The organism is Staphylococcus sp. FW104-15G4D, assembly GCF_058790135.1.
Map to the genome: position 1 here is coordinate 337,175 of NZ_JBYTCH010000002.1, position 57,671 is coordinate 394,845.

The 57,671-nt window shown below is 32.8% G+C and carries 58 protein-coding genes (2 of these 58 running past the window's edge); 21 read left to right on the forward strand and 37 right to left on the reverse strand.

What is annotated here, in order from left to right; genetic code table 11:
• On the forward strand, positions 1 to 605 hold the 3' portion of the coding sequence (locus AC3WQX_RS08040) for a DMT family transporter (protein WP_030058776.1). 316 nt of this gene lie to the left of the window's left edge; the window shows 605 of its 921 coding nt (coding positions 317–921); its start codon lies beyond the left edge, outside the window; the stop codon is at positions 603 to 605.
• A gap of 91 nt (positions 606 to 696) precedes the next feature.
• On the opposite strand, the gene AC3WQX_RS08045 is transcribed toward AC3WQX_RS08040, so the two are convergent.
• The 4 genes from AC3WQX_RS08045 to AC3WQX_RS08060 all read right to left on the reverse strand — a co-directional run bounded on the left by AC3WQX_RS08045 (position 697) and on the right by AC3WQX_RS08060 (position 3,578).
• A complete protein-coding gene (locus AC3WQX_RS08045) occupies positions 697 to 1,668 on the reverse strand; it encodes an alpha/beta hydrolase fold domain-containing protein (RefSeq protein ID WP_030058775.1) in 972 nt (323 codons plus the stop codon).
• A 105-nt stretch (positions 1,669 to 1,773) separates the two neighbouring features.
• Positions 1,774 to 2,622 (reverse strand): YitT family protein, encoded by an 849-nt coding sequence (locus AC3WQX_RS08050; protein WP_213667891.1) that lies wholly within the window; start codon positions 2,620 to 2,622, stop codon positions 1,774 to 1,776.
• Between the two features lie 155 nt (positions 2,623 to 2,777).
• Entirely contained in the window at positions 2,778 to 3,104 is a 327-nt protein-coding gene (locus AC3WQX_RS08055) for a thioredoxin family protein (RefSeq protein ID WP_030058773.1), read from the reverse strand.
• A 66-nt stretch (positions 3,105 to 3,170) separates the two neighbouring features.
• Entirely contained in the window at positions 3,171 to 3,578 is a 408-nt protein-coding gene (locus AC3WQX_RS08060) for an acyl-CoA thioesterase (RefSeq protein WP_030058771.1), read from the reverse strand.
• Between the two features lie 184 nt (positions 3,579 to 3,762).
• On the opposite strand from AC3WQX_RS08060, the gene AC3WQX_RS08065 reads away from it, so the two are divergent.
• Positions 3,763 to 4,818: a zinc-dependent alcohol dehydrogenase family protein gene (locus AC3WQX_RS08065; RefSeq protein WP_030058768.1), complete on the forward strand. Its 1,056-nt coding sequence runs from the start codon at positions 3,763 to 3,765 to the stop codon at positions 4,816 to 4,818.
• A gap of 112 nt (positions 4,819 to 4,930) precedes the next feature.
• Here the strand turns inward: AC3WQX_RS08065 and AC3WQX_RS08070 are convergent, their stop codons facing one another.
• The 6 genes from AC3WQX_RS08070 to cidR form a co-directional block, all read right to left on the reverse strand.
• A complete protein-coding gene (locus AC3WQX_RS08070; protein ID WP_193626826.1) occupies positions 4,931 to 5,689 on the reverse strand; it encodes a CPBP family intramembrane glutamic endopeptidase in 759 nt (252 codons plus the stop codon).
• A 138-nt stretch (positions 5,690 to 5,827) separates the two neighbouring features.
• Positions 5,828 to 7,894: a glucose-specific PTS transporter subunit IIBC gene (ptsG, locus tag AC3WQX_RS08075; protein ID WP_492740038.1), complete on the reverse strand. Its 2,067-nt coding sequence runs from the start codon at positions 7,892 to 7,894 to the stop codon at positions 5,828 to 5,830.
• Positions 7,895 to 8,153: 259 nt separating this feature from the next.
• The gene (locus tag AC3WQX_RS08080) at positions 8,154 to 9,893 is read right to left on the reverse strand and encodes a pyruvate oxidase (RefSeq protein WP_023351115.1); all 1,740 of its coding nucleotides are present in this window, start codon (positions 9,891 to 9,893) and stop codon (positions 8,154 to 8,156) included.
• Positions 9,894 to 9,939: 46 nt separating this feature from the next.
• Positions 9,940 to 10,629, reverse strand: a complete 690-nt coding sequence (locus AC3WQX_RS08085) for an LrgB family protein (RefSeq protein WP_030058762.1) — start codon at positions 10,627 to 10,629, stop codon at positions 9,940 to 9,942.
• Positions 10,626 to 11,018 (reverse strand): CidA/LrgA family protein, encoded by a 393-nt coding sequence (locus tag AC3WQX_RS08090; protein WP_016898577.1) that lies wholly within the window; start codon positions 11,016 to 11,018, stop codon positions 10,626 to 10,628. Before AC3WQX_RS08090 ends, AC3WQX_RS08085 begins: the two co-directional genes overlap by 4 nt.
• Positions 11,019 to 11,327: 309 nt before the next feature.
• Positions 11,328 to 12,215, reverse strand: coding sequence for a cidABC operon transcriptional activator CidR (cidR, locus tag AC3WQX_RS08095; RefSeq protein WP_002432609.1), 888 nt, complete (start codon positions 12,213 to 12,215; stop codon positions 11,328 to 11,330).
• Between the two features lie 178 nt (positions 12,216 to 12,393).
• Between cidR and AC3WQX_RS08100 the strand changes: the two genes are divergently transcribed.
• Positions 12,394 to 12,612 carry a sterile alpha motif-like domain-containing protein gene (locus tag AC3WQX_RS08100; RefSeq protein WP_002432484.1) on the forward strand — a complete coding sequence of 73 codons (219 nt, stop codon included), beginning with the start codon at positions 12,394 to 12,396 and terminating at the stop codon, positions 12,610 to 12,612.
• 252 nt (positions 12,613 to 12,864) lie between these two features.
• The gene (locus AC3WQX_RS08105; protein ID WP_002432351.1) at positions 12,865 to 13,299 is read left to right on the forward strand and encodes a CHAP domain-containing protein; all 435 of its coding nucleotides are present in this window, start codon (positions 12,865 to 12,867) and stop codon (positions 13,297 to 13,299) included.
• Positions 13,300 to 13,380: 81 nt separating this feature from the next.
• Here AC3WQX_RS08105 and AC3WQX_RS08110 read toward each other — a convergent pair whose 3' ends face one another.
• Complete coding sequence (locus tag AC3WQX_RS08110; RefSeq protein ID WP_256276637.1) at positions 13,381 to 14,661, reverse strand: hydroxymethylglutaryl-CoA reductase, degradative; 1,281 nt, start codon at positions 14,659 to 14,661, stop codon at positions 13,381 to 13,383.
• A 240-nt stretch (positions 14,662 to 14,901) separates the two neighbouring features.
• Between AC3WQX_RS08110 and AC3WQX_RS08115 the strand changes: the two genes are divergently transcribed.
• Entirely contained in the window at positions 14,902 to 16,068 is a 1,167-nt protein-coding gene (locus AC3WQX_RS08115; protein WP_030058758.1) for a hydroxymethylglutaryl-CoA synthase, read from the forward strand.
• Between the two features lie 54 nt (positions 16,069 to 16,122).
• Here the strand turns inward: AC3WQX_RS08115 and AC3WQX_RS08120 are convergent, their stop codons facing one another.
• On the reverse strand, positions 16,123 to 16,641 hold the full coding sequence (locus AC3WQX_RS08120) for a methylated-DNA--[protein]-cysteine S-methyltransferase (RefSeq protein WP_030058756.1): 519 nt from the start codon (positions 16,639 to 16,641) through the stop codon (positions 16,123 to 16,125).
• 95 nt (positions 16,642 to 16,736) lie between these two features.
• Between AC3WQX_RS08120 and AC3WQX_RS08125 the strand changes: the two genes are divergently transcribed.
• The gene (locus AC3WQX_RS08125) at positions 16,737 to 17,054 is read left to right on the forward strand and encodes a YrhK family protein (RefSeq protein ID WP_030058754.1); all 318 of its coding nucleotides are present in this window, start codon (positions 16,737 to 16,739) and stop codon (positions 17,052 to 17,054) included.
• 139 nt (positions 17,055 to 17,193) lie between these two features.
• On the opposite strand, the gene AC3WQX_RS08130 is transcribed toward AC3WQX_RS08125, so the two are convergent.
• From AC3WQX_RS08130 to AC3WQX_RS08145, 4 genes are all read right to left on the reverse strand, one after another.
• Entirely contained in the window at positions 17,194 to 17,658 is a 465-nt protein-coding gene (locus AC3WQX_RS08130; protein ID WP_002469886.1) for a hypothetical protein, read from the reverse strand.
• 196 nt (positions 17,659 to 17,854) lie between these two features.
• Complete coding sequence (locus tag AC3WQX_RS08135) at positions 17,855 to 18,016, reverse strand: FeoB-associated Cys-rich membrane protein (protein ID WP_023351110.1); 162 nt, start codon at positions 18,014 to 18,016, stop codon at positions 17,855 to 17,857.
• 12 nt (positions 18,017 to 18,028) lie between these two features.
• Positions 18,029 to 20,023, reverse strand: coding sequence for a ferrous iron transport protein B (gene feoB, locus AC3WQX_RS08140; protein WP_049427857.1), 1,995 nt, complete (start codon positions 20,021 to 20,023; stop codon positions 18,029 to 18,031).
• Between the two features lie 5 nt (positions 20,024 to 20,028).
• Positions 20,029 to 20,256, reverse strand: a complete 228-nt coding sequence (locus AC3WQX_RS08145; protein ID WP_002432860.1) for a FeoA family protein — start codon at positions 20,254 to 20,256, stop codon at positions 20,029 to 20,031.
• 204 nt (positions 20,257 to 20,460) lie between these two features.
• On the opposite strand from AC3WQX_RS08145, the gene AC3WQX_RS08150 reads away from it, so the two are divergent.
• On the forward strand, positions 20,461 to 21,012 hold the full coding sequence (locus AC3WQX_RS08150) for a TetR/AcrR family transcriptional regulator (RefSeq protein WP_030058749.1): 552 nt from the start codon (positions 20,461 to 20,463) through the stop codon (positions 21,010 to 21,012).
• A gap of 97 nt (positions 21,013 to 21,109) precedes the next feature.
• Here AC3WQX_RS08150 and pruA read toward each other — a convergent pair whose 3' ends face one another.
• Positions 21,110 to 22,654, reverse strand: a complete 1,545-nt coding sequence (gene pruA / locus AC3WQX_RS08155) for an L-glutamate gamma-semialdehyde dehydrogenase (protein ID WP_492740041.1) — start codon at positions 22,652 to 22,654, stop codon at positions 21,110 to 21,112.
• Positions 22,655 to 22,972: 318 nt separating this feature from the next.
• On the opposite strand from pruA, the gene AC3WQX_RS08160 reads away from it, so the two are divergent.
• Positions 22,973 to 24,040 (forward strand): acyltransferase family protein, encoded by a 1,068-nt coding sequence (locus AC3WQX_RS08160; protein WP_002432700.1) that lies wholly within the window; start codon positions 22,973 to 22,975, stop codon positions 24,038 to 24,040.
• A gap of 159 nt (positions 24,041 to 24,199) precedes the next feature.
• Here AC3WQX_RS08160 and AC3WQX_RS08165 read toward each other — a convergent pair whose 3' ends face one another.
• Together AC3WQX_RS08165 and AC3WQX_RS08170 are read right to left on the reverse strand one after the other, a co-directional pair.
• Positions 24,200 to 24,760 carry a sugar O-acetyltransferase gene (locus tag AC3WQX_RS08165; protein WP_030058745.1) on the reverse strand — a complete coding sequence of 187 codons (561 nt, stop codon included), beginning with the start codon at positions 24,758 to 24,760 and terminating at the stop codon, positions 24,200 to 24,202.
• 82 nt (positions 24,761 to 24,842) lie between these two features.
• Positions 24,843 to 25,712, reverse strand: coding sequence for an SDR family oxidoreductase (locus AC3WQX_RS08170; protein ID WP_002432492.1), 870 nt, complete (start codon positions 25,710 to 25,712; stop codon positions 24,843 to 24,845).
• 196 nt (positions 25,713 to 25,908) lie between these two features.
• Between AC3WQX_RS08170 and cwrA the strand changes: the two genes are divergently transcribed.
• From cwrA to copZ, 3 genes are all read left to right on the forward strand, one after another.
• On the forward strand, positions 25,909 to 26,115 hold the full coding sequence (gene cwrA / locus AC3WQX_RS08175) for a cell wall inhibition responsive protein CwrA (protein ID WP_002432535.1): 207 nt from the start codon (positions 25,909 to 25,911) through the stop codon (positions 26,113 to 26,115).
• Positions 26,116 to 26,384: 269 nt separating this feature from the next.
• Positions 26,385 to 28,772, forward strand: coding sequence for a heavy metal translocating P-type ATPase (locus AC3WQX_RS08180; RefSeq protein ID WP_023351103.1), 2,388 nt, complete (start codon positions 26,385 to 26,387; stop codon positions 28,770 to 28,772).
• 87 nt (positions 28,773 to 28,859) lie between these two features.
• Positions 28,860 to 29,066, forward strand: coding sequence for a copper chaperone CopZ (copZ, locus tag AC3WQX_RS08185; RefSeq protein ID WP_030058741.1), 207 nt, complete (start codon positions 28,860 to 28,862; stop codon positions 29,064 to 29,066).
• A gap of 62 nt (positions 29,067 to 29,128) precedes the next feature.
• On the opposite strand, the gene AC3WQX_RS08190 is transcribed toward copZ, so the two are convergent.
• The 11 genes from AC3WQX_RS08190 to AC3WQX_RS08240 all read right to left on the reverse strand — a co-directional run bounded on the left by AC3WQX_RS08190 (position 29,129) and on the right by AC3WQX_RS08240 (position 43,327).
• Positions 29,129 to 31,408, reverse strand: coding sequence for a CDP-glycerol glycerophosphotransferase family protein (locus AC3WQX_RS08190; protein WP_030058739.1), 2,280 nt, complete (start codon positions 31,406 to 31,408; stop codon positions 29,129 to 29,131).
• Positions 31,409 to 31,474: 66 nt separating this feature from the next.
• Positions 31,475 to 32,467, reverse strand: a complete 993-nt coding sequence (locus tag AC3WQX_RS08195; RefSeq protein ID WP_049427850.1) for a D-lactate dehydrogenase — start codon at positions 32,465 to 32,467, stop codon at positions 31,475 to 31,477.
• A gap of 26 nt (positions 32,468 to 32,493) precedes the next feature.
• Positions 32,494 to 33,654, reverse strand: coding sequence for an aminotransferase class I/II-fold pyridoxal phosphate-dependent enzyme (locus AC3WQX_RS08200; protein ID WP_049427848.1), 1,161 nt, complete (start codon positions 33,652 to 33,654; stop codon positions 32,494 to 32,496).
• A gap of 250 nt (positions 33,655 to 33,904) precedes the next feature.
• Positions 33,905 to 35,410 carry a phytoene desaturase family protein gene (locus AC3WQX_RS08205; RefSeq protein ID WP_049427845.1) on the reverse strand — a complete coding sequence of 502 codons (1,506 nt, stop codon included), beginning with the start codon at positions 35,408 to 35,410 and terminating at the stop codon, positions 33,905 to 33,907.
• A 12-nt stretch (positions 35,411 to 35,422) separates the two neighbouring features.
• Entirely contained in the window at positions 35,423 to 36,286 is an 864-nt protein-coding gene (locus AC3WQX_RS08210) for a phytoene/squalene synthase family protein (RefSeq protein ID WP_030058728.1), read from the reverse strand.
• Positions 36,287 to 36,323: 37 nt separating this feature from the next.
• The gene (locus AC3WQX_RS08215; protein ID WP_030058726.1) at positions 36,324 to 37,436 is read right to left on the reverse strand and encodes a glycosyltransferase family 2 protein; all 1,113 of its coding nucleotides are present in this window, start codon (positions 37,434 to 37,436) and stop codon (positions 36,324 to 36,326) included.
• A gap of 6 nt (positions 37,437 to 37,442) precedes the next feature.
• Positions 37,443 to 38,933 carry a phytoene desaturase family protein gene (locus AC3WQX_RS08220; protein ID WP_492740045.1) on the reverse strand — a complete coding sequence of 497 codons (1,491 nt, stop codon included), beginning with the start codon at positions 38,931 to 38,933 and terminating at the stop codon, positions 37,443 to 37,445.
• 1 nt (position 38,934) lies between these two features.
• Positions 38,935 to 39,420: a glycosyl-4,4'-diaponeurosporenoate acyltransferase CrtO family protein gene (locus tag AC3WQX_RS08225; RefSeq protein ID WP_049427843.1), complete on the reverse strand. Its 486-nt coding sequence runs from the start codon at positions 39,418 to 39,420 to the stop codon at positions 38,935 to 38,937.
• A 190-nt stretch (positions 39,421 to 39,610) separates the two neighbouring features.
• Positions 39,611 to 40,312 carry an aggregation-promoting factor C-terminal-like domain-containing protein gene (locus tag AC3WQX_RS08230; RefSeq protein ID WP_030058720.1) on the reverse strand — a complete coding sequence of 234 codons (702 nt, stop codon included), beginning with the start codon at positions 40,310 to 40,312 and terminating at the stop codon, positions 39,611 to 39,613.
• Positions 40,313 to 40,756: 444 nt separating this feature from the next.
• Positions 40,757 to 42,163 carry a phosphate--AMP phosphotransferase gene (locus tag AC3WQX_RS08235; RefSeq protein ID WP_030058718.1) on the reverse strand — a complete coding sequence of 469 codons (1,407 nt, stop codon included), beginning with the start codon at positions 42,161 to 42,163 and terminating at the stop codon, positions 40,757 to 40,759.
• 105 nt (positions 42,164 to 42,268) lie between these two features.
• A complete protein-coding gene (locus tag AC3WQX_RS08240; RefSeq protein ID WP_492740046.1) occupies positions 42,269 to 43,327 on the reverse strand; it encodes a PTS sugar transporter subunit IIC in 1,059 nt (352 codons plus the stop codon).
• A gap of 287 nt (positions 43,328 to 43,614) precedes the next feature.
• Here AC3WQX_RS08240 and AC3WQX_RS08245 point away from each other — a divergent pair, with 287 nt between their 5' ends.
• Entirely contained in the window at positions 43,615 to 44,625 is a 1,011-nt protein-coding gene (locus AC3WQX_RS08245; RefSeq protein WP_049427840.1) for an alpha/beta hydrolase, read from the forward strand.
• 100 nt (positions 44,626 to 44,725) lie between these two features.
• Here AC3WQX_RS08245 and AC3WQX_RS08250 read toward each other — a convergent pair whose 3' ends face one another.
• The 4 genes from AC3WQX_RS08250 to AC3WQX_RS08265 all read right to left on the reverse strand — a co-directional run bounded on the left by AC3WQX_RS08250 (position 44,726) and on the right by AC3WQX_RS08265 (position 48,112).
• Entirely contained in the window at positions 44,726 to 46,123 is a 1,398-nt protein-coding gene (locus tag AC3WQX_RS08250; RefSeq protein WP_002432730.1) for an amino acid permease, read from the reverse strand.
• Between the two features lie 443 nt (positions 46,124 to 46,566).
• Positions 46,567 to 46,941, reverse strand: coding sequence for a VOC family protein (locus AC3WQX_RS08255; RefSeq protein WP_002432575.1), 375 nt, complete (start codon positions 46,939 to 46,941; stop codon positions 46,567 to 46,569).
• Positions 46,942 to 46,982: 41 nt separating this feature from the next.
• On the reverse strand, positions 46,983 to 47,801 hold the full coding sequence (locus AC3WQX_RS08260) for an NmrA/HSCARG family protein (RefSeq protein WP_492740048.1): 819 nt from the start codon (positions 47,799 to 47,801) through the stop codon (positions 46,983 to 46,985).
• Between the two features lie 11 nt (positions 47,802 to 47,812).
• Entirely contained in the window at positions 47,813 to 48,112 is a 300-nt protein-coding gene (locus AC3WQX_RS08265) for a DUF2316 family protein (RefSeq protein WP_002432863.1), read from the reverse strand.
• A gap of 126 nt (positions 48,113 to 48,238) precedes the next feature.
• Here AC3WQX_RS08265 and AC3WQX_RS08270 point away from each other — a divergent pair, with 126 nt between their 5' ends.
• From AC3WQX_RS08270 to AC3WQX_RS08295, 6 genes are all read left to right on the forward strand, one after another.
• On the forward strand, positions 48,239 to 48,781 hold the full coding sequence (locus tag AC3WQX_RS08270; protein WP_002432343.1) for a TetR/AcrR family transcriptional regulator: 543 nt from the start codon (positions 48,239 to 48,241) through the stop codon (positions 48,779 to 48,781).
• 15 nt (positions 48,782 to 48,796) lie between these two features.
• Positions 48,797 to 49,501, forward strand: a complete 705-nt coding sequence (locus tag AC3WQX_RS08275) for an SDR family NAD(P)-dependent oxidoreductase (RefSeq protein ID WP_030058710.1) — start codon at positions 48,797 to 48,799, stop codon at positions 49,499 to 49,501.
• A 116-nt stretch (positions 49,502 to 49,617) separates the two neighbouring features.
• Positions 49,618 to 50,619 carry an amidohydrolase family protein gene (locus AC3WQX_RS08280; RefSeq protein WP_002432761.1) on the forward strand — a complete coding sequence of 334 codons (1,002 nt, stop codon included), beginning with the start codon at positions 49,618 to 49,620 and terminating at the stop codon, positions 50,617 to 50,619.
• A gap of 68 nt (positions 50,620 to 50,687) precedes the next feature.
• On the forward strand, positions 50,688 to 51,524 hold the full coding sequence (locus AC3WQX_RS08285) for an alpha/beta fold hydrolase (protein WP_023351087.1): 837 nt from the start codon (positions 50,688 to 50,690) through the stop codon (positions 51,522 to 51,524).
• A 33-nt stretch (positions 51,525 to 51,557) separates the two neighbouring features.
• On the forward strand, positions 51,558 to 52,196 hold the full coding sequence (locus tag AC3WQX_RS08290) for a nuclear transport factor 2 family protein (protein WP_030058708.1): 639 nt from the start codon (positions 51,558 to 51,560) through the stop codon (positions 52,194 to 52,196).
• A gap of 131 nt (positions 52,197 to 52,327) precedes the next feature.
• The gene (locus AC3WQX_RS08295; protein ID WP_030058707.1) at positions 52,328 to 53,272 is read left to right on the forward strand and encodes an amidohydrolase family protein; all 945 of its coding nucleotides are present in this window, start codon (positions 52,328 to 52,330) and stop codon (positions 53,270 to 53,272) included.
• A gap of 73 nt (positions 53,273 to 53,345) precedes the next feature.
• Here the strand turns inward: AC3WQX_RS08295 and AC3WQX_RS08300 are convergent, their stop codons facing one another.
• Positions 53,346 to 54,203, reverse strand: coding sequence for a fructosamine kinase family protein (locus AC3WQX_RS08300; RefSeq protein ID WP_023351084.1), 858 nt, complete (start codon positions 54,201 to 54,203; stop codon positions 53,346 to 53,348).
• Between the two features lie 247 nt (positions 54,204 to 54,450).
• Here AC3WQX_RS08300 and AC3WQX_RS08305 point away from each other — a divergent pair, with 247 nt between their 5' ends.
• Together AC3WQX_RS08305 and AC3WQX_RS08310 are read left to right on the forward strand one after the other, a co-directional pair.
• Positions 54,451 to 55,515 (forward strand): quinone-dependent dihydroorotate dehydrogenase, encoded by a 1,065-nt coding sequence (locus AC3WQX_RS08305; RefSeq protein WP_213667895.1) that lies wholly within the window; start codon positions 54,451 to 54,453, stop codon positions 55,513 to 55,515.
• Positions 55,516 to 55,653: 138 nt separating this feature from the next.
• Positions 55,654 to 55,926, forward strand: coding sequence for a hypothetical protein (locus AC3WQX_RS08310; protein WP_002432954.1), 273 nt, complete (start codon positions 55,654 to 55,656; stop codon positions 55,924 to 55,926).
• A 77-nt stretch (positions 55,927 to 56,003) separates the two neighbouring features.
• Here AC3WQX_RS08310 and AC3WQX_RS08315 read toward each other — a convergent pair whose 3' ends face one another.
• Both AC3WQX_RS08315 and AC3WQX_RS08320 read right to left on the reverse strand, forming a co-directional pair.
• The gene (locus tag AC3WQX_RS08315) at positions 56,004 to 56,720 is read right to left on the reverse strand and encodes an epoxyqueuosine reductase QueH (RefSeq protein WP_049427826.1); all 717 of its coding nucleotides are present in this window, start codon (positions 56,718 to 56,720) and stop codon (positions 56,004 to 56,006) included.
• Between the two features lie 160 nt (positions 56,721 to 56,880).
• Complete coding sequence (locus AC3WQX_RS08320; protein WP_049427824.1) at positions 56,881 to 57,381, reverse strand: hypothetical protein; 501 nt, start codon at positions 57,379 to 57,381, stop codon at positions 56,881 to 56,883.
• 163 nt (positions 57,382 to 57,544) lie between these two features.
• On the opposite strand from AC3WQX_RS08320, the gene AC3WQX_RS08325 reads away from it, so the two are divergent.
• Positions 57,545 to 57,671, forward strand: partial view of a VOC family protein gene (locus tag AC3WQX_RS08325; protein ID WP_002432211.1) — the beginning only. The gene runs 320 nt beyond the window's last position; 127 of the gene's 447 nt are visible here — the first part of the coding sequence; it begins with the start codon at positions 57,545 to 57,547; its stop codon lies beyond the right edge, outside the window.

The window sequence follows — 57,671 nt, forward strand, 5'->3', positions numbered from 1 at the left end:
CAGTCGCTACTTTATTACAATATATTGCGCCTGTATATATCATTCTATGGTTTGCATTCAGAGGTAAAGAAAAGCTAAGGGCATTTGATATAGTTGTTGTACTCTTGACACTTGTCGGTACATTTCTGCTCTTAACAAACGGTTCACTTTCTAAATTAATTGTTGCCCCTTCAAGCTTATTTTGGGGAATCTTGGCCGGATTAGCTCTAGCATTTTACACTATCTATGCGGAAAAATTATTGAATAAATATGCCTCCATTTTAGTCGTTGGTTGGGCAATGATTATTTCCGGTATAATTATGACTTTACGTCATCCTATTTGGAACGTCAGTATGACTCAATGGCATGTGTCCACGTTTCTTTATTTAATATTTGGAATTATTGGAGGCACTGCTCTAGCATATTATCTATTTATTGATAGCTTGAAATATCTATCAGCTAAAGAAACAACGTTATTTGGTACGATAGAACCTGTAGTTGCAGTTGTAGCAAGTGGTTTATTTCTAGGTGTATCATTTAAGGCTTTTCAAATATTAGGAATTATTATCATAGTCGTTCTTATTTTAGTTCTTTCTTTGAAAAAGCAACCCAATATCGACAACTAAAATGATTACCAGCCACTAAAAATTAAAAAACTCACATGAGGAAATACCATAATGAGTGATTTTTCTCATGTGAGCTTTTAACTTATCGAAATTATTTTAGGATAATACGCTTTAATTGTTCTAAGAAGCGTTCTCGTTCTGGAATAGGAAAAATAGGATAAATATGGAACAAGCTATAACCTGGTATAAATTCGTGATTAATACCCTTTTCATTCAACATAGTTGAGAATTTAACAGCATCTGGATACAATGTTTCTTTCGTACCCGTTGTTATAGTAATATGCCCCAAATCCTCTAAATCTCCATACATTGGTGATAATTTGTAATGATCTAAAGGTGCATCGCCAGCCCATAAATTGACTAAATATTTACTACCTTCAATACCCAACATTGGATCTTCTTTTTCATATTTTCGAGCTTCTGGATTACTAAATGTTGCATCTAAAACAGGTGAAATTAATACAATATGGCTTGGTTGTGGTTCACTATCTTTTTTAAGCTGTTGAGCAAACGCTAATGCAATTTGTCCACCAGCAGAATCCCCCATTATTATCATTTGTTTTGAATCATCTATTTTATTTAGCAAATGATGATACAGCTTTGTCAGTAATTCAAATGTAGTACGATAATCCCTATGTGGAATTTTTGGATAAATTGGCATAACAACCTTCGCATTTAGCGAATCAGCCAATAAATCCATGTATTCAAAATGATAATCTAATGGGTCCTGAAACCATGCTCCACCGTGTATATACAAAATAGTACGTTGATCGCGTTGTCCTTCATCATTGACGATATAAACTAAGGAACCATCGTAGTCTTTAATTTGAACTCCATGACTAAATTCATAATCTGTTCCACTATATTTACCCGCTGTTTCGTATTTCGTTTCCTCTAGAGCTTTTTCTGCATCTTGTACATTTTCAAACGTTTTTTTCATTCCAGACATGCGAATCATTTTTTCTTGTAAAAAGCTCTTATAACTTCTCTTTTCTTTGACTCTTGCATATAAAATTGTGCCGACAATAGTGGATCCTATAATGGTTGCTAATTTTCTCAACATCTGAAAGTCGACCTCCTCATTTTCTATTTAATACCATTTTAAATCAAAAATAGAAAAACTTTGAGTAAATGACTTCAACAGTCCCTAATTAAATAAGAAGATTAATTATTTAGTATTAATAAAACCATTACCTAAGACATCACGCACATCGTGTATGACGAGGAAGGCACTTTCGTCATAAGAATTAACAATCTTCTTCACAGTACCAATCTGACTTTGTGAAACAACAGCGTATAATACATCTGTATTGTTTTGCTGATAAGCGCCTTTACCACTTAATAATGTTGACCCTCTGCCAGTTGCTTGATATATGTCAGAGCTTATTTGTCTATTGTATTCAGAAATCACTGTCACAGCCTTCTTAGGATTAAAACCTTCTACTACAAAAGCCATTGCTTTCTCCACTATGAATAGCATAACAATTGTATAAAGTACATTTGAAACCGGTAAGACAAGAAGGAAGGATAGCACGACTAAAGTATCTAAAATTAATAATGCTTGAGAGGTTTTTACTTCTGAATATTTGCTTATAATTCTAGCAATAACTGATGTCCCGCCTAATGTACTTTGAGCAGCAATAACAAGTCCTGTGCCAATACCGATGAGTAAACCAGCGAAAACAGAATTGATAAAGTTTTCATGAATACCTAATCCAAAATGCTCTGTTAAATCTAGGAAAATAGAACTTGCTGTAATCGTTATTGCAGTGTATATAGCAGTCGTTCGGCTTAAAAATTTCCATCCTACAACAATTAAAATAGCGTTAATAATAAATGAACTTAGCGCCGGTGAAATACCTAATGTATAGTTCAAAATAAGCGATAGACCAATTGCTCCACCTTCACCTAAATTACCAGGAATAACAAAGCAATTGACTCCTAACGCAATAATTAACGTCCCTAGTAAACAAAAAATAACGTTTTTAAAGTGTTCTTGACGACGTTTTTTCTCCATTTGAGCCTCCTCCAAGTGTTTTCATTTTTTATATGTTTGATTTTTCTTATTCTTGAAAAAGTCACACGTCTCTAATAATAACACTAAGTTTTTGTCTACCCAATCAATGAAGTTTAAATAAAAAAAAGAAATGAAACAAAAGTTGTTCCATTTCTTTATTTAAGAGAATCATGCATTAACTTAAGTTGATGTTCAAACGATTGCATATCGATAAAACGTCCTTGTCTATGCATTTCCTTACCATTTAAGAAAATTAAATCTACCGGTACTGTAAAAATTGATAATTCTCCAGCAATCTCCTCTACATGAGATTGATTGACGACACCTAATTTTGCAAAAGGATATTCTTGTAATAAGTCTTGAAGTTGTGGAAGGACAGCATGACAAACGCTACAATGATCTCTCATAACATGGATAACTGCTAGTTCATTAGATTGAATAAACTGGTTAAATGCATAAATACTTTGTAATGTTTGAGTCATGGTCATCACCTTCCTTTTATTTTCTATTATTATTAATTAAAACTTTTCTTTTAGCAAAGTTTTTATTTAATTTTTAAGAATATCTTGAAATACTTGTGGCATTTTTGTGATTTTTTCTCTATCTAAATCATAAAATCCACCCATTTGAGACCCTACGCAATGCACTTTATCACCTGACGAGATTTCAAATTTAAAAACCCATTTCAATTTACTAGCTTGAACAAGCCAACATCTACCCACTGGGCGATCGTGAATCGTTATAGGCACTTTATATTCAATTTCAGTTTTCATAAGGATCGGCGAAATGTGATTCTTAATCATCTCTGAGTAATTCATATATTGATTAATAAATACTGTTCGTAAGTCTTCAAACCATCTGACATAAACAATATTACTAACAATACCCATAGCATCAATATCGTAATTATTCACTTCTATCTCTTTCTCAGCTACTAATTTACCTTCATGATTCATAACTCATTCTCCTTTACTATATTCAATTTTATTTTACAACGTTATTTACAGATTTTCATTTAGATAAACTGATTAAGATTAATATGAGTAAATTTACTATTTGTCATAAAGATGACTTAAACCGCTTACAAGAAGCATGGTATAATTATTGTGAAAATATTCACAATATTAGGAGGTTTTGCTAATGAAAGCATACAACTATGTTAAACCCGGAGTGGCTGAACTCATTGATAAAGAAAAACCAGAAATTACTGAAAGTACTGATGCTATTATAAGAATGGTTAAAACAACAATTTGTGGAACTGATTTACATATTATTAAAGGAGATACTCCTGAAGTTACTGAAAATACAACTTTAGGTCATGAAGGTATTGGTATTGTAGAATCTGTTGGTAGCAACGTTAATAACTTTAAAGTCGGTGATAAAGTTATCGTATCTGCTGTTTCTTCATGTGGTAAGTGTTACTACTGTACAAAAGGTATATACGCTCATTGTGAAAATGATGGCGGATGGATTCTTGGGCACTTAATCAATGGTACTCAAGCTGAGTATGTTAAAGTTCCTTTCGCAGATAACTCTTTATATCATGCACCCGCTTCTTTACCTGATGAAGCACTTGTAATGCTATCAGACATTTTACCAACAGGTTATGAAATTGGTGTATTAAAAGGAAAGGTCAAACCAGGAAGCACTGTTGCAATAGTAGGTGCTGGTCCAGTTGGTTTAGCTACACTGTTAACTGCACAATTCTTCTCTCCTTCTAAAATAATCATGATTGATTTAGACAATAACCGATTACAAACAGCCCGCTCTCTTGGTGCAACGCATTTAATTAATTCTAAAAATGTCGAAGAGGCTATACAAAAAGTGAAAGAATTAAATCCTCGCGGTGTAGATGTAGCCATTGAGGCAGTAGGTATCCCACAAACTTTTGACTTATGTCAAAAACTCATTGGTGTCGATGGTACGATTGCGAACGTCGGCGTTCATGGTCTACCTGTTCAATTTGATATAGACAAACTTTGGATTAAAAATATCAATGTAACTACAGGATTAGTTTCTGGTAATACAACTGAAGAATTGTTAGAAGCATTAAAAAGTAAAATTATTCAACCTGAACAATTAGTTACACATTATAGTAAATTAAGTGATATTGAAAATGCCTACGAATTATTTAGAAATGCAACTGACCATAAAGCAATTAAGTTACTTATAGAGAATGATATTACTCCAGTATAATATACCCTTTTTTAAACACTAAAAAAATAAGCATTTAATTCTTACTTAATCATTATGTGACAGATGACCAAGTTTGAATTAAATGCTTTTTGCTAAATCAAAACTTTCATTATTATTTAAAATAGAAATATAAGTAAATAATTAAAAAAGGTAGCGTTGTTAAAGAATTGTTAAATATATGTACCATCATACTGTCCTTCAAGTTTCGCCTTCTATCATAAGCAATATAGAGAATAATTCCCATTAAAAAATAAATTGCATAAGAAAATATATTTGATGATAGATGTTGAGAGCTGAATATCAATGATGAGAAAATTAAGGGTAGCCAAAAGCGGCATTTCATAAATAAAGTTTCCTTAAAGATTCCTCTAAATAACAATTCTTCTAAATATGGTCCTATGATACAAAGACACAATACGGTTACTAATACAATAGTGGGATGAGGTAAATGGCTTTTATCCATAAGTGAACTTAAACTGTCATCTATTGTTTCCTGATTTTGTGTGTTTGAATTACCTGTAAAAATAAACATTAAAGCATTCGCACTAATACTACAGAGAATTACGAGAAAGAAAAAACCAATATTGATAAAGATATCTTTAATACTCATCTTAAAATCTTGATATTCATAAGTACGATATAAATAATAGGATCTTATCCCCCAAATGATTAAAAGTGTAATTCCTAGAATAAACATACTCATCGCTATTGTATACCAATCATTCAGTCTTAAAGATAATGGAAGTGCAACAAGTGATAAACCCACAGGAACTTGTATTACGACTATCATTATTAAGTAGATGAGAACATTGATTATCTTGTTCCCTTGATGTCTAACTCTAGAATTCTTGTTTATTTTAGAATCACACATACTTTTAACCTCCAGCTTTAGTGATAACATTTATGTAACTTACATTACTACATTGCTATTTATTGTTACCGTTGTCAATGTTATACAAAAAAAGTGCACATCTTTGAAATCTCAAAAATATGCACTACCAATTATGTGTTATTTAATTTTCATTATAACTTTTTCTGGATCTACAGATTTAACATCTTCAATTGTTAATGTTTTATCACCTAAATTTGTGATAATTACCGGCGTAACAATACTTGGTGCGTTATCTTTTAGATAAGCTAAATCAATTTTCATTAAAGGTTGACCTTGTGTTACAGTTTCATCAGCTTGAACAAAGCTTTCAAAGCCCTGTCCATTCAATTTAACTGTATCGATACCAATGTGAATTAAGACTTCTACACCTGTATCTGATTCTAAACCAATCGCATGTTTCGTTGGGAAGATGGTTTTAACTGTACCATCAAATGGTGCTACAATTTCGCCTTTTTCAGGAATGAAACCTACGCCATCGCCCATCATTTTTTCAGAGAAAACTTTATCCGGAACATCCGTTAATGGAATCATTTGACCATGTCCAGGTGAATAAATTTCAGTTTCAATGACGTCTTCTACATGAACTGGTTCATCAGAAATCTCTTCAGTTACTGTTGTCTCACTAGGTTTAGTAATTTCTCCACTCATAATCTTTGCCATGTCATGCTTAATTTGATCTGATTTTGGGCCAAATATAGCTTGCATGTTATTTCCTACTTCTAGAACTCCAGAGGCACCTAACGCTTTCAATCCTTGAACGTCTACCTTCGATTTATCTGCGACTTCAACTCTAAGACGTGTAATACAAGCATCTAGATGTTTAATATTTTCTTTACCGCCCATAGCATCTAATACATCAAATGGTAATTTAGCAACACTTGAATTGCGTATCTCTTGTTCTTTATCTTCACGACCAGGTGTTTTTAATTTGAATTTTCTAATTGCAAAGTCAAATAAGAAGTAATACACAATCGCATACACAATACCTACTGGAATAACCCAAAGCGCGTTTGTGCGATGCCAGTTAAGTAAACCGTATAAAATATAATCAATAAACCCTCCGGAGAAAGTCATACCTATTTTTACACCTAACAAGTGCATGACCAAGAAAGAAGTACCTGCTAAAAATACATGAATCACATATAAAATGGGTGCCACAAATAAGAATGAGAACTCTAATGGTTCAGTAATACCTGTTAAGAAAGAAGTTAAAGCTGCTGATAACATTAAACCTCCAACAACTTTCTTACGTTCTGGGCGAGCATTTTTATAAATGGCGAATGCTGCCGCTGGTAAACCAAACATCATGAATGGATATTTACCTGTAGTGAATGCGCCAGCTGTAAATGGCACGCCATCTTTCAATTGTGCCATCCAAATTCTTTGGTCTCCACGTACTAAATCTCCAGCGTGATTTGTATAATGGCCAAATTCAAACCAAAATGGTGCATAGAAAATGTGATGCAGACCGAATGGAATAAGTGATCGCTCAATAATCCCAAAAATAAACGTAGTTAAAGTTAAGTTCTTATTCAATAAGAAGTTTGAAAGCCCATTTAAACCATCTTGAATAGGCGGCCAAACAAAACTTAATATGATACCTGTCGCAATTGCGACAACTGATGTCACGATAGGTACAAAACGCTTCCCTGCAAAGAAACCTAAGAATGCTGGTAATGTAATGTTATAAAATTTGTTATAACACCATGCAGCTAAGGCCCCCATGATAATACCACCGAATACCCCTGTTTGAAGTGTCGGAATTCCAAGAATTAATGCATGAGCAGGATCTTTAGCTGCTTGGCTTAATTCCTTAGCACCATTTGAGTATGAGAATATATCATCAATAGTGATATGTAGAACTTTACCCATTGTCGCATTCATAATAAGGTAACCTACTAGTGCTGCAAGTGCTGCTACACCGTCTCCTCCTGCTAAACCAAGTGCTGTTCCGATTGCAAATAATAACGGTAAATTGTCAAAAACCACTTGTCCTGAAGCTTCCATAACTGAAGAAATTGCTACAAACACAGGATGGTTTAACCACGGTGCAAGGTGAACAAGTTGTTCATTATGCATTGCATTACCAAATGCAAGCAAGATTCCGGCAGCAGGTAATATTGCTACTGGTAGCATTAATGCTTTACCAATACGTTGTAACTGCCCAAATAGCTTTTTAAACATATTAAACATTCCTCTCCATCTATAGTTGATACATGTAATGGCATAAAAAAAGACATGAACAAACAAGACCATCATTTTCTTTAATAACTCAAAAAGATGGTAAACCTCATTTGCTCATGCCTGCATAACCAGTAACACGCAATATTTAATATTTATTTACACTAAGTATACACAGTTAATAAAGCGTTTACAAGACAATTTTTTTATTTTTTATATAAAAAGAACCCGACTTAATAAGTCGAGTTCTGTAAATCATCTATTATAAGAAACGTTTAGCTGCTACAGAGATTGGTGGGATTTGATCAAAGTCTAAGTTTTTATCTTCAGTGATTGATCTGTAAGCCCATCTACTATAACCTAATGCTTCTTCGTTAACGATTTTACCTGGTAATGGTGCAGCGTTTGGATCAACGTGTACGTCTACGATAGTTGGAACGTCTTGAGCCATAGCTTCTTCAACGATATCGTCTAAACGACTAGCATCTCTAACAACATAACCTTTACCACCAGCAGCTTCAGCGAATTTAGCGTGATCCATATCAGAGAAATCAATCGCATATTCTAATTCACCAGCAGCTTGTTGTTCATATTTAATGAATGATAATTGTTTATTGTTTAATACGAATACAGTCATTGGTAAATCATATTGAACTGCAGTTGCGAAGTCTTGCATTACCATTTGGAATGCACCGTCACCAGCGATAGCAACAGCTTGACGGTTAGGGTAAGCAATTTTAGCTGCCATAGCACCTGGAAGACCGCAACCCATAGTACCTAACCAACTTGAGATGATGAATTTGTTATTAACTGATAAGTTTAGGTAACGAGTTGACCAAACTGTAGCAGTACCAACGTCTGCTGAGATAATAGCATCATCTTTTAAGTTAGCATTGATTGCTTTCATTAAGCGTTCTGGACGTAATGGTGATTTATTATTATTTTTATCTTGTTCCATCCATTTATCCCAAACAGCTTTACGTTCTAATGTTTTATCTAAGAATTGACGTTTAGCAACGTGTTTAATATTTTCAGTTAGTTGATGGAAAGCAACTTTACTATCGCCTAAAATACCAACATTGATGTTGAAACGATGACCTAAGTTAGCTTCGTTTGTATCAATTTGGATAGCTTTAATGTTTTTCTTAGGTAGATAGTCTACGTAAGGATAGTTTGTACCAGCCATGATTAATAAATCAGCATCTTGGATTGTTTGATAAGATGTTTTAGTACCAATTTTACCTAAGTTACCAATGCTGTATGGATGATCATCAGGTAAGATTGTTTTAGCTGGTAATGTGTGAATTACTGGGATTTTAGCAGCTTCGATAAATTCACGTAATTCTTCTTTAGCGTGTTGAGTACCCATACCAATAATCATTACTGGTTTTTTAGCTTTATCAATTAATTTAGCAGCTTTTTTAATGCTCTTGAATTTAGGAGATACTGGTTTAGGTTTAGTAGTATCTACTGCACGGTTTGTAGTATCTTTAATTTTTTGAGTTAATAAGTCGTTAGGACAAATAACTACCGCTACACCTTTTTTCTCATAAGCTGTACGGATTGCTTCATTAACGATTTCAAATACGTTGTCACCTTTTTGGATTTGGTGGTTGTATACAGCAACGTCTTCACATAATTTAGAAAGATTAGTTTCTTGGAATGCTTTAGTACCTAATAAAGTACTATTAGTTTGACCTGATAAAATTAATTGAGGAACGTTGTCCATTTTAGCATCATACATACCGTTTAATAAGTGAACTAAACCAGGTCCACCGATACTTAATGCAACACCAATTTTACCTGTCATTTTTGTGTAACTACCAGCAGCTAAACTTGCTACTTCTTCGTGACGAACGTGGTAGAATTTAAATTGATCTCTTACTGTACGTAAGCTATCTACTACTGCGTCAATTGAGTCACCTGGAATACCATATAAGTGGTCAATATCCCAAGCTTGTAATGCTTTAACTAATGCTTCATTTGCTTTAATTTTTGCCATTTTTACAAATAGCCTCCCTTTCTAGTATACGAGTACATCTTTCCCTTTAGTAAAACACTAAAATCAGTATTGGTATTAAGACTGAACTTATGACAGCCGTAAGAATCATACCAATAGAACTAAATGCTCCTGATTCTATATCTAATTCCAATGCTTTTGCAGTACCGAAGGCGTGTGAAGCATTTCCATAAGTTAATCCTTTAGCAATAGAGGATTTGAAACCTCCCATACGCAATAACATTGAACCTAAAATACTGCCGATTAAACCTGTAGTTATAATAAAGAGTACAGTCATTGTATCTGTGCCTCCCAATTCTTGGGAAACTTCAATACCAACTGCTGCAGTGATTGATCTTGGTAACAGGGTGACAATCGTGTCTTTAGAATAACCAAAGATTTTCAACGTTGTAAATACTAACACAAAATTAAGAAGTACACCAGTCAGTACGCTTGCAAAAATGATAGACAGATATTTCTTTATTTTGTGTCTGTTTTCATATAGTGGATAAGCAAGACAGACGACTGTTGCATTTAATACATGGTTAATCCATGTACCACCTTTCATATACCCTTTGTAACTCACTCCGAAAACTAATAGTATAATTATTATCCCAATTGATGCTATCAGCGCAGGGTTTAATAATGGATTTTTATATTTATCTTGGAGTCGCTTAGAACCATAGTACAAAATGACTGTTAATAATATCATGAGAACGGCTTGTAAATAATCATTCATGACTGATCTGTCCCTTTAGTTATTTTGTCTTTTCCTACCATTTTTTCAGCTATAAAGCCTGAAGATAAAGCAACTACACATGTACCTATAATAATTACGATAAAGAATAATACATAATTTAACGTAATATCAGAAGCTACATCCATAATACCTACCACTGATGGGATAAAGAAAAATACCATTGTCTTGAGTAAGAAATTAGCCCCTACATCAATCCAACTTTCTGGAATAATCTTAAACTGTAAAAGTAAGAAGAACAAAATTAAACCAACTATACTACCTGCTAGTGGGATGTGTAATAATTTCTGCACTTCTGTTCCTATATAGGTAATCAGTAATATCAGTGCAAGTTGAAGTACTAACTTAACCAAAAATTTAGCCCTATACATAGTCAACATCCCTTTCTATCAAATTGTGTCTAAATTGTTACTAACTTTTTTCAGTGTTATTTACTATTATAATACTGACTCTTCTATAGTAAAAATACATTTTAAGAATGTTTTCTATTCCTCTAATCTATGAAACCGTTTACATATCATCCTCAATTCTTAATCTCTGAATCGTCAACTGTTATTAGCATTGATTTGTAACGTAAAAATACAAATTTATCATGACTCAATAGCCAACTCATAAATAAAAGATATGAACTGGCTATTGTAGTCTTAATAATCAATTACAATTGCGGCGAACATATTACTCTACTTTTGTTCAGTCAATTTTTCTTTTAAGAACTCTATCCATTTATTTGTCGCATGACTTAAACGCTTATCTTTTTTCCACACTACGCCAAGTTCCCATTCTGTATTAGCATTTTCGAGTTGAATCATTTTCACATCATCATTTAATAACTCTGAGATAGTTGCAGGTAATATTGTAATTCCTAACTTATTGATGATGAGATTCTCGATAACGTTCCATTGTGAAATTTGAGAAGCCATATTAGGAACGAACCCAGCGTTTTTAGCATTTTCGATAATTTTATCATTCAAATAAAAATCTTCATTAAATAGTATAAAATTCTCTTCAGCGAGTTCCTCCATCTTAATTTTAGTTTTATAAGCTAATGGATGTTCCCTATGTAATACTACTCTTAAATCTTCTTTATTGAGTGAAATAGATTCAAATAAATGATGATCGACCGGTAAAGTCGTTACACCGATATCCACTTCATCATTTAAGATGAGGTTCTCTGTGGTTTTCCCTCCACTTTCGATAAGATTGTAAGTGATATTTGGATATAATTGATGAAAATCACCCAAAATCCCTATAAATTTACGCATACTCATAACTGCAGACATACTAATGTTAATATGCCCTGTTTCTAACCCATACAGACTATTAATTTCTGTAGGCAAGTTATCATATAAAGAAATAATTTCTTTACATTTATTGAAGAAAATTTTCCCAGCATCTGTAAGTACTAAATTTCTTTTACTTCTATCGAATAAGGGGACAGCCATTTCTGCTTCGATATCTTTAATTGCTTTACTTATTGTAGGCTGAGCGATGTATAAAGATTTAGATGCGTTTGTCATTCCACCTTGTTTTACGACTTCGACGAAATATTTCATGTGTTTAATGTCCACGCATATCCCCCTTTTTTATAAATAATATATTAATTATACAATATGATTGACCTTTTTAGCGATTAATAATTTTCCTAAAAGAATTGCATAGTCAAAATTCTTTATTAACAAGTATTTTTAAATAATTAAAATATGTTACAATGTCTGTGGCTCATATTACATTTTTTGAGGTGAGGAATTGAGCTTTTACGAATTTATGCAAAGTTTCCATGGTGATGACACACCGTTAGGTGAATTGGTTGATTGGATTAATCAAGATATCAATTTTCCTAAAGAAGTGAAGAGCCATAGTGAAATATTGACATATTTTCGAAATAATCCATGTCCTGAAAACATACCTGTGACAGTGATCAAACGCGCACTTGCTGTTTTCAACCAATTCACCCAAAATGTATAATGACCGTTAATACATTACGTTTAACATATTCTTTATACATGAATGCATGGAGTTAATCATCTCGCAAGACGTCCTACGGGGCGTCTTTTTCATTGTAAATTGCATACAATATTAACTTTATTACAAAAAGAAATACAATATTTCAAGAACATTACATTTGCTTGTACAATTCGTTTCTTATATTGTATTACGTATTTTTAAAGATTATTATATATACGGTTAAAAAATAAATACATTTTTTGGGGAGAAGCAATGAAACTTAAAAAATTATTATCACGTATTATTATCGCTACTGGAATCATGTTCACTGGAACTTTAACATATCAAACTATAGAACATACGCACGTATCACACGCTGCTTCATATAATTATTACAGCAAACATCAATGTACTTGGTGGGCCTATAAACGTCGAGTTCAATTAGGGAAGCCTGTTTCTAATAGATGGGGAAACGCTAGGAACTGGTACTACAACGCACGCCGTTCAGGTTACTCAACGGGACACAAACCAAAAAAATACGCTGTTATGCAATCTACTGCAGGTTATTATGGGCACGTGGCAATTGTAGAGAAAGTATACAATAGTGGAAGCATTAAAATCTCAGAGTATAATTATAATGTTCCTTTAGGTTACGGAACACGTATTATTAGTAAATCATCAGCACGTCATTATAATTATATTTATTAATATAAAATAAGCCATCAAACAAGTATGAAACCATATCAACATTTACTTATGGAATTCATTACCCGTTTGATGGCTTTTTAATTATGATTGACGTAATTCTTCTAAAATTTCTTTAGCTTTAGCTGTATTAGCGCGTGTTTCATGTTTCAATGCTTCCGCAACTTTAGCAATTTCTTCACCTTGTGCTCCAACAACAATTGCTAATGATTTATATTGTAAGCTCATATGTCCTTGCTGTATACCTTCTGATACAAGCGCACGACAAGCTGAAAAGTTTTGAGCTAAACCGACTGCAGCTACAACATGACCTAACTCTTGGGCTGACGCTACATTGAGTAAATCGAGCGAGGCTTTTGCAATAGGTAATACCTTCGTGCCACCACCCACAATCGCCAAGGTCATAGGTACTTCAATTGTACCGATTAATTTTCCACGTTCTTTATCATATTTCCATGCCGCAATTCCTCTATATTGACCATCACGACTAGCATATGCGTGTGCACTCGCTTCAGCACCTCTTGTATCGTTACCTGTAGCAAGAACTACTGCGTGAATACCATTCATTACACCTTTGTTGTGAGTAGCTGCACGATGAATATCAACTTGAGCTAATACTGAGGCACGTTCCATACGGTGTGCTACCTCTTCGCCACTTCTCTCACCTCTATTTAAATCGTTAACATCTATTTCGCCTTGCACTTTAACTACTGAAGCCGTCGCGTGATTAGATAAAATACTCATTAAAACATCTTTTTCAGGGAATTCGTTTTTAAGATGAGCAGTGATTGCTTCAAGAATTGTATTTAACATATTAGCGCCCATCGCATCTTTAGTATCAACATATACTTTCAATGATAGTAAATGTTGCTCAGGGAACGTATCTATTTCAATACGTTGGTAACCGCCCCCACGTTCTTTAATAGATGGATAAGCCTCATCAGCAATTTGATGTATTTGTGGTTCAAGTGCTTGGATATCTTTAGATAATTGTTCTGTATCTTCAATATCGTCAAACACAATTTGACCGATCATTAATCTTTGACTTGAGATTGTTTTAAAGCCACCACTTTGGTTAACAAGTTTCGCTCCATAACTTGCGGCAGCCACTACTGAAGGCTCTTCAACCATCATTGGCACCACATATTCTTTATCATCAACAATAATTTTAGGTAATAGTCCAACTGGTAGAGTGCCTTGACCAATTACATTCTCAATCAAACTATTTGCCACTTCTTCATTAATAAGAGGATGACTAAGTAATGAATCATAATTATCAGTATTGAGCCATCCATACTCGACTAATTGCTTTAATTTATCCTCTCGAGATAAATGTCTAAATCCTTTTTCTAAACTTTTCATGATTAAACTCCTTTTATATGTATCTTTCAAGTTATTTTAAACTTTTAAATATTTATTTTCCGGAAAATTAAATTTCCAATCATACCATATAGACGATTAATTTAATGATAACAATTCATCGTGTAAAACGCTTACATTTCTATTATACTTTGATGAAATATTCTGTTATATTTCATTGTATAACATTGTATTGGTTTGATATGATACTAATGCTACTTTAAAACTGAAAGGATGATTCGCCTTATGAACATAGGTATCGATAAAATAAACTTTTATGTACCAAAATATTATGTAGACATGGCAAAGCTTGCAGAAGCACGCCAAGTTGATCCAAATAAATTCTTAATAGGAATCGGACAAACTGAAATGGCAGTAAGTCCTGTCAACCAAGATATCGTATCGATGGGTGCTAATGCTGCTAAAGATATTATAACAGACGAAGATAAAAAGAATATTGGAATGGTAATTGTAGCAACTGAATCTGCTATTGATAATGCCAAAGCTGCAGCAGTTCAAATCCATAATTTATTAGGTATTCAACCCTTCGCACGTTGCTTTGAAATGAAAGAAGCATGTTATGCTGCAACTCCTGCAATCCAACTTGCTAAAGACTATCTTGCACAACGTCCCAACGAGAAAGTTCTAGTTATCGCAAGTGATACTGCACGTTATGGTATTAACTCAGGCGGAGAACCTACTCAAGGGGCTGGTGCTGTAGCAATGATGATTTCTCATGAGCCTAGCATATTAACATTAAACGATGATGCAGTTGCTTATACCGAAGATGTTTACGACTTCTGGCGTCCTACAGGTCACAAATACCCACTCGTTGCAGGTGCACTATCTAAAGACGCTTACATTAAATCATTCCAAGAAAGCTGGAATGAATATGCACGTCGTCAAGGTAAAACACTATCTGATTTCGAATCACTTTGCTTCCATGTACCTTTCACCAAAATGGGTAAAAAAGCTTTAGATTCTATCATTGATAATGCTGATGAAACTACACAAGAACGCTTAAAATCAGGATATGAAGATGCAGTATATTATAACCGTTATGTTGGTAACATCTATACTGGTTCATTATACTTAAGTTTAATATCATTACTTGAAACACGTGACCTCAAAGGTGGTCAAACAATTGGTTTATTTAGTTATGGCTCAGGTTCTGTTGGCGAATTCTTCAGTGCAACACTTGTAGACGGTTTCGAAAAACATCTAGACATTGAAGGACACAAAGCATTGTTAAACAATCGTACAGAAGTTTCTGTCGAAGAATACGAATCATTCTTTAAACGTTTTGATGATTTAGAATTCAATCACGACATTGAACAATCAGATAAAGACAATGATCTCTTCTACTTGAAAGACATTAATGACGATATTCGTGAATATCATATTGCAGAATAAATCATGGACAAATATCAAAGCTTGGAAGTCTTACCTAAGACTCCCAAGCTTTCTTTATGGCTTTGTACTATATTTCGGTCTATAAAGCTGAGACATATCAACATTTTCAATTTCTAGCAATTTAATTTTATTATCTATCGTGCCACCGTAACCTGTTAAACTTCCATCCTTACCTACCACACGATGACAAGGTATGATGATAGAAATCGGATTACGACCTACTGCCCCTCCTACAGCTTGAGCAGACATTTTTGGCTTACCTAACTTTTGACCAACACTTTTTGCAATGTTTCCATATGTTTCTAAGTCTCCATATGCTATTGTTATTAACTCATCCCAGACCTCACGCTGAAAGTCGCTTCCATGTGGTGCTAATGTAAAATCTATAACTGGATGATTACCTTCAAAATATTGTTCTAGCCACTGTGTCACTTTTTGAAATAGTGGTAAGTCCCCTTTTGTTTTAACATTTTCTATATGTTGGTTCGGATATAAAAGATGCGTAAGTGCAGAACCATCACTAATTAATTGCAGTTCACCTAGTGGGGATTGAAATTTCGTTTGATATTGCATTTCAATAACTCCTTTATCATATAATACGATTGCTAAGTTTAACTCTATTATTGAATGGGAATTTTTAACTCAATAAACATAGTGGAGGTAATAATATGATTCAGCATAAAAACGATGTGGATCTTCATTTTAATAAAAATAACTTAAGTCCTAAAAGTCAAAACCATGCCAATGAAATTACTATTTTTTACAAAGCACTGTATCAAATTAATGATATCGTGTTAGGTTTAATATTTCTGGTTGGAAGCTTTCTCTTCTTTAGCGATAAAACAATGATAGCCGGCACAGTCCTCTTTGTTATCGGTAGTCTTCAAATGACAGCACGACCAATTATCTCATTTATACATGATCTCAAATTATCTAATTATTATAGACGCCTATATAAAGATGAATTAAAAAATCAATCTGAATGAAGGTTGTGTGGTGATAGCATTCTTAAGTTTGTTTTAATATACTAGTGAATCGTAATAATTTTAATAAACATAAGTTGAATACTTTAAAAGCTGAGGCAATAAATAAATGCCTCAGCTTTTCACATATCATAAAAATTAATTATTCAAAATTATATAGTTCATAACCTTTATCTTTCGCATACTCTAAAGCGACAAGTTCTAAAATATTTATAAAGGCAGGTTCATCTTTAACTTTAATATATTGGAAAGTTAAACTATGTTCTTGAGCAGTGATACTTTTTAAATCAGATTGATCTAAGTTTTTACTTTGGGCAAACCCTTTTCTAAACTTTGTTGTACCACTATCTGAATGAGAGTTATATTGTCCTAATTTAGTGTATAAGTCTTTATTTATAGGTTTATAAGTCGTTGAGTACCCACCAGTTTGTCCTACGTAAACTGGTTTCTTTTGATCAAAAATAACATAAACCCCATACTTATCTTTGACTTTCTCACGATCTTCTTTTGTGAAAGCCAAAGCTTCTTTTTTATCATATTTAAATAACTTTTTTAATTTCTTCTTATTATCCTCTAGTAAGCTATCTAGTTTCTTGCTACCTTTCATTTATTAAATCCTCCGTATTAATAAAAATTTACATTCTAAAAAAATAGTTACATATAATATATCACTTTTTAAAAAGTTTAATCATTAGAAAAGTAAATTAATAATAACTCAATATTTACTTAATATAAAAACTTCCCTACTCTTATTTATTAAAATGAGTAGAGAAGTTCTTATTTGAGGAGGATTTTATTTAGTTCTAAGATGGCGAAGACTTTTTAGAAGAAGAGGTATTGCAATGACATTGCGATTTACAACTTCCACATTGACCTGCTTTAGATCGTTTAAAGAACTTAAATAATGTATACACTGTATAGCTTACAATAACTGCGATAATTAAAATGTTTAATAATACATACATAGAATCACTTCCTTACGTAAATAAATGGCTAACTTGATAAAACATTAATGTTAAAATGTACGCTGTTAATACTGGATAGATCACAGCAATAAGTGTCCATTTCCAAGAACATGTTTCTTTTCTAATAGTGGCAACCGTAGAGATACAAGGTACATATAATAGTATAAATATCATAAACGCATATGCTGAAATTGGAGTGAATTGGTGTTGAATCACATTGACTAAACCATTCTCATTGGAAGAATAAAGTATAGCCATTGAACTAATAATAACCTCTTTTGCTAAAAAGCCTGGTATCAATGTTGCTCCTGCCTGCCAAGTTCCAAAACCTAAAGGAGCAATGATAGGAGCAAAAACTTCTCCCAGTATATGCATAAAACTTTGGTTAATTTTCACATCAAATCCATTAGGGCCCATATAAGTTAAAGCCCAAATCACTACTGAACCACCGAAAATAAATGTACCTGCTTTTTTCACAAAACCTTTTGCCTTTTCCCATGTACTACGCCATAACGTTCTAATTGAAGGTACACGATATGTTGGTAATTCCACGATAAAAACCGAGTCTTCATTTTTCAAAATAAATTTATTCATAAAAGTACTCACTAAAAGAGCAATCAGAATGCCAATTAAATATAAACTAAGTACGATAAGTGATTGGTATTCTTTAAAGAATACACCTACGAACAAAGCATAGACGGGTAACCGTGCTGAACACGACATAAATGGCGCGATTAAAATAGTAATAAGTCTTTCTTTTTCATTTTCAATACTACGCGCAGCCATAATACTTGGAACATTACATCCAAAGCCAATAATCATAGGGATAAACGACTTTCCACTTAAACCAATGGATTCCATAGTCTTATCCATCAATACGGCAATCCTAGCCATATAACCTGAATCTTCGAGCAATGAAATAAAGAAGAATAAAACTACGATTTGAGGAATAAATACTAATACTGAACCTACTCCAGCAATAATACCATCAGTAATTAAGTCTTGAAGAAACGGTAATAGATGCAATTGTTGCATCAGTAGTTTTATCCAATCGGTTAATTGACCACCGATGAAATCGTCCATTTTATCAGATAAAGGCGTCCCCACCCATGTGAAAGTGGTTTGAAATATTAGCCATATAATACCTAAGAATATTGGAATTCCTAAATATTTATTCATAAGAATTTTATCTAATTTAGCTGTGAAAAATTGTTTTTCTTCTTCCGGATATTCAACAACATTTTTTAAGATATTATCTATAAATGCTTCTCTTATAACTTCTATACGTTCGCGTACGCACATATTAGAGTGTTTATCTAAGTTTGTTTTTATGGGCTCTAGAAGATTAATCAACTCAGCCCCTAATTCTTCGTTAATTTTGACATTATCAAGCAAATATTGAATTGCTATAAAACGTATTCGTTCATTTGGATACGACGTTTCTTTCTTGATAATTGAGCTAAGTCGTTCGATAGCTTCTTCAATCTCATTGCCATAATCAATTTTGAAGTGTTGTCTTTGATCAGATTTCAAGAATTGAAGTTCATGCAATAAAGTGTTTGTACCTTTAGCTTTTCTTGCTACTATAGGAAAAATAGGTACTTTTAACTTTCTCATTAGAGTGTCATAATTAATCTTTAAACCATGTTGAATAGCTACATCCATCATGTTTAAACCAATGATTATAGGAACATTGAGTTCTAGCAATTGAACAGTTAATTGCAGATTTCTTTTAATTTGACTAGTATCAATGATATTAATCATTCCAGTAAATGATGTTTCCATCAGAAATTCTGTAACAACTGTTTCATCTTTAGTGATTGGTGAAAGATCGTATACACCAGGTAAATCTATTAATTGTCCTAGATTTTCTTTTAATTTACCTACTTTTTTCTCGACCGTCACACCGCTCCAATTCCCAACGTACTCATAAGATCCTGTCAATGCATTGAATAGAGATGTTTTACCTACATTAGGGTTACCTAAAATGCAATAACTTTCATTCATATCATCTACTCCTCTAATGCAATTTGACGAGCATCTGATTGTCTAATACTAAGATATTGACCATTGATTTCAATTACACTTGGTCCATTAAATAAGCATTTACGCTTAATACTCACTAGACTGCCCTTCTTTAAACCAAGTGCTCCCAAACGATATAACATGCTTTTATTATTCAGATTGATACTTTTAACTTTATATTGTTTATTTTTCATCCCAGTCATTAAATTCAACATCATACTCACGCTTTCTAACCTTAATTAATAATCATTATCAATAAGAAAATCATATGCCTATTACCTATGATTTACAATATCTACAAAAAGATAAATGTGTCTATTTTTAGAAATGATTATCTATACATAAATCTAAGTTATTGCGTAATGGTTAATGCGACGATATAGTTTAACTATACAGTGTAGATGAGCGAGGTTATATTTATGAATGAACAAGACTTAAGAGTAGTGAAAACTAAAAAGGCGTTATCATCGAGTCTTTATCAATTGTTAGAGAAAAGAAGTTTCGAATCTCTTTCTGTTAATGAAATTTGCGAATCTGGAATGGTTCACCGGACGACTTTTTATAAACATTTCTATGACAAATATGATTTGTTAGTTTATCTATTCAAGTTACTCACTAAAGATTACTTTTCAACCGACTTAAAAGATCGGTTAAATAATCCTTTCCAAACAATTGAAGCTACATTTACAAATAAAGAAGAATTGGAAAAAATCGAAAAAGTACAAAAAGATGATGTATCATTCGGTAAAATATTTAAAGAAGTTTGTGTAGATATTATGAAGGCAGATATTAAAGAAAATATTCATCGTATCTCTGTTGATAAAACAATCCCAGAAGATTTAGTATTTTATATCTATGGTTCTACATTAGATGGATTTATGGAGTGGATTAAACAAGAAAACATTCAATGGCCCGCTTCAGAAATTGATAAAGTTTTCCATAAAGCAATCAACATTAGTATTTCTGAATAGATTTTTGTACTCTAAAATTAATTAGAAAAAGCCATCAATAGGAAGCATTTGAGTCAACACTCATTTTACCTTCCTATTAACGGCTTTATTTATTTTATCAGAACATTTCTGAAACAACTTTTTGTTCTAAGAAATTAAGTAAGTAGTCCGGACTACCTGTTTTAGCGTCTGTACCTGACATTTTGAAACCACCAAATGGATGATATCCAACTACGGCAGCAGTACAACCACGGTTGAGGTAAAGGTTACCTACATCATATTCATTTACTGCTTTAATCCAGTGTTCACGGTTATTTGTGATGACTGCACCTGTCAAACCATAATCAGTATCGTTTGCAACATCAATTGCTTCATCAAAGCTATTAACTTTAATAAATCCGACAACTGGTCCAAAAATTTCTTCTTGCATAATACGGTCAGCTGACTTAAGACCTGAGAAGATGGTTGGTTCGATGAAGTAACCTGTTGAGTCATCCGTGCCTCCACCTTGTTCTAATTTACCTTCCTCTTTACCAATTTCGATATAATTTTTAATTTTATCGAATTGTTTCTGATTAATTACTGGTCCCATAAATGTATTGTTTTCCGTGTTACCTAAATTTAAATCTTTAGTTAGTTTGACTGCTTTCTCTAAAATTTCATCATGCACGTCTTTATGGATAATTGCTCGTGAACATGCTGAGCATTTTTGTCCTGAGAATCCGAACGCAGACGTTACAATTGCCTCTGCTGCTAAATCCGTATCAACGTTTTCATCTACGACAATAGCATCTTTACCACCCATTTCAGCGATAACACGTTTCAAGAAGTTTTGTCCTTCTTGAACTACAGCACTACGTTCATAGATACGTGTACCTGTTGCACGAGAACCTGTAAATGTTACAAAGTGTGTATCTTTATGATCAACTAAATAATCTCCTATTTCTTTAGGATCACCAGGTACAAAGTTAACAACACCTTTAGGTAAACCAGCTTCCTCTAAAATTTCAATTAATTTATATGCTGTAAGTACAGTGTCTTCTGCAGGTTTTAATAGAACTGTATTACCAGCCACCACTGGAGCTAGTGTTGTACCCGCCATAATTGCAAATGGGAAGTTCCATGGCGGAATTGTAACGCCAGTACCTATGGGTTTATAGAAATATCTATTATGTTCACCTTCTCGATCTAACACAGGTTTACCTTCTGCTAAATCCATCATTGAACGTGCATAATATTCGATAAAATCGATACCTTCTGCAGCATCGCCTACTGCTTCATCCCATGGTTTTCCAGATTCATATACCATAACAGCAGAAATTTCTTCTTTACGACGACGAATAATTGCTGCAACGCGTAACATCAATTCAGCACGATCTTTATGAGACCATTTCTTCCATGATTTATAAGCTTCGTTCGCTGCTTGAAACGCATTTTCTACATCGTCTTTTGTAGCTTTAGAAACTTTAGCAATTAATTGAGCTGTATCTGCAGGGTTTAGAGATTCAAACTTGTCACTCTTATCTATTTTTTCACCATTGATGAATAGCGGAATATTTTGACCAAGTTCCCCTTTTACCTTCTTTAATACTTCGTTGAAGCGGTCTACATTTTCTTGTACTGAAAAATCAATCCCAGGTTCATTTTTGAAAGGTACTACCATTATCATTAACCCCCTATGTATTATTAAGATTATTAAAACCACAAAACATTGACATACATTTCAAATGATAGTTCATATCATTTACCTTATTCTACTATGTTCACACCCGGTTTTGCAATCGCTTACATTTATATTATCTGAAAAGTCTTAAAAATAATTTGGAGTTAATGTGTCTTTTTATGATTAAATTTACAATTTTATGCATTTCAATTATTTTGTTTAGTAAAAAAGTTGTTGAAAATAAGAAAATTATTGTATAGAATTAATGGTTGAGCCCTATATTCTAAAAAATAAATAAATTCAGAAAGGTATAAACATATGAAAACTTATACATCAGTAATTTTTTGGATGCGCGCCATCGCGTGTTTAAGTATAGTAATCATTCACTCTATTACTACCACTTTTTCAAAAATGCATTCCGTCCCTCATAGTACATCACTTCGTCTATTCCAATTATTATTAATGTTTAGTACGCCAATGTTCGTTTTTATATCAGAATTTTTACTAGCAAAAAATTATGGCTCAAAATTAAAAAAGGGCTTCTTCAAAAATAAATTGATTTATTTGGGCATACCCTACATTATTATTAATTTAAGTATTTCTTATTTTTACTTTAGTCCAAATAATTTACATGAATATTTATTCCATGTTAAAGAAACAATGTTTCATGGAGGGGCTGTTACATATTTTATAGTTATTATTTTTCAATTTTATATACTACATTGGCTATTTTCTAAATATCTAATTGGTTTGAATCCAATTGGGATGATTGTTATATCAATTTTTATCACCACAATGTATTGGGCTATGAGATCCTTTGTATCGCCTCCTGATAATCCTATAATAGCAGCTATTTGGGATCGAGAGGGATGGATGATTTTCATAGGTTGGTTAAGCTATTTTTTACTCGGTTTCTATATAGGCACTTACTATGAAGTATTTATGGAAAGAATAAAAAATTACTCTATTCATATAATTATTGGAGCATTTCTATCAATTCTTTTCATGTTTTCAAATTATTTACTTGGTATTAGCACATGGGTAGAATCTAAAAGAATAGATACACCTATTTATGTAACAATGATTATTTTATTATTTTTCCTCTTTTCTTCCTATATTAAGTATGTACCTAAGTTTATTGTATTTATAAGTAATTACTCCTATTGTATCTACTTAGTTCATTATTTTTTTGTGCATGATTTAGGATTATTAAGCCATAACCCAATTAAAAATGTAATATTCAATACTATAGTTACATTATCTCTAGCTATTACAGTTGGATACGTTTTTAATTTATTTAAATTTGGAAAATATATTGTAGGTGGTATAGGAAAAGTTAACTACACTGCCGTTTATAAAAGTTACAAAAATAATCTTATGGATTAAGATCAAGAATGAAGAGCTTTATCTCATTTTTAAAATTAAAAGACTAAGCTAAAATCATGAGAATGTACATTTAAAAATTAGAGTTTATAATAGAATAAGCAATATAGCCCATAAATGAAATCATAGTACATTTATGGGCTATTCGTTGTTTTTTTAATATTACTGCTCAATCTTTCTAATCACTTTACAAGGATTACCTACTGCTAAGCAATGAGGGGGTATATCTTTGGTTACTACACTTCCTGCACCAATAACGGTTCCTTCACCTATCGTCACCCCAGGCAACACAGACACATGTCCCCCAAACCAAGTGTTACTTCCTACTACAATGGGTTCTGCTAGTTCTAGCCCTTTATTACGTTCCTCAAAATTAAGTGGATGTGTAGCAGTGTAAAATCCACAGTTAGGACCTATAAATACATTATCTCCAAACGTGATGCCACCGCCGTCCATTAAATAACAATTGGTATTAATAAATACATTTTTTCCGAACTTAATATTCCATCCATAATCTGTATCAAACGGGATTGAAATCCCCACATTCTCAAGTTTATAGCCGAATAATTTCTCCATTATTGCGTTGCGTTTTTTAACATTACTAGGGCGTGTGTGGTTATATTCAAAGCATAACTCTTTTGCTTGTAACCTATCCTCTTTCAACTCATCATCAAAATTAGCATCGTACCACTGATGTGCTAACATTTTTTCCTTTTCAGTCATGACTATCCCTCAATTCAAATAACAATATACTAAATAAAGCTGAGATAATCATTCATATCTCAGCCTCTAAACATATTTATATTTATGTCGTAATATAATCTCCACCATTAACATGAATGACTTGTCCTGTAATATATGAACTATCTGCTTGAGTTGCTAAGAACACATATGAAGGAGCTAGCTCTGCTGGTTGGCCTCGGCGACCCATTGGCGTATCTCCACCTTGATTTTCAACCTTTTCCTCATCAAATGTAGATGGGATTAATGGAGTATATATAGGTCCTGGTGCTACAGCGTTAACTCGAATACTTTTTTCCATTAATGTTGTCGCAAGAGAGCGAGTAAATGACACTATCGCACCTTTTGTCGCAGAGTAATCAATAAGATGACCTGAACCTCTATAAGCCGTTACACTAGTAGTGTTAATAATTGCGTCACCTTTTGAAAGATGTGGAACAGCTGCTTGCGATAAGAACATCATTCCAAAAATGTTCGTCATAAACGTCTCTTTGACTTGATCAGGCGTAATATCCTCAAAATTATCTCGTGGGAATTGAACACCACCATTATTTACTAAAATATTTAAACTACCAAAATCTTTAACAACATCATCAATGAGTTTTTTAGATTGTTGCTCGTCTTTTAAATCATGTGCATATGCTTTTGCATCTACGCCTAATTCTTTTAAACGTTTAACAGTGTCTTCAGCATCTTGATGTTCATCATAATAACCTATAGCAACATTTGCTCCCTCTTTAGCATATAGTATTGCTACGGAACGACCAATACCAGAGTCGCCACCAGTAATTAAAGCAACTTTGCCTTTTAATTTACCTGCTGCTTTATATTCATCTAATTCAGCTACTGGCTTAGGATTCATGTCCGCTTCTATACCAGGCTGTCTATCTTGAGTGTAGCCTTTTATTTCTTTATGAAAATCTAATAAACTCACTAAAAATCAACCTCCTCTATACTTACAAAACACATTCCCATATCGCACAACAAGCAAACACTTACACTACCACATAGAGATTTTATTTATTAAGATAGTTCTAAAGTACGATAGTATCTCAATACTATAGGCTCATGACCCTTAGAAAAAAATCACATATACTATATATTAAGAAAGAAACAAAGGAGCCACCATTATGAAAACATTACTAAAAGGAGTTATCTCAGTACTTATCATCTTAGGAATAGTTAAAACTTTTCAAGACCACGATATCCTTAACGAAGCCAGCTATTATTATGAACAAGCTAAAAGTGGTGAGCTAGTTCAAGACATCTCAAATTTAGATTTCAATAATTTTAAAAATTTAGATCTAGAAAACTTGAACCCATCAGACTTTTTCTAAGAAATGAATTGATTATTTATAAATCGAAATTGAAATAACAATCTAATAAACATTTACTAACGATATAACAAATATTCAACTATTTTTTATCCCTCTATCATTCATGATTGTAAAACAATTTCTTAAATATAGATTATAGACGCGTACCTCATCGACATTTGATGATGTGCGCGTTTTTTTATTACTAAAAGTTAGAAACTATTAAATTGACTTTAATACCTATAGGGGGTATATTGAAATTAAGAAAAACGCAGAAAGAAGGTATACCTTTGTCTAATAAAACTACCACATTGGATATTACCGGAATGACATGTGCTGCGTGCTCTAACCGAATAGAGAAGAAATTAAATCGATTAGACGATGTTACAGCTCAAGTGAATCTAACAACTGAAAAGGCAACAATTGAATATAATGCCGATGAATATCAACCAGAAGCATTTGTAGAACAAATCAAGAAATTAGGTTATGATGTTGCAACTGAAAAACAAGAATTAGATATTACTGGGATGACATGTGCAGCCTGCTCGAATCGTATAGAGAAAGTTCTTAACAAAATGGACGGCGTTCAAAATGCAACAGTCAATTTGACAACTGAACAAGCATTAATTGAATTTTACCCTAGTACAACGAATACGGATCAACTTATTCAAAGAATTCATAAATTAGGTTACGATGCTAAACCAATCACAAATAATAATTTAGAAAAGTCATCTCGAAAAGAACAAGAATTAAAATTAAAACGAACTAAATTAATGATTTCAGCAATCTTATCTGCACCACTTTTACTTGTAATGCTCATTCATGTATTTCCTGTTCATTTACTAGAAACTATAATGAATCCATGGATACAACTCATTCTAGCTACACCTGTACAATTTATTATAGGTTGGCAATTTTATGTAGGTGCCTATAAGAACCTACGCAATGGTTCTGCCAACATGGATGTTTTGGTGTCTCTCGGCACAAGCGCGGCATACTTTTACAGTATTTATGAAATGATCCGATGGTTACTAAATAAAGTGAATGAACCTCACTTATATTTTGAAACAAGTGCTATTTTGATTACGCTCATTCTATTTGGGAAGTATTTAGAGGCACGTGCTAAATCTCAGACTACCAATGCATTGGGCGAATTATTAAGTTTACAAGCTAAAGAAGCTCGAGTATTAAAAGATAATCAAGAGATGATGGTTCCTCTTAATGAAGTTATAGTGGGAGATACTTTAGTAATTAAACCTGGTGAAAAGGTTCCTGTAGACGGTGAGATTATCAAAGGAAGCACCTCCATCGATGAATCCATGTTAACTGGTGAATCTATTCCAGTTGAAAAGACAATCGGAGATGCAGTAATTGGCTCTACACTAAATAAAAATGGTTCTTTGATCATAAAAGCTACTAAAGTGGGCAGTGACACTGCATTAGCAAATATTATTAAAGTCGTTGAGGAAGCACAAAGTTCTAAAGCACCAATTCAAAGATTAGCGGACATCATTTCAGGTTATTTCGTACCTGTGGTTGTTGGTATTTCATTGATTACATTTATTATTTGGATTATTTTCATTCATTTTGGTCAATTTGAACCTGCGTTGCTTGCTGCGATATCAGTACTAGTCATTGCATGTCCTTGTGCACTTGGTTTAGCAACGCCTACATCTATTATGGTAGGTACTGGTCGCGCGGCTGAAAATGGTATTTTATTCAAAGGCGGCGAATTTGTAGAACGAGCTCACCATATAGACACTATTGTATTAGATAAAACAGGTACCATCACTAATGGTAAACCAAAAGTTACAGATTATGTTGGCGATCAAGATACACTTCAGCTGTTAGCTAGTGCTGAAAATGCATCTGAACATCCTTTAGCTGAAGCCATCGTCAATTATGCTAAAGATCAAAACTTAACACTTTTAGGCAACGAAACTTTCAAAGCTGTACCTGGCCTGGGTATTGAAGCGACAATAAATGGTCATCGTATTTTAGTTGGAAACAGAAAGTTAATGCATAACTATGACATCAATATAACTCAAGAACTCAATAACAAATTAATTCAATATGAACAACATGGTCAAACTGCAATGGTAATTGCAATTGAACATGAACTGAAAGGTATTATTGCTGTTGCTGATACTGTTAAAGATACTGCAAAACAAGCCATTAATCATTTACAAAATATGAATATTGAAGTAGTCATGCTCACTGGAGACAACAAACAAACGGCACAAGCAATTGCTAAAGAAGTAGGTATAGACCGTGTTATCTCTGATGTGTTACCTGAAGAAAAAGCTGAACAAATAGCTCTATTACAAAAAGAAGGACGAAATGTTGCTATGGTTGGCGACGGTGTCAATGATGCACCTGCTTTAGTTAAAGCTGACATTGGAATTGCAATAGGTACAGGTACTGAAGTAGCTATTGAGGCTGCAGATATTACAATTCTTGGTGGTGATTTACTACTACTCCCTAAAGCTATAAAAGCTAGTAAAGCAACAATTCGCAATATACGTCAAAACTTATTTTGGGCATTTGGATACAATGTCGCAGGTATTCCTATAGCCGCTTTAGGTTTACTTGCGCCTTGGATAGCCGGAGCAGCCATGGCATTGAGTTCAGTTAGCGTAGTGACAAACGCACTGCGTCTTAAAAAGATAAAATTATAAATTCTCGATTACCATTACTTTCATTAATCGGAATAGCGTTTTAAGATTATAATATAGATGAAGATATCGATAAAGGAGTGAAGTCTTATGACTCAAGAAATAATTCAAGTAGAAGGTATGAGCTGTCAACATTGCAAAAATTCAGTTGAATCAGCATTAGCAAACTTAAACGGTGTACAATCTGCCGAAGTTAATTTAGAAGAAAATAACGTTCGTGTAGAATTTGATGATTCAAAAGTGAACATCACACAAATGAAAGATGCTATTGAAGATCAAGGCTATGATGCAAAATAGTTATTAAATATAAATGCCTCAGAAAGATAGGTAAAATCTTACTGAGGCATTTATATTTTTTATTATATTTCAAAAATCTCTTTTAATATCTTTTCGCAACTATCCGTTGAATCGTTAGTCATTAATAAGTTAATCAATCTGGAATAGTCAACACTTTCATGTTCCACGATTTGTTGAGCTAACAGCTCTTCGTTCTTACTGCCTATAGTAAAACTACCATAATCGAATATATTAAAGTAGTAGCCAGTTTCTTTTTGGTATAGCTCTTCATCTTCTTGCAATAATATAATTGGTTTATTTAAATGCGCATAATCAAAAATGGTTGACGAATAATCGGTTATAATACATTCACTGATTAAATATAACTCTTGGATATCAACTAATTCATTAAAGAAACAATGCACGCGTTCATTAATATGACTGTAGCATTTACGTAGAGCCCCTTCATTTGGGTGAAGTTTAATAATAATATCATACTCTGTAGGCAAATAATCTATTAATTTCTCGATATCTATATTAGTAATTGTTTCCCTTTCGTTTCTTCTCCATGTTGGACAGTATAAGATATATTTCTTTTTATCAGATAACTTAAATAGGTATTTAAGTTTAATTCTATTTTGTTCTTCAAGTGTATTATTTTTTAATAAATACGTATTTCTAGGCGCACCATAATTAAGGATGTTTAACTTAGGATTTTTAGAGGTTTGGAAAGCAGACTCAAATAATTTCTTATTTAAATCTGAAGAAACTAATAAATAGTCCCACTTTTTCATTCTAGGAAGAAAATTTTTCAACTGAATCATACGTTCTTTCTTGTTATTAAGATCATTAACCATTTTCTTCATAGGTAGACCGTGCCAAGTTTCTACAAAAACCTGATTTCGATGTTTATACACTTTATCAATAGCATTACCATTTATAAATATATATTTACTTCTACGAAATTTATTAACATAATCGTCACTTGAGAGTCTTGTTGGGATAAACCCATTCTCTCTTATTTCCATGTCGACTAATGCATTGACAGAACTTACGAAAATCTCTTTTTCAGGATACAGACGACGAATTGCATGTGCAATATATTTCGGATCACCACTAAATGATTTACCATGAAAACATTCTATAAATACATATTTTTTACTAGGTTTAATTTTATTTAATTTTCTAAGATAAAATGGTCTATGTATAACATGAAATACTTTTCTTATACATTGATAACATTGTCTAGCTCTTTCTTTTAAAGTAACTTCATTTTTATCCTTTTTCAACTTACTTTTTCTTGCTACTGCGAGTTTGTAATTACTATTAAACCTAACTTCCTTAGAATTAATAGCAATATCTATATTTTTTAAGTAAGTTTCGGCATAATTTTTGTAATTAAATTTTTCTTGTAGCATTTCACAGTCTTCTATTCTTTCTTTATCATTATAATTTTTTTGTGCAAATGCTAATAAAATCTCACAATCTTTTTCAATGTCTTTAGTTAAAAATTCAGTACAATGATATGATTGATAAATTTCTTTTAGAAGTCCATCATCTCCACCATATATCAATGCTCTGTTACCTTTAAAAATCGATTCAATAATAGAATAACCAAGCGTTTCATAAGGGGATGTAGAAATATAAATATAATTCTGAGGTTGGTACCCATTAATGTAGACGTATTTATTCAGATTATAGTAGTTAACCAAGTTTTTATATAATGTTTCTGATGGGCCATAACCAATAATATTGAGTCTGATATTTATCGTATTTTTATTTTTTATTATGTAATTAAATAATTTTATCGCGTACGAAATATCTTTAACTTCATCCTCAAATCGTGATTTAATTAAAAAATGTTTATGTGTATTTTTGGTAATTTTATCAATGGGAATGTGTTCAGTATTCACGTATTGGTTAAAAACATTTTTATAATTAAACCTTTTAATAAAATCCGATTTTATACTTTTAGTACTTACTCTCACACAGTCAATTGTATCTAACGAAAGATCTATATCTTCAGTAATATACTTTAGTGGTCCATGTATTTCTCCAACAATTTTTATTTTGGGGTTATATTTTTTAATTAATCTCGAATATTTAAAAAATGCTTCTCTAGTAATAATTAATAATTGAGTTTTTGCTAATTGCTTTAAGTTGTTTAAATAAAAAATATCAACTGAATTGTTCGCTAAGTCTTCCTCTTGGATTAGTAAATCTTTCTGTGCTTGATCGAATTTTTTATAATTAAAATAGTTAACTGTATGTTCATTTTTCAAAAAAGCTTTAATTAAATTGATATTACTTCTAGAAGTTCCCCCTTTGGCAAATATGTTAAAACCAAGTATAGTGATTTGCATTGTTGTTCCATCCTTTATATGTTGTTGAATCATAGTTAGTGTTATTCTTATAAAAGCTCATTTTAACTAATTCACTCTCAGACGAGTATCTCCAGTATTTATGACATCCATAGCAGCATCTAAGGCATCAACAATAAGATTCTCCACTGCTGCTTCAGTATAGAAAGCAATATGCGGTGTTATAATAATATCTTCCCTTTGTATTAATGAGTTTAATAATTCATCGTTCAAATCTTCTCCACGTCGGTCTGTTGTAAATACACCTACTTCAAGTTCATAAGTATCTAAGGCAACTCCCTTTAATCGCCCTTGGTCTAACGCCGATATCAGTGCTTGAGTATCAACTAAAGAACCTCTTGCACAATTTACGAATACCGAGCCCTTTTTGAAGTAACTAAATAAAGCCTCATTAAACAAATGATGATTATATTTTGTAGCTGGAATATGCACAGTCACAATATCCGCTTCTTCAATCGCTTCTTGCAAAGTATCTTTGTAAGTTACATACTTAGCCACATTTTCATTCGGAAATGGATCATATGCTACTACTTCACTACGATATCCTTCGGCAAATATTTGAGCTACAATACTACCTATACGTCCAGTACCAATTACAGCAACTTTTAAATCACTCACAGACTGCGATAAAATCGATGGTTCCCATCTAAAATCGTACTCTTGCATCTTATTTTGAATGCGATTTGAATAACGTACGACATTAACAGCTTGAGTAACCGCAAATTCAGCAATACTACGTGGTGAATATGACGGCACATTGGAAATAATTAGATTATATTTAGTCGCTAAGTCTAAATCATAATCATCAAATCCAGCACTTCTTTGAGCGATTTGTTTTATCCCAAATGATTCTAACTTCTTATAAATTTCTTCAGAGATAGGTAAAGTTTGAGATAATGAGAGACCGTCACTACCTGAAACTGTCTCGACATTATCTTCTGTTAGTTGCTCTCTTGATAAATCAACTTCTATATTATTACGCTTAGACCATTCTTCAATATAAGGTAAATCCTCATCTCTAACACTCATAATTTTAGTCATTCTCAATCATCCCCTCTGATTAACATTTAGCCATTATACATGTTGGCAAGGTCTGTTAATCTCTCTGTAGCTTCTTCTAGTTGCTTATCGTCTAATGCAAGAGAAATACGCACATAATGCTTGCCGTTTTTCCCAAAAGGTATACCTGGTGCTACTAAAATAGATTTCTCTTGCAATAAAAACGTTTCAAATTGTTCACTATTATACCCTTGTGGCGTACGCAACCAAGAATAGATACCACCTTTAGAATGAACAAATGGTAATTTTGCTTCTTTAAGTTTTGCTTCAAATGTGTCACGTCTTCGTCTAAATGTTTCATTTTGTTGTATCAAAAAATCATCATAATTATTTAAAGCATACGTGGCGGCATCTTGTAATGCTCCAAACATGCCAGCATTAGTATGTGTTTGATACTTTTTCAAAGCTTGAATCATGTCTTTATTTCCTACAGCAAATCCGACTCTAAATCCTGACATATTATATCCTTTGGATAAGGAAAAGATTTCGATAGCGACATCTTTACCATGTTCCGATGCAAGAATACTTGGGTTTTTATCATCAAACCCAAAGGCACTATATGCAAAGTCATGTACAATTTTAGTATCTGTATCTTTAAATCGTTGTACTGCTTCATCAAATACGGATTGTGTAGCTGTAGAACCAGTAGGATTATTAGGGTACGTTAAATAAATTAATTTAGTGTCTTTTAAAACTTGTGGATCAATTTTATTCCAATCAGGTAGATAATCTGGTGGCTCTAGTTCTAGGGGTACAGGGTTAGCATCTGCTAACATGACGCCAGCTAAATAATCAGTATATCCTGGATCTGGTAAAAGCACCGTTTCGCCAGGATTGACTACACACGTTGGTAATGCAACTAAACCATTTTTAGTGCCATATAAAATGCAAACTTCTTCGTCTTTATGAAGTGTGACACCATATTGTCGTTCATAAAAATTTACAATGGCTTCTTTAAAAGACTCTTTCCCGTGAAAAGCACCATACTTTTGATTCTCAGGAATACGTAACGCTTCAGAAAAATGGTCAATAATACCTTTAGGTGTTTCTCCATCGGGAATTCCTACCGCCATATTAATAAGCGGAAGAGATCCATGTTCAACTTTACGCCCCATTGTCTTTCCGAAATAACTATCAGGGATTGTAGCAAGTCTATTTGAAATTACCATTATAAGCCCCCTTTATTAAATCTCAATCCTCTTATTATTATCAATTTTATCAACAAGATTAATTATGTCAATATTAACAATTTTCAGATAAGTGAAGTTAATTATCTCCCTTTCCCTAATTCTAGAATAACGGTAATTATTATGAATCAGCAAAAAAATTCCCACTAAATATATAAAAAATCCATAAACGAATGATTTATTTTCAAACATTTATGGACTCTTTTTCAAATTGAATGACTCCTAATTTTCACTAAATATTATTGTCTATATCTTTCAACATTTCATTTACAGTAATTTTAGCGCTAGTTAATACAATAGGTACTCCGGCACAAGGATGTGTACTCGCTCCAGCAAAATATAAATCTTTGTAATCTCTCGAAACATTTGGAGGTCTGTAGTAGTTACTTTGGGCTAATGTCGGCATTAAACCAAATGCTGTACCAAACTTCGCATTATAATCATTTTCAAAATCGATTGGTGTATAAACAGTTTCAGATATAACATTTGATTTTACATCCTCTAATACGTCAATTGTCTCTAATTGACGATAGATAATATCTTTAACTTTCCTAATCACATTTTCATCTTTCCAATTAATATGACCTGTTTTTAATTCTGGCGTAGGCATTAAAACATAGATACCGGTTTGACCTTCAGGTGCCATACTCCGATCTCCAACTGCTGGCACATAAACGTAAATAGATGGATCTTCAGATAATGAACCGTTAAATATTTCATCTATGTTTTGTCGGAATTGTTGGGAAAAAATGACATTATGTAGCAACATCTCGCTAGTCACATCTTTATCAATACCAATATACATTAAAAATGCAGAACAAGAATAATCTAATTTTTCAATTTTACTAGGTTTATATTTTTTTACGGGTGAATGTGAAGGCATCAATTTTTCCGCTGCATAAGGAAAATCTGCTGTACATAATACTTTATCAAATCGTTGCACAAGACCATTAACCCTTACGCCATCAGCACGCTTATATTTAGGGTCGATGATGATTTCTTCTATATTAGAATTTAATTGAATATTCACATCTAAATCTTTATTTAATTTAACAAGTCCACGTGTTAATCCATACATGCCCCCCTTAATAAAGTGAACACCAAACATCATTTCTACCATAGGAATAATTGAGTATAAAGAGGGGCCGCGTTTTGGATCAATTCCTATATATAACATTTGAAATGCTAATAATTTTTGTATTCGTTCATTATCAATATAATTTTCTATTAAATTATCAGCATTGTTTAATGTTTTTAATTTCAAACCTTTAATAAGCGAATCTACATTATAGAAATCCGTAACCTTTCTATATGTTTTCTCTAAAAAATGATAGCGCGCAATTTCATATCGCTTGTAAACATCAGTTAAAAATGACATAAACCCATGTGTCGTACCTGGTTCAATACTTTCAAGCGTTTCTTGAAGTTCGGCTAAATCAGTAGGTACTCTTACTTTGTCATTTTTCCCAAAGTAAACATCATAAATATAGCGCAATTGTTCCATATCTACGTAGTCTTCAAATTTCTTACCGCTTTCTTCAAATACTGCCTTGTATACCTCGGGAATCATCACGATAGAAGGACCTTTATCAAAGGTAAAGCCATCTTTAGTGAATTGACTCATTCGACCACCTGGATACCCATTTTTTTCAAAAATTGTTACATTATTACCTTGCGAAGCAAGTCTTGCTGCCGCTGCTAATCCAGTGACGCCTGCTCCTATTACAGCAATATTCATACTACATTCCACCTATAAATGATATTTCTTTTTTATTGTTTTATACATTTTTACCTTATCTAATTTAGAAACGTAGACACGACGATGTAATGTATAGGAAGCTTTTCTCACTTCATCTAATATGCCGCGGTAAATAATTGAAGCTAATTCAATAATTGGTTGCGCTTCTTTATTGAAAACACCAAGATTTGATAGTGCAATATCATAGTCTTCTTGAGCTAGTTTCGCATGATGCTCCCATAAATCAATATATTGCTGTGACACTCCATTGTTAAAATTATTTTCAATAGAGACATCAAATCGAGACAAACTCGACTTACTGAAGTAAATTCTGTCATTCTCAAAATCTTCTCCTACGTCTCTTAAAATATTGGTTATTTGAAGTGCTTCTCCTAGTTTACGCGCGATTCGATACGTTTCTTCATTTGGTTGCTCTGCTAGTACAGGAGTTAATACTTCTCCCACTGTACCTGCTACGCCATAGCAATAGTTTAATAATTCATCATCAGTTTCAAACATCTCAAAATCCTGGTCTTCATATACAGTTTGAATGAGATTATAAAAAGATTGATATTCAATTGTGAAATTTTGAGAAACTGTATACAAAGCTTCCATAATCATTTGATTGCTTTTAAATTCGTAGTTTTCAACGTCATGATTTTTCTCGATAGTTATAATATCTTCGTGTATATTTTTAAGTATTTGAGGATTTTCATGTACGTCAATACTGTCATCTATAATTCGACATACTGCATAAATCGCCCATACTGCTTTGCGTTCATTTTCAGGTAAATAATCAAAAGCATAAGAAAAACTTTTAGAATGTTCTTTCATAATTTGATGGCAGTATTTAAAGTTTTTTTCATTCGATGTCATGGAATTCCTCCTATAATTTAATGGCCTAGTTTAAAATTCAACTTATATCAAATGTACGACCCTTCCATTTTACCTTTTTTGAAAAATGAGCGTGTCGCCATGAGTTTATAAAGATAATAATAAAGAACACAAACAAAATTGGATGAAGAATGAGCAATATTATCGAAAAAGCACCCACTCTTCTATGTAAACTTACAAATTCCCATGTATATAAAATATAAACAATTCCGGAAAATATTAACGATATCGGTTTAGCAATCCATCCAAGTAGTAAAGCCATTGTAGATGTGAGTGAGCCCATTAACCACATTACAATCGCCAACATTACTTTAGGTTCAGTTTGATTGGCTCCTACTGAAAAATGCTTTGTCCATCCTTGTATAAGTGAGCGAAGTCCTTCTTCATACATGCGAAACTTAACATATTCACTACCTTCGTATACTGTAACAGGCAAGTTAGATTGACTAAATGCCTCTCCTAATGCAAAGCCTTCTATAATAGTGTTGCGTGCGTTTTTATGACCACCTGTTTTAAAGTAATCCTCTTTATTCATTATTGTGACAGGACCAAAAGCCGTATAATTATTAAATTTACCCGCTAAACTTGAAAATCGATTCATTCCGACAATCGTCATTAAATTAAAGATAGCCGAAAGACTCTCATAAAATTTAAAAGTCTCATGGTAAGGTTGAATACTTAATAGTCCTTGATTCCCTTGCTTAGCAAATGAATTTAATATCGCCTCAATAGCATGACTATTAAAGATGACATCTGCATCAACAAACATCATTAATGGCGTTTGAACATGTTGGGCTCCTTGATAGCACGCATGAGATTTACCATACCATTGGCTATCTTCTTTAGTTTCATAAACAGTTGCTCCATAAGCTTTGGCAACCTCACTCGTCCCATCTTGAGACGCATCGTCCATAACTATAATTTCATAGATGCCATGTTGCTTAGTCAAAGATCTTAACAAGTGTGGCAACCTTTGCGCTTCATCTCTAGCTGGTATAATAACTGTTAATTCATTGCTATGAATAGTACTATGTTTCGAGCGAGATAATGTATGTCTTCTATTATATATAAATTTTCCACAAATTAATGAAATAACAGATGCTAATGATAAAAGGAGTTGTATAAGTTTCAATTCTTTCTAACTCCTTCCCGCTTCAATAGCATTAATTTTGTCTGCAACTTGCATGCCACTTAACGTTACCATTGGCATACCTCCACCTGGATTTACAGAGCCTCCCACAAAGAAGAGATTGTCAAAGTACTCACTTTGCTTAGGAAATTTAAACCCTTTATTTTTCTTCTTATCTGCGACTACACCATATATGGCCCCTCTATTTGAGCGATAATTATGTTGGATATCCTCAGGCGTCCAAATATCTTCATATATAATATGCGCTCTCAAATCAGTCAGTCCCATTCGTTCTAATTTCGTTAGTACACGTTCTTTAAACGCTGCATATTCTTCTTTTTTAAATGGTTTATCTTGAATATAGGGTATATGTGGTAAGACTTTAATATTTTCATATCCTTGTGGCGCTTGTTGTTCATCCGTTTTATTAACATTTACTAAATAGATTGTCGGATCTTGAGGTAATACCTTTTGATGGAATACTTCATCATAGTTTTTCTTAGAGTCCTTTGAGAAAAAGAAATTATGATGAGCAAGTTGAGAATAGGATTTGTCTATCCCTAAATGTAATACATAACCTGAGCTTGCAGGTTCATATGTTCTTTCGAGTTGGTCAATTTTTTGTTGATTAAAATGCAATAACTCTCTATAGGTAGGGATGACCTCCATATTGGAAATTATATAATCCGCTTCAACATACTTCCCACTACTTAAACGTACGCCCGTAACGCGTTGATGATACGTTTTAATATTTTCAACAGCAACCCCCATTTGTATGTCCACGCCTTCTTCAATAGCCAATTGTTTTAGCGCTAGTGCCAATTTATGAATTCCACCTTTGACATACCATAATCCTTGTTCTTGTTGCATATGAAATAACATTGAGAGAACTGCAGGTGCATCATAGGAAGAAGAACCTACATACTTAATAAAGTAACCTAGCATATCTCTTAATTTTGGATTCGAAATATAACGGTGAATTGCTTGTTGCATTGTTGAAAAGTAATCAAAACCTCGCAATGCTTTAAAAGGTCCATGATATTTTATAATTTCTCGTAACGTATCTAAGTCAAAATTGAAATATCCCTTTTCAGTAAAACGATGTATACGCTTAGTATATTTTAAATAATTGTCGAGTTCCTTCTTATCTTCTTGACCTAACTGCAAATTATTAAGTAAAGTTGCTTCAGTATTTTCATATAGATCAATGATTTCACCATCAGGAAAGAAACTCCGCCATTGTAACGGCAATCTTTCAATTTCGATATAATCAGCCATATTTTTCCCGCTATAGTTAAAAAGACGCTCAAATATGTATGGCATGGTTAAAATAGATGGACCTAAGTCAAAGCTAAAACCCTGTTTCTCTAGACGATTCACCTTTCCACCAATATGATTATTTTGCTCAAATAATGTTACTTTATACCCACTTTGAGCCATTCGAATAGCAGCGGATATCCCTCCTAAACCACCACCAATAACTAAGATGGATTGAGTCATATTACTTACCTCGCTTTTCAATTATACGTATTAAACGTTCGATTCTTGGACGATTATATCGTTGTGCTACAATCACTGGAAGATGGCTAAACGTTACGTACGCAATGTTAATCATTTTGATGTACCGTGGAGCTTTAACAAATAGCCACACAGATAAAATGGAAATCCAATGTATCAATTCTGCACGTCTCATTTCCAATAATAAGCGACGCGTCTGTTCAATATTTACTGATAACTTGCTTTTATCATAGATATCCTTATTAATTTGAGCACCTTCAGGTATCAATCTTTTCCACTTACTTACCTTTAAAGTATGATCCCAAAGTTCACCATTTTCTTCCCATTGAAAAGATCGAAATAAACATGAATATTTTTCAAAAAATGATTTAGGGATACGTGTACCTAAATGTGCAATAGACATTTGAACGACAAACCAAAATAGACTGTGCAAAATAATAAGGCGAGTTATAGATTTAATAGCTTTCATACTTTCACAGCTTTCTATTTACAAATAAAACCTTAAATAGTTATTCGATTATATTCCCTCTCATATCAGATGCGAAACGCAAATGCCATGTTATTCTACACTACTAAAAAATTGCATAAAAAAAGAGGATGACATATTGTCATCCTCAAAGATTATAACTCGAATTGTCTTTCCAGTTATAAACTATATCTTACCACCAACCGTTAGATTGACGGAAAGAAATTGCGTTACCGATTGAACCATAACGTTCTTTAGCGTAGTTAATCATACCTTTAGTTTGGTTAGATACTGAACCGTAACCCCAAGATTGGTTAGTTTGACCTAAACCATGGTATTGACCGTTAGAAGCGTTAACGTTACCACCTGATTCAGGCATTACAATAGCGTTCCATAATTCTTCAGTACCACCAGCAGCTAAGAATTGAGCTTTAGTAGAACCACCAGTTGAAGCTGAGCTTGATGGTGCTGAGTATGAAGTTGTTGAAGTGCTGTAATTATGAGTTGAAGTAGTTGGAGCTGAAACAGCTTTAACACTTGTATTGCTTGATTGTTGGTTTGAACTTACTGATTGGTTTGAACTTTCTTGGCTGTATGAATTAGTGTAATCAGCTGATGATTGAGTAGTTGAACCAACTTGAGCATAGTTCCATGACCAGTTAGTACCATTAGAAGTGAAGTTGTATTGGAAACCATTGTTTACGAAGTGGATATCGTAAGCACCAGCTTGAACTGGTTTAGAGTTTAATTGTTCTGGGTTGTGTTGAGCTAAATCAGCTAAGTGAGCTTGATCTACGTTAGTAGTTTCAGAAGCGTGAGCTTCGTTACCTGTTAATGCATAACCTGCAATTCCTAAAGATACTGCTAATGATGAAGCGATAACTGTCTTTTTCATAATATAAAATCCTCCAAATATGTTTTAAAATTAAAATTTGTAAATTATATTCTAAGTGTTTGATTTCGTTGTGCTACATTGAAAATGTTTTTTGTTAACTTTTGACGGTATTCACTATACCACAAAAATCTCGTTTGTATATTACACGTTCCTTACAAAAAATTACAATAGAAGTTTGATTTTGTAATCTTGAAACAAAAACATTTCTCTTTGTAACATATAATTTCTTAAAAATTGTTTAAAATTACATTGGTATTTGTGGTTTTACATTAGTTTTTAGGTTGGTTTGACCCAACTTTCAAATAGTCTGTAATATTACAGATTTCATTTTTGTTACACTACCGTAATAATTCTATAATCTAATTTGACCCAACAAAAAAGTAAAAAAGATGAATTTCAAAGAAATATTCTTGAAATTCATCCTCTGATACAACTTTTTCTTATCTATAAAACGTCTTCGCATCTTTTAATAATCGTTTTGAGAACTTCGAGACGACTTGTTTTTTTATGATCTGCTTTTATCACATGCCATGGCGCTAACTTCGTATTCGTATACTTAATCATATCTTGACTGGCTTCTAAATACATATCCCATTTTTCTCTATTACGCCAATCTTCGTCTGTAATTTTCCATTGCTTATTTGGATTTTGTTCTCTATCTTTAAAACGTTGCAATTGTTCTTCTTTATCTAAGCATAAAAAGAATTTGATAATTATGGTACCTTCATCCGTCCACATTCTCTCAAACTGATTAATTTCATCATATGCGCGTTTCCATTCATGATGCTCTGCAAATCCTTCGACTCGTTCCACCAATATTCTTCCATACCAACTGCGATCAAAAATTTCGATGTGTCCTGATTTAGGCATTTTTTTAGCGAATCTCCATAAATAATGATGATTCTTTTCAACATCTGTAGGCGCACTGATTCCATTAACTTCATAACCAGTCGGATCTAACTTTTCTCTGATACGTTTAATATTCCCACCCTTACCTGCAGCATCCATACCTTCGAATACTAAAACTAAAGGGATTTTACGTTTGTACAACGCAAATTGAATTTCTCTCATACGGGTTTGTAATTCTACTATTTGATGTTGGTAATCTTTTTTCTTAATTTTAGATTCTTCAATATTAAATAACGACGTTGAGAAATGACTATTAAATTCTCCATCTATATATTCTTCATGTTTTTGGTATTTTTCAAGCGCATATTCTAATCTTTCTATTATATTTAGATACATGTTTGTTATTGCTTGTTCTCTAACCGTATAATCAATGATTTGCCAATCATTACAATTGTGTATGATACGTCTCATTTCATTTAAATAAACATCTTGGGGTATTACCTCCTCATATTCTTGAACCTTCCATCTCATCAACGGGTTACTTTTAGTTTGTTGAATATGAGCTTGACGTTTCTCTTCATTTATTTCTATAAAGAACTTAATTATTTCATAATTATCTTTCTTCAACATTGATTCGAAATTACTAATTTGTTTAAGTAATGAATCATAATTAACATATTGATGATGTTTGATATTATTTTCCTTATAATCAAGATAATGTGAATACCAGCTTCTAAAATAAATGTTGATGTCACCTTTTTGTGGCAGAGTATTCCAATATTTTTGTAAAAATTGATATCTTAAATCGTATGTTTCTGGAGATTTCGTAGCGATAAAGTTTGTATACTTCGCGTCTAATTGAAGTAATAAATCATTTGATAAACGTGTCTTACCAGACGCGGGTATCCCTTCAAAAATGATCATGACAGGTATACCTAACTCATGGGTCTTTCTACTCAACTGTGCCACTTTTAATTGTAATGTGTCGATGTGATGCGACATGATTTCACCCTCTATATTTTTATTACAATAAACATCCAATTTTACACTTTTATTTTAGCACAGAAAAAATCTCCTCAATGTATCACACATCGAAGAGACTCTACTCTATCCCATAAATTTAAATATATCATTACGATATAGATGAATTACTTTCCGTAATAATAAATCTAAAATCCAAGCAATTAAAAACGGCACTACAAAAAACGCAACTATAATCAGTAACAGACTTAACCATACTGAATCAACATGCATAAATTTAAAAGCATTAATAAGTCCTACCATACCTATAAATCCGAAGCCCGCTGATTCCTTTGTTCCACCAATACCAATGATACCTGATGCGATACCTGATAATGCTGCTGTGATAAATATTGGTACCATAATCACAGGATATTTGACCATATTAGGCATCATCATTTTTACGCCACCAAAGAAAATTGATAAAGGAATGCCTAAGCGATTCACTTGGCTCGTACCAATAAGAAGGACAGCTTCTGTAGCAGCAATACCTATTGATGCCGAACCAGCTGCAATACCTGATAGGCCAATTGCCATTGCAATTGCGACGGTTGATAATGGCGATATAATAATAAAGCTAAATACCATAGATATCAACATACTCATAAGGACAGGCTGTAATTCAGTAAAGCTATTCAACATATTTCCAATACCTGTAGTAATTAATCTCACATAAGGTAATGTAAAAATACCTATCGTTGCTGATAGGCCGCCTACAATTGTCGGAAAGACTATCAGGGCCATACTTCCTACACGTTCTTCAATTAATAATATGAATAATACTGCAATTGCAGCTGTAATCATCGTATTAATAAGGTCCCCTATACCTGCGACGATCCATACACCATTTTTAAATTGAGCTGCACCACTTCCAACATAAGAAGCACTAGCAACTACGGCAATTGCCAATGGTGTTAAAATAAATTTCATAGCAATAAGTGCACCGATAAGGGCCGGTACAGTAAATTGGATGGCTTGCACGACTCCTAGTAAAGTTTTAAAAATAGGCTGATATTGCATTAAATATTTAAAAATCTCTCCCAAAATCGCATTTGGAACGAGTCCTGCGACAATTCCAATTGCTACCCCTGATAAAACTCTAAAAATAAAATCCTTTGGTCCGTCGATATTTCTAATAGCTGACATGACTTAAACCTCCCAATGTGCTGAGTAATAATTATGTATAAAGACAAAGTCTTGATTCGCAAAGTATGATTCAAGTAAATGATTCTTAGATGCAATAACTTAGAGGGATATTTAATGATATTCATACACGCGTCTCAAGACTATGAGTAATAGTATATCACGTTTTCAGAAAATTTAGATAATTATTTTTGCTATTATCTTACAAATTTTCAAATTATGCGAAAACCGTATGATTTAATATTTACTCGAAGATATACTACAATCATTGACACAAGGGAGGTAACGTTATGTGGAAGAAAATTGTATGTTCTGTTGGGGCCACAACAGGTGCTGCTATTGTGGGCTCTTACTTATATACTAAATTAATTGAAAAACGTAGTTATAAGAGCTTTTTAAAAGAAAAATTTAATCATGTTTCACGTGGCAAACAATACTTTATTAAGCCGAAGAAGATTGATCAAATGCTTAAAATGGCTCAAATCGAAAATAGCAAACCTTTCAAAGCTACAAAATATAGATTTAATCATAGAGTGGATATACGAGAATATTATGGTACACATACGTACTATGTTAATCATCAAAATGATCCACATCAGTTAAAGATTTTATATATGCATGGTGGTTCTTGGGTCGCAGGTCCATTCAAAGAGCATTATCAAATGATGGATCAACTTGCTACTGATTACAACGCAGAAGTTATTGCACCTATATACCCTAAAGTGCCTCAAAGTGGCAAACGCGCAACATTTGATTTAATGACTCATATTTATCGTAATCTTTTAGATTCTGTGTCTTCATCCGACCATATTATCATTATGGGAGATTCTGCAGGCGGTAACATCACATTAAGCTACGCGCAGTATCTTAATGAAATTAATTTACCTCAACCAGGTCATATTATCACTATATCACCAGTGGTTGATGCCACATTTACTAATCCAGAAATACCTCATTACGAAAAGGTAGATAGTATGATTGGTAAAGAAGGACTTAAAACATTTGCTAAAATATGGGCTGAAAGTGATGAGTTAGACAATTATAAAGTATCTCCAATTAATGGAGACTTTAACAATCTCGGTCACATCACTCTTTCAGTAGGAACACATGAATTACTTTATCCTGACGTAATTAAGTTATCTCGTAAATTAAACTCTGAAGGAATTAGCCATAATTTACTTATTGGAAGTCATATGCTTCATGACTATGCGATTCAGAATATTCCAGAAGCAAAACAATTTAGAGAAAACTTAAGATATATCATCAATGACAATCGAAAAATTAAAGATAATATTATTTAAGATAAATGATTCCCTAAGAAAGATATTATTTTTACTCTTTCTTAGGGATTTTTTTGTATAAAAAACACTCCCTCTGTAATAGAGGAAGTGTTTTTAACTATTATTCTTCTGTAGTTTCTGCATCATCTTCTGTTGGAATTTCAGCTTTACGAGATTCTTTTTTGTATTTTTGATACATCAAGAATAATACTAGAACCCAAACTGGAATAAATAGAACTGCTAATCGCGTACTACTATTAATAAGTAAAATAACAAAAATGAAAGCAAAGAATACTAAAATACCATAAGCCGTGTATTTACCACCAGGCATTCTATAATTACTTTCTTTATGTTGCTCAGGATTGTGCTTTAAGTATCCAATATAAGCTACCATAATAACTGCCCAAATTGAAATATTCAACACAGTAGAGAAAGTAGTGATTTGAACGAATACTTTAGTAGCATCTTTAAAAATCGCATTTAATATTACTGCAATGCCTAATAATCCACAAGTAACTAAAATTGCATTGTAAGGAACGCCATTTTTGTTTGTTTTATGTAAAAACGGTGGACCTTGATTTCTTCCAGCTAAGCCAAACATTGTACGGCTATTCGCAAATATACCACTGTTACATGATGAAGCCGCTGCTGTTAGTACAACAAAGTTAATAATACCAGCAGCAAAAGGAATTCCTATTAATCCGAATAATTTAACATAAGGACTTTCTGCAGGATCTAATTTGTCCCAAGGAACTACTGACATAATGACTGCTAATGAACCTATGTAAAAGATTAAAATTCGGAATGGTACGTTATTAATTGCTTGAGGTATTGTTTCATGAGGATTTTTAGTTTCCCCTGCTGTAATACCTATCAATTCAATACCAATAAATGAGAATATTGCCATTTGGAATGACATAAAGAATCCTGAGGCACCATTTGGGAAGAAGCCGCCTTCTTTCCAAATATTAGTTACCGTCGCTGGACCGTAATCCGTCTTCATAGCAAAGATTACCATTACAATACCAACAATAATTAAAGCTAAAATTGTAATAACTTTTATAATAGATAACCAAAATTCAAGTTCACCAAATAATTTGGCACTAAATAAATTCAATGCTACTAATACTAATATTGTAGCTGCTGCAGTAATCCAGTTAGGCATGTCTGGATACCAGAAGTCGACGTATTTGGCTACAGCGGTAACTTCCGCCATACCTGAAATAATCCAAGTTAACCAATAAGTCCAACCAACCATAAATCCTGCCATTGAACCTATGTGATGATGGGCAATGTCACCAAATGACTTGAAACCTAAGTTCGATAAGAGCAATTCTCCCATCGCTCTCATAAACATAAATAATATAAAACCTACTATAATATAAGTAAGTAATATGGATGGTCCTGCTAAATGAATAGAAGCACCTGCGCCCAGGAATAATCCTGTACCAATAGCACCACCAATTGCAATTAATTGGATATGCCTATTGCTTAATTCTCTTTGCAGTTTATCTGCCATAACCTTTCCTTCTCCATTTCATGGAGTATATTTATGACTGAAATCGATATGTAAAATTAGATACCCCTTTTTAATCTAATAAACAATTTTTCTCAAAATCAAATCATTTATTCTTATAAGTTATATAATACCCCAAACAATCAAAAACAATCAAATACTAGAATAATTTGTCTTTTTTATCTTTTCCAATACTTCTAATAATTCCTTTATTATAAACATTTATAACAAATTGAACAATTTCATTAATATTCACCGTTTTATGGTAAATCGTACAACTTCAATATGTATCTGATGAAAGTTGATATTTTTCTTCATAATCACGTCAATTCCTCACAAATTGTGAGAAGTTTTCATTTTTTAAAATCAAACCAAAAGATATAGTAAAAAGCACCATGTACTGAATGAGAATACACGGTGCCTATTTATATATTTTTCACGCTTATTTAACAAACAAGAAAATTAAACTTATGCCCATCAGGATCTTTAAACATTGCTCCATAATACCCTTGTCTTACACCTGGTTTTTCAATAATTGTTCCACCAGCAGGTTCCACTTTCGCTAATAATTCATCAACGTCTTTATTTTCTTTAACACCTAACGAAACCATCACTTCATTAGGGCTTGAATCGACATCTTGATGTGATACAGACTCGAAGTGATTATTTTCTATCAATATCACAATCGTTTGTCCAATTGTAATACCTAACATTTTATCTAGCATTTCTGGATTTTTATTAATTTCAAATCCTAGAGACTTAAAGAACTGTTCGCTACGATCTAAATCTTTTACATTTAGATTAAACCACATTGAATGCATCGTACATGTCACCTCTCATTTATAATTAGACGATTTCAAGTTTAAAATGCCGCTTGAGCAATCCATTGATCAAGTGTTAAGCGCGTGGGATTAAGACGTTCCATTTGTACAAAATCTATAACATAACCTTTATTTTCAAGCCAACTTCTTTCAGCAGTGCCACTCGTAAATTCGCCTTCAATTTCAGTTGGTTTACCTGTTACGGTTGCAAAAGTTTTGACTACTTCATTTAGAGTCAGCTCATCAGAAGCAATTTCTATATCTTGATGATTATATGTTTTAGGATCTTTGAAAAGTGCTGACGCAATTTTAGCAATATCGATAGAAGAAATCATTGAAAATTTCACTTCAGGATTAATAAATTCTGGGATTTTAATTTCTCCATCTGAAACTTTAGTGATTCTTAAGAAGTTATCCATAAAAAACGATGGTTTAATAATTGTAAAATCTAAACGAGATGCTTTTATCTTATTTTCTAATTGTGCTAATGCTTCAAAGTGAGGACCTGTTCTATCACGATTAACACCACCCGCTGTGCTATAAACGACATACTTAACTCCTTGTTCTTCAGCAGTTTCGATAATATGTTTACCTTGCTTTAATTCCTCTTCAACATGGTCTGGAATAATAGGCTGAACGCTATATACTCCATATTGGTCAGCCATCGCTTGAGTCAAGCTTTCTCTATCACTCAAATCGCCCTCAAAAATCTCTAATCGATCATTATGAATTGATGTTAATTTTTCATTATTTTTATTTCTAGTAAACGCACGCACATGCCAACCATCTTCCAATAATTGTTTAACAACAGCATTTCCTTGTTTACCAGTTGAACCAATGACTAATATACTTTTACTCATGTTTATCTCTCCTATTGTAAGAACCAATAATCTTCTTTTTCGCCTTTTAAATAAGTATATTCTTCAGGTGTTTGACCATTTTCTTTAATATTTGAATTTATAATGTCACGAACATCCCAAACGCGATGGATAAATCTTTGTAACTGATTACCAAAGAAACCGCTAGGAGCATTCATGTTTAATACCTTTTCCACTTCTTCAACCGAAATACTCATTTTATTTGCTATGTCTTCAATATTTAAAGTTGAATTATGGAAATGTTCTCGTAATTCTATAGCAGTGATACGTCTTTGCTCTTTATTTAGTGACATATTATAGTGTCCCACTTTCATCTTATTTTTTAATTAGCATTATATTTGAATTCTAAGTAAGTGAGATTTATAATAAACGGAGCATTATCCGTTTGTCAACATTAGCTCATTAAGTAGGTGAATACATTGCGTAAAGATGCTCTTCTAAACCGTCAACGTATCGAGAATAAAGCGATCGAACTATTTAAACAATACGGCGTTGAGACAATCAGTATGAATAGAATTTCTAAAGAACTTGGTATCGGTATGGGAACACTTTATCGGCATTTTAAGGATAAAAGCGATTTGTGTTATCACATTATCGAGCATGATTTCGATGAAATTATTCAAAAAATGAATGATGTAGCTGCTTCATCTAATTCTAAAGAAGAGAAGATGGAACACTCCCTAGATGTTTTTTTGACATTTAAATATGAAAATAGTGATTTATTAAACTGTATTGAGGAAAGTAATAGTAAGTCTCAATTTCATCAAAGCCAATTTTTCTCTGATTTATTTAATTTTTACTATGATTTATTTAAAGATGGCGAGGATGATTCTTGGGCCATATTCAAAACTGATATGTTATTAAAATCACTTTCTACTAAAGCTTATGAAATTCAAAAAAATAAAAGACAACTTTCAAATAATGAAATAAGAGATAACTTAATAAAACTATATTTAAATTAATTGAGGTGTTCATGAATGGAAAAAGTTACGTTAATTACTGGTGGAAATAAAGGTTTAGGTTATGAGACAGCTAAAGAATTAAAAGCGAAAGGCTACAAGGTTTATATAGGATCTAGAAATGAAGAACGTGGTCAACAAGCTTCAAAAGAATTAGGCGTCGACTATGTTCAACTAGATGTAAGTGATGATAAATCAGTTCAACAAGCCTTTGAAACTATTTCAAATAAAGAAGGCCGTGTTGATGTACTTATAAACAATGCCGGTATTTCAGGAGGATTCGCTAAAGTCGCTGATTTTACTGCTAAAGACGTCGAAAAGGTATATAACACAAATGTTTTTGGTATCGTACGCATGATGAATACCTTTATTCCATTATTAGAGAAATCAGAGCAGCCTGTAGTTGTAAATGTGAGTAGCGGATTGGGTTCATTTGGAATGGTTACAAACCCAGATACTGCTGAATCGCAAGTTAATTCACTTGCGTATTGTTCTTCTAAATCAGCGGTCACAATGATGACTGTACAGTATGCTAAAGGCTTACCACACATTCAAATTAATGCAGCAGATCCAGGTTCTACTAATACTGATTTAGTTGGTGATTTCAGTAACAACTCTAAACCTGCTTCAGAAGGTGTAAAACCTATCATAAAACTTGCTACTATTGATAAAAATGGTCCTACAGGAACATTTATTGATGGTAATGGCACAATGCCGTGGTAAATCATTAACAAGTTTGGCCTCATGTTTAACGGGAAAAATTTTCAATGAAATCAATGAAAATTACACATATATAATTAGTTATTAAGATATTTATTATCTTAGGGAGGAAATACACAATGAAAAGTATAAACTTTGAAGAACATTATGTTGTTGAGGATATACAAAAAGAAACAATGAAACATATGACATCTGATCCTAAAGGTGTACCTATGCAAACGATGTTAAAAGGCCTTGAAGAAAAATCTGGTTTTACTGATGCAGATGAAATCAAACATCACGATGCACGTATTCAATTCATGGATAAACATGACGTTGAAATGCAAGTATTATCTTATGGAAATGGCGCCCCTTCCAATCTTGAAGGCGAACGCGCAATTGAATTATGTAAACAAGCAAATGATACGTTAGCACAATATATCAATGAACACCCAGATCGATTTGTAGGATTTGCTACATTACCAATTAATGAACCTAAAGCAGCAGAAGAAGAATTTAAACGATGTGTAAAAGAATTAGGTTTTAAAGGCGCATTAATTATGGGACATCCTAAGAGTGGCTTCCTAGATCAAGATGAATATGATGGCATCTTTGCTGTAGCTGAAGAGTTAAATGTTCCTATTTATTTACACCCTTCTCCAGTTCAAAGCGATGTTTACCAAGCTTATTACAAAGGTAACTACTCAGACGTAACAGCAGCTACATTTGCTTGCTTCGGTTATGGTTGGCACGTAGATGTAGGTATTCATGCCATTCACCTTGTGCTATCAGGTGTATTTGACCGTCACCCTAACCTCAACATGATCATCGGTCACTGGGGCGAATTTGTTCCATTCTTCTTAGAACGTATGGATGATATTTTATTTGCTGACCATCTAGAACATCCTATTAGTTATTATTTCAAAAATAACTTCTATATTACGCCAAGTGGAATGTTAACTAAACCACAATTTGATCTAGTAAAAGCAGAAGTTGGCGTCGACAGAATTTTATATTCAGCAGATTACCCTTATGTTGAACCTGAAAAATTGGGTACATTCTTAGACGAATTAGATTTAACTGAAGAGGAAAAAGAAAAAATCAGCTATAAAAACGGAGCTAAATTATTAGGTCTTGAGTAACACTTACACGAAATATATAAGTGTGTCTTTTCTTTAATACGAAAAATATTTAAATGGAGGTTTCAATGATGGAAACATTAGAATTGCAAGGCGCAAAATTACGTTATCATAAAGTTGGCAATGGACCACTTCTTATTTTAATCCCTGGTGCGAATGGAACTGGTGATATCTACATGCCACTAGCTAAACAATTACAAGAAAAATTTACAGTTGTAGCTGTAGATCGTCGAGGATATGGACAAAGTGAATTAACTGAATCATTACCAGAGGAAGTATCTAACCCAGAGAGTCGTTATCGCGTGAAACGTGATGCACAAGATATTGCTGAATTAGCTAAGTCATTAAGTGACGAACCCGTATATGTTTTAGGCTCAAGTTCAGGTGCTATCGTTGCAATGCATGTCCTAAAAGAACATCCTGATGTTGTGAAGCAAATTGCATTTCATGAACCACCGATTAATACATTCTTACCGAATGCTAAATATTGGCAAGATAAGAATGCTGAAATTATTGATATTGCTGTGAATGAAGGCATGCCTCAAGCTATGAAACTTTTCGGTGAAACATTAAATATTAGTTCTATTGATGCACAATCAATGTCTAAACCTGCTCAAGCAGAAGATGATGCAGAGAGTAAAAAACGTTTTGAAGAAATGTTAGGTTGGTTTAAATATGAAATTCGCCAATACACAGAATCTGATATCTCTTTAGAAGATTTAAATCATCATAAAGATATCATCACATTACTTAATGGGACTGATTCCAAAGGTTCTTTCCCTCAAGAAGTTAACTTCTATATTAAAGATGAAACGGGAATTAATATTGTAGATATCCCTGGTGGTCACTTAGGTTATATACAAAAGCCTGAAGGATTCGCAGAAGTATTACTCAAAATTTGGAACTAATCTTAGCTTAAAGTATTAAAGGGAGTTTATTAAATGTTATTTGAAAGAAATAAACCTTATACTCAAGAAACTTTGTTAGATAAAGAAAACATTTTAGAATTAATTCAATTCGAACGTTTTTGTCGCGATAATGCCTTATGGGATAGCATGAGAACTTGTTTCGCTAAAGACTCACATGTGAACATTTCTTGGTTTAATGGTACTGGAGAAGAATTTGTATCCTCCTCTGAAGCAATGAATCGATACGCGCCACATCAAATTTATAATACACAAATGTGGATTAATAACCATCGTGCTGTAGCAATTATGCAAGCAACAATCCAGTTTCGAGTAGATATTAAAAACGTAGAAATGCAATTGGATTCAGACACTAAAATTATCTACTGTCTTGATAAAGACAATGATGACGTTTGGTATATTTCTAATTTAAGTTGTATTTATGAAAAAGATAAATTAACTCCTGTCATTCCAACGACTATTAATTTACCTAACTCAGAATTTAGTGAATACCGAGAAAGTTATGCTTGTTTATCATATGCGCTCAATGAACTAGGGTATGATGTTAACCATGACTTACCAGGTATAGATAGACCTGATGAAGTTAATAAATACTATCGCCAATTAGATAAATGGTTAACTGAGAAAGATGATGATGAAGAAGAGAAACATTAGAGTTATAAACCAAACTCAAAATAAATAAGTAACGTTTACTCTTATATGCAGAACTGCTGCCTAGTTTTAAAATATCGCAACATTATACAAAATATTTAAAATCACTTATTTCTATAAAGGAAGTTTGCTCAATGAAGAAGATAGATTTACATGCACATTACATTTCACCTGGTTATAGCCAATTTCTTGATGACTATTTTAATGGTGAAGGTGACGGCGTTAAGACGCCCCCATTTTCAGTAGAATCATATTTAGAATTAATGAAGAAGCAAGATATTGAATATGGCGTATTATCGATTTCAAGCCCGCACATTAGCGTTGCACCTGATGACGAGATGTTAAAACTTGCTGAAGAAGTGAACGACTATGCTTCAAATATCGTGCAGGAACATAGCGAACGTATTGGTTTCTTCGCAACATTACCCTTGCCCTTAGTCAATCAGAGTGTTCAATTTATAGATAAAGCATTAGATGAACAGCATGCGTTAGGGTTCACGTTACCAACGAATGCACGTGGCGTATATTTAGGTGATGAGCGTTTAGCACCGATATTTGAAAGATTAAATGAACGTCAAGCAACTGTAGCCATTCATCCTAATGAACCTAAGCCAGCTATTAAAGCGATGAGCGAAGAAGTACCTCCGCCACTTATGGAATTTATCTTTGATACAACTCGTACAATTATTTATATGAGTCAAAAGAATGTATTTAGTAAGTATCCGAATATTAAGTGGATTGTACCTCATTGTGGTGCTTTACTCCCTATAATCGCACAACGCGTAGCGATGGGCAACAAGATGTTTGGATCAGAGAAGCAACCTGATGATTTAGAACAAGTAATGAAAGAACTTTACTTCGATTTGGCCGGTAAGGTTTTACCATATCAATTACCTACTCTATTAGAAATGGTTGATAAAAATAAAATTGTATATGGTTCTGATGCACCATACACAACGGACCAAGTAGTCTCAATGTTAGCGAATGAATTTGAATCTACAGATTTAATTACAATTGATTCAAAAATTCATATGCTTTATGACAATGGCAAATCATTATTAGATAAAATGGAACTTTAATTTATTAAGATATAAAATCACCCCACACAAGCGCTCATATATATCATCATTAGAGCCTGTGTGGGGAATCTTTTTATTTTAAAATTGTATCCATTGAGCGATTAACACTACCTGCGTACATATTACCGAATTTAACTAAATGAACCATCAATAAGTATAATCGATAAAATTCTAATCTTTTTTGTGCACCTTTGGCTAAAGGAAAATGCTTTTCATATTCCTCATAAAAATCTTGAGTAAATCCACCAAAAACCGTCGTAATACCTAAATCGAATTCTCTGTCACCATATAATGGTGCAGGATCAAATAGTGCAGGGCTACCATCAGTTAAAAACATATAGTTACCGCCCCATAAATCACCATGTAATAAAGATGACTTACTTTCATGACTATCAAGTTCATTTACCATCACAGTTCTTACTTCTTCATAGACTTTATTATCTTCTTCATTCCACAACTCTTTACGCATCAATTCATCTCTTAAATGATCCATTCTTCTTTCTATGAAAAGTTCTTTCCAGCTATTAGTCCATGAATTATCAAATGAAATATCTCCGCCTTCATGTGGTAAACTGAAACCAAATTTACCCTCTTTTTGTTGTTGACTATGCATCTTAGCTACAAGCTGACCGAGCTCTCTTTGACTTCCACTTCCACCTTCTTCTAAATAGCTCAAAATAAGATAAGCATCTCCGTTAATTTCACCACTAGCAATCACACGTGGTGCTGTGATACCTGCATTCTCAAATTCATTTAAGCCAGCTATTTCAGCCGCATAGAATGATTCTGGACGATTACGCTGAACAAGTAAAAAGGAGATATCATCCTCAGTAGTTGTAACTTTGAATGCTTCATTAACATCACCACCACTTACTGGTGAGATATCTTTTACTCCGTCTATGGGGAGTTTCTCTTTCCATTCTGCTTTCATACTTTCACCTTCTTAAGAAGTTTGTCGTTATACCTTATTATATTGCCAACTCTCATTATAATTAATCTTTTAAAAGTAATCGGTATATATGAAATAAAACTGACCTAAGAATTAAGTCAAATTTTCAACTTTCACTAATTTAGCTATGAAAATTTTTATTAAAATGCTAGTCTATTAAAGGAATGTATTTCAAATATATTAAATTGAGGATAGTAAGCCTCAAATATAATGAAATAGGAGCGTTAACATGTATAAATTAGTTAAACCTTTATTATTTAAATTAGATCCTGAAAAAGCACATGGTCTTACCATTGATGCATTGAAAATGGTACAAAGAGTTCCGAAAATTTATCCTATCATGGACAAAATTTTTAATTACAATCACCCATCACTCTCTCAAACCATTCATGGCATCAAATTTAATAATCCCATTGGTCTCGCTGCAGGATTCGATAAATCTTGTGAAGTACCTAAAGTATTAGAGCATGTTGGTTTTGGAGCCATAGAATTAGGTGGTATTACCCCTAAACCGCAACCAGGGAATCCTAAACCACGTATGTATCGCTTAATTGAAGATGACGCGTTAATTAATCGTATGGGCTTCAATAATATAGGGATGAATAAAGCACTTAGTCATTTACGCCGTCATGCCTATACGATCCCAGTAGGTTTAAATGTGGGTGTTAATAAGAAGACGTCTTACGAAGACCGTTATCAAGATTATATAAAAGTTATCGATACATTTAAGAATGACGTGACATTCTTCACAGTTAATATCAGCTCACCTAACACTGAGAATTTACAGAATTTCCATGATAAAGATGAATTCACGATGCTTTGCGAAGCGCTCACTACTTTTAAATCTGAAAATGATATCAACGTACCTATATTCTTGAAATTAACTTCAGATATGGAACTTGAAGGATTCAAAAACATCTTACCTTCCATAACTAAGACTTTTGATGGCGTTATACTAGCTAACACGACTCGTCAACGTGACGGTTTAATTTCTAAGAATAAAACTGAAGAAGGCGGATTAAGTGGTAAACCTTTATTCGAACGTAATTTAAAACTCGTTAAATACGCGTATCAACAAACTAAAGGTAAATTCTTAATTATCGGAACTGGTGGAATCTTTAGCTCTGAAGACGCAATTAAAATGTTAAGAAATGGTGCTTCTTTATTACAAATTTATTCTTCTTTAGTCATTGAAGGTCCAGGTTTAACTAAGTCAATGAATAAAGACATTGCTAAATATTTATCTGAAAATGGATATCAAAACGTAAGCGATATTATTGGTTTAGACGCATAAACTTTAAATGATTATAACGCTTTAAAATATTTCAAAAAAATGAACGTTTAGTTAATACTCCTGAAATTTCTTTACTTATAATATTTACGATTTATACTAACGAAAGGTATATGTTTCAAGAATTTAGGAGGCAACAATATGAGTGATGAGAAGAAAGAGACAACATCTCAAACTAACCAACAAACGATTTCTGAAAAGCCCAATCATCAATCTAATGATGACAGAATAGGTTTGAATGGTTACCGTAAAACAGACCTCGATTTAGATATTGAACGTGAACTGCGTGAAATGATGGAATCAGGAGAATCAGAAACAAAGACGGAAAGTAGAAAGTTTAAGATATTCTCACTTATCTCGATGATTGCAATAGCAGGCTTAGCGATTTTTAGATTTATACACAGAATGATATAGTTTTAAAAAAATTATCCCAAATGTAATAAGATAGTATTGTCTTAAATATTATCTGTACATTTGGGATTTTATATTAATTAAAATTGTTGTAAAAATGCCTTTGCTTCTTTATTAATTTGTTTAAAATCAATACCCTGTCTCATTGTAGCAAAGACGCAACCACAATAGCATTGCCTAAAAATATGATAGTCTTTGCACATTTCAATTGAACGTTCGTACCCTTTATTCTTTTTAAAATCACTAGGCAAATATTTAACATTATAAATATTTTGAACATCCATTCCTAGTTCATTAATAAGTTGTGCGTTTTTCTTTGGAGAGAGTGTTATGGCACTTCCAAAATAGTCGTAACCATATTCAACAGCTGCTTGAGCTACAATTTCTAATCGCATTTCAAAGCATGCTGAACATCTCAATCCACCCTCTGGCTCATCAGTTAGCCCTTTCTCTTTAGCCATCTTCATAAATTCATGTGGTTTATATTCTGCTTCAATGTATTCGACATTGCTATTTGTTTTACTATTGAAATCTTTAACAAATTGTTCTTGAACTTTAGCACGTCTTAGATATTCATTCTTAGGATGAATATTTGGGTTCGCAAAGTAAATTGCAATATCAGCATATTGAGTTAAAAATTCTAGAGTATATGTGCTACATGGTGCACAACAACTATGTAATAAGATACGTGGGCGTTCCCCATCACGTTGCCACTGAGATATCATTTTTCTTAGTACTCTATCGTAATTAATCTTCTGGTTTTTCATTTTTGCCAAAATTTTATCCGCTTCAATCATAATAAAACCTCCCTTTAACACACATTTTTATTATATATTAACTTTATTATATAATAACATGATGTATAAAGAGAGGTTGTCTATCATCAAAGTAATAATTACTAAAACAATTTACTTTTTTAATCAACTATACTTGTGTTCATGTTTATTTTTTAACAAACTAGTATTCCTTTTTAAGCTTAACTAAATAGACGCAAAACATAAAGCCACCAAATATTACTCCTGAAATAAGTCCATTCAATAAATGGCCGCTCCAATCAATAGGATCATTCCATAAATAATCTATTATCACACCGATGAGAGTCATGCAAACACCAAAATAAACCATAAATACAACACTCAAGATACCATATCTTCTTATTAATTTCTTATATTCTTTGGGTGAATATGCGACTTCCTCAAAATGTTTATTCTTACCAAAGTTAATGATAAGTATAATATTAAATATAAAGAATACGGCAAATAACACTATCGTATGCATTGTAATTGTATGATGATACATATCAATAATTGTAAAGAATACAATTGTTAGAACTGTAACCAAATAGTTAATAGCAAACATGTTTGCTAGTTTTTGGTTAAGTTCTGACTTTTCTCTTTCATCCTTTTTTGTAGAGGTACTTGTGATCCAATTAAGCATCAAATCATTAAAATTACTCATCTCGTTTCACTCCTCAATATCCTTTGTTAATGTCAAATATATATGACAATATTGGAAATGTCAAATATAGACGACACTTTTATATAATCATAATATTAGAATTATTAAAATTATATAGTAAGATTGCGTTAGAAAGATATTTCATAAAAAGGGGTTAAAATATATGACACAATTACATCCATATTTATCATTTGATAAAGCAAAAGATGCACTTGAATACTATGAAGACGTCTTTGGAGCAACTAATGTAAACAGATTAGCAGTAGGCGAAGAACAAGCTGAAAATTTTG

Excerpts from the sequence above, each read along its gene's own strand:
- AC3WQX_RS08205 (WP_049427845.1), bottom strand. The coding sequence starts at position 35,410 with ATGAATATTGCTGTAATAGGAGCAGGCGTCACTGGATTAGCAGCGGCA.
- AC3WQX_RS08145 (WP_002432860.1), bottom strand. The coding sequence starts at position 20,256 with ATGTTGAATTTAATGACTGGGATGAAAAATAAACAATATAAAGTTAAA.
- AC3WQX_RS08265 (WP_002432863.1), bottom strand. The coding sequence starts at position 48,112 with ATGTCACTAAATAAAGAGCAAAGACGTATCACTGCTATAGAATTACGA.
- AC3WQX_RS08060 (WP_030058771.1), bottom strand. The coding sequence starts at position 3,578 with ATGAATCATGAAGGTAAATTAGTAGCTGAGAAAGAGATAGAAGTGAAT.
- AC3WQX_RS08115 (WP_030058758.1), top strand. The coding sequence starts at position 14,902 with ATGAACATAGGTATCGATAAAATAAACTTTTATGTACCAAAATATTAT.
- AC3WQX_RS08070 (WP_193626826.1), bottom strand. The coding sequence starts at position 5,689 with ATGTGTGATTCTAAAATAAACAAGAATTCTAGAGTTAGACATCAAGGG.
- AC3WQX_RS08055 (WP_030058773.1), bottom strand. The coding sequence starts at position 3,104 with ATGACTCAAACATTACAAAGTATTTATGCATTTAACCAGTTTATTCAA.
- AC3WQX_RS08295 (WP_030058707.1), top strand. The coding sequence starts at position 52,328 with ATGAAGAAGATAGATTTACATGCACATTACATTTCACCTGGTTATAGC.
- AC3WQX_RS08160 (WP_002432700.1), top strand. The coding sequence starts at position 22,973 with ATGAAAACTTATACATCAGTAATTTTTTGGATGCGCGCCATCGCGTGT.
- AC3WQX_RS08045 (WP_030058775.1), bottom strand. The coding sequence starts at position 1,668 with ATGTTGAGAAAATTAGCAACCATTATAGGATCCACTATTGTCGGCACA.
- AC3WQX_RS08065 (WP_030058768.1), top strand. The coding sequence starts at position 3,763 with ATGAAAGCATACAACTATGTTAAACCCGGAGTGGCTGAACTCATTGAT.
- cwrA (WP_002432535.1), top strand. The coding sequence starts at position 25,909 with ATGAAAACATTACTAAAAGGAGTTATCTCAGTACTTATCATCTTAGGA.
- copZ (WP_030058741.1), top strand. The coding sequence starts at position 28,860 with ATGACTCAAGAAATAATTCAAGTAGAAGGTATGAGCTGTCAACATTGC.
- AC3WQX_RS08300 (WP_023351084.1), bottom strand. The coding sequence starts at position 54,203 with ATGAAAGCAGAATGGAAAGAGAAACTCCCCATAGACGGAGTAAAAGAT.
- AC3WQX_RS08165 (WP_030058745.1), bottom strand. The coding sequence starts at position 24,760 with ATGACTGAAAAGGAAAAAATGTTAGCACATCAGTGGTACGATGCTAAT.
- AC3WQX_RS08255 (WP_002432575.1), bottom strand. The coding sequence starts at position 46,941 with ATGCATTCAATGTGGTTTAATCTAAATGTAAAAGATTTAGATCGTAGC.
- AC3WQX_RS08280 (WP_002432761.1), top strand. The coding sequence starts at position 49,618 with ATGAAAAGTATAAACTTTGAAGAACATTATGTTGTTGAGGATATACAA.
- AC3WQX_RS08220 (WP_492740045.1), bottom strand. The coding sequence starts at position 38,933 with ATGACTCAATCCATCTTAGTTATTGGTGGTGGTTTAGGAGGGATATCC.
- AC3WQX_RS08210 (WP_030058728.1), bottom strand. The coding sequence starts at position 36,286 with ATGACATCGAATGAAAAAAACTTTAAATACTGCCATCAAATTATGAAA.
- AC3WQX_RS08190 (WP_030058739.1), bottom strand. The coding sequence starts at position 31,408 with ATGCAAATCACTATACTTGGTTTTAACATATTTGCCAAAGGGGGAACT.
- AC3WQX_RS08080 (WP_023351115.1), bottom strand. The coding sequence starts at position 9,893 with ATGGCAAAAATTAAAGCAAATGAAGCATTAGTTAAAGCATTACAAGCT.
- AC3WQX_RS08125 (WP_030058754.1), top strand. The coding sequence starts at position 16,737 with ATGATTCAGCATAAAAACGATGTGGATCTTCATTTTAATAAAAATAAC.
- ptsG (WP_492740038.1), bottom strand. The coding sequence starts at position 7,894 with ATGTTTAAAAAGCTATTTGGGCAGTTACAACGTATTGGTAAAGCATTA.
- AC3WQX_RS08230 (WP_030058720.1), bottom strand. The coding sequence starts at position 40,312 with ATGAAAAAGACAGTTATCGCTTCATCATTAGCAGTATCTTTAGGAATT.
- AC3WQX_RS08285 (WP_023351087.1), top strand. The coding sequence starts at position 50,688 with ATGGAAACATTAGAATTGCAAGGCGCAAAATTACGTTATCATAAAGTT.
- AC3WQX_RS08320 (WP_049427824.1), bottom strand. The coding sequence starts at position 57,381 with ATGAGTAATTTTAATGATTTGATGCTTAATTGGATCACAAGTACCTCT.
- AC3WQX_RS08235 (WP_030058718.1), bottom strand. The coding sequence starts at position 42,163 with ATGTCGCATCACATCGACACATTACAATTAAAAGTGGCACAGTTGAGT.
- AC3WQX_RS08085 (WP_030058762.1), bottom strand. The coding sequence starts at position 10,629 with ATGAATGATTATTTACAAGCCGTTCTCATGATATTATTAACAGTCATT.
- AC3WQX_RS08290 (WP_030058708.1), top strand. The coding sequence starts at position 51,558 with ATGTTATTTGAAAGAAATAAACCTTATACTCAAGAAACTTTGTTAGAT.
- AC3WQX_RS08260 (WP_492740048.1), bottom strand. The coding sequence starts at position 47,801 with ATGAGTAAAAGTATATTAGTCATTGGTTCAACTGGTAAACAAGGAAAT.
- AC3WQX_RS08150 (WP_030058749.1), top strand. The coding sequence starts at position 20,461 with ATGAATGAACAAGACTTAAGAGTAGTGAAAACTAAAAAGGCGTTATCA.
- AC3WQX_RS08050 (WP_213667891.1), bottom strand. The coding sequence starts at position 2,622 with ATGGAGAAAAAACGTCGTCAAGAACACTTTAAAAACGTTATTTTTTGT.
- AC3WQX_RS08195 (WP_049427850.1), bottom strand. The coding sequence starts at position 32,467 with ATGACTAAAATTATGAGTGTTAGAGATGAGGATTTACCTTATATTGAA.
- AC3WQX_RS08200 (WP_049427848.1), bottom strand. The coding sequence starts at position 33,654 with ATGGTAATTTCAAATAGACTTGCTACAATCCCTGATAGTTATTTCGGA.
- AC3WQX_RS08130 (WP_002469886.1), bottom strand. The coding sequence starts at position 17,658 with ATGAAAGGTAGCAAGAAACTAGATAGCTTACTAGAGGATAATAAGAAG.
- AC3WQX_RS08225 (WP_049427843.1), bottom strand. The coding sequence starts at position 39,420 with ATGAAAGCTATTAAATCTATAACTCGCCTTATTATTTTGCACAGTCTA.
- AC3WQX_RS08120 (WP_030058756.1), bottom strand. The coding sequence starts at position 16,641 with ATGCAATATCAAACGAAATTTCAATCCCCACTAGGTGAACTGCAATTA.
- pruA (WP_492740041.1), bottom strand. The coding sequence starts at position 22,654 with ATGGTAGTACCTTTCAAAAATGAACCTGGGATTGATTTTTCAGTACAA.
- AC3WQX_RS08275 (WP_030058710.1), top strand. The coding sequence starts at position 48,797 with ATGGAAAAAGTTACGTTAATTACTGGTGGAAATAAAGGTTTAGGTTAT.
- AC3WQX_RS08135 (WP_023351110.1), bottom strand. The coding sequence starts at position 18,016 with ATGTATGTATTATTAAACATTTTAATTATCGCAGTTATTGTAAGCTAT.
- AC3WQX_RS08105 (WP_002432351.1), top strand. The coding sequence starts at position 12,865 with ATGAAACTTAAAAAATTATTATCACGTATTATTATCGCTACTGGAATC.
- AC3WQX_RS08305 (WP_213667895.1), top strand. The coding sequence starts at position 54,451 with ATGTATAAATTAGTTAAACCTTTATTATTTAAATTAGATCCTGAAAAA.
- AC3WQX_RS08240 (WP_492740046.1), bottom strand. The coding sequence starts at position 43,327 with ATGTCAGCTATTAGAAATATCGACGGACCAAAGGATTTTATTTTTAGA.
- AC3WQX_RS08310 (WP_002432954.1), top strand. The coding sequence starts at position 55,654 with ATGAGTGATGAGAAGAAAGAGACAACATCTCAAACTAACCAACAAACG.
- feoB (WP_049427857.1), bottom strand. The coding sequence starts at position 20,023 with ATGAATGAAAGTTATTGCATTTTAGGTAACCCTAATGTAGGTAAAACA.
- AC3WQX_RS08245 (WP_049427840.1), top strand. The coding sequence starts at position 43,615 with ATGTGGAAGAAAATTGTATGTTCTGTTGGGGCCACAACAGGTGCTGCT.
- AC3WQX_RS08315 (WP_049427826.1), bottom strand. The coding sequence starts at position 56,720 with ATGATTGAAGCGGATAAAATTTTGGCAAAAATGAAAAACCAGAAGATT.
- AC3WQX_RS08250 (WP_002432730.1), bottom strand. The coding sequence starts at position 46,123 with ATGGCAGATAAACTGCAAAGAGAATTAAGCAATAGGCATATCCAATTA.
- AC3WQX_RS08090 (WP_016898577.1), bottom strand. The coding sequence starts at position 11,018 with ATGTATAGGGCTAAATTTTTGGTTAAGTTAGTACTTCAACTTGCACTG.